Origin of the sequence: Arsenophonus sp. PmNCSU2021_1, from assembly GCF_036919435.1 — a bacterium.
Classification (GTDB): Bacteria; Pseudomonadota; Gammaproteobacteria; order Enterobacterales; family Enterobacteriaceae; genus Arsenophonus; species Arsenophonus nilaparvatae.
This window is the reverse complement of record NZ_JAZHPL010000003.1, coordinates 115344-173014: the sequence shown is the minus strand read 5'-3', so window position 1 is coordinate 173014 and position 57671 is coordinate 115344. Positions and strand designations below refer to the sequence as shown.

54 protein-coding genes, 7 pseudogenes, 1 riboswitch and 1 other annotated feature (2 of these 63 cut by a window edge) are annotated in these 57671 nt (G+C 35.3%); of the genes and pseudogenes, 24 read left to right on the top strand and 37 right to left on the bottom strand.

From position 1 onward, the window contains the following. Positions 1-976, bottom strand: partial view of a hypothetical protein gene (locus V3224_RS03230; RefSeq protein ID WP_334468485.1) — the 5' portion only. 230 nt of this gene lie to the left of the window's left edge; 976 of the gene's 1206 nt are visible here — the first part of the coding sequence; the start codon lies at positions 974-976; its stop codon lies beyond the left edge, outside the window. Between the two features lie 566 nt (positions 977-1542). Then, positions 1543-2001, bottom strand: a complete 459-nt coding sequence (locus V3224_RS03225; protein ID WP_334468483.1) for a hypothetical protein — start codon at positions 1999-2001, stop codon at positions 1543-1545. A 25-nt stretch (positions 2002-2026) separates the two neighbouring features. On the opposite strand from V3224_RS03225, the pseudogene V3224_RS03220 reads away from it, so the two are divergent. Then, a pseudogene (locus V3224_RS03220) lies at positions 2027-3104 on the top strand (IS256 family transposase). Between the two features lie 34 nt (positions 3105-3138). On the opposite strand, the pseudogene V3224_RS03215 reads toward V3224_RS03220, so the two are convergent. The 5 genes and pseudogenes from V3224_RS03215 to V3224_RS03195 all read right to left on the bottom strand — a co-directional run. Beyond that, positions 3139-3720: pseudogene (locus V3224_RS03215) on the bottom strand (endonuclease); the annotation flags it as partial. 430 nt (positions 3721-4150) lie between these two features. Then, positions 4151-4621: a threonine/serine exporter gene (locus V3224_RS03210; RefSeq protein ID WP_334468481.1), complete on the bottom strand. Its 471-nt coding sequence runs from the start codon at positions 4619-4621 to the stop codon at positions 4151-4153. After that, entirely contained in the window at positions 4612-5400 is a 789-nt protein-coding gene (locus tag V3224_RS03205) for a threonine/serine ThrE exporter family protein (protein ID WP_334468756.1), read from the bottom strand. The genes V3224_RS03210 and V3224_RS03205 overlap by 10 nt, the downstream gene beginning before the upstream one ends. Before the next feature lie 244 nt (positions 5401-5644). Beyond that, positions 5645-6082, bottom strand: a complete 438-nt coding sequence (locus V3224_RS03200; RefSeq protein WP_334468479.1) for a universal stress protein — start codon at positions 6080-6082, stop codon at positions 5645-5647. A 140-nt stretch (positions 6083-6222) separates the two neighbouring features. Further along, complete coding sequence (locus V3224_RS03195; RefSeq protein WP_334468477.1) at positions 6223-6651, bottom strand: universal stress protein; 429 nt, start codon at positions 6649-6651, stop codon at positions 6223-6225. A 348-nt stretch (positions 6652-6999) separates the two neighbouring features. Between V3224_RS03195 and V3224_RS03190 the strand changes: the two genes are divergently transcribed. Next, on the top strand, positions 7000-7221 hold the full coding sequence (locus V3224_RS03190) for a DUF2594 family protein (RefSeq protein ID WP_334468475.1): 222 nt from the start codon (positions 7000-7002) through the stop codon (positions 7219-7221). A gap of 39 nt (positions 7222-7260) precedes the next feature. Here the strand turns inward: V3224_RS03190 and htpX are convergent, their stop codons facing one another. Then, positions 7261-8145 carry a protease HtpX gene (htpX, locus tag V3224_RS03185; RefSeq protein ID WP_334468474.1) on the bottom strand — a complete coding sequence of 295 codons (885 nt, stop codon included), beginning with the start codon at positions 8143-8145 and terminating at the stop codon, positions 7261-7263. Between the two features lie 670 nt (positions 8146-8815). Between htpX and V3224_RS03180 the strand changes: the two genes are divergently transcribed. Then, on the top strand, positions 8816-10060 hold the full coding sequence (locus V3224_RS03180) for a hypothetical protein (RefSeq protein WP_334468472.1): 1245 nt from the start codon (positions 8816-8818) through the stop codon (positions 10058-10060). A gap of 347 nt (positions 10061-10407) precedes the next feature. On the opposite strand, the gene prc is transcribed toward V3224_RS03180, so the two are convergent. The 3 genes from prc to V3224_RS03165 form a co-directional block, all read right to left on the bottom strand. After that, a complete protein-coding gene (gene prc, locus V3224_RS03175) occupies positions 10408-12432 on the bottom strand; it encodes a carboxy terminal-processing peptidase (RefSeq protein WP_334468470.1) in 2025 nt (674 codons plus the stop codon). Between the two features lie 19 nt (positions 12433-12451). After that, on the bottom strand, positions 12452-13174 hold the full coding sequence (gene proQ, locus V3224_RS03170) for an RNA chaperone ProQ (protein WP_334468469.1): 723 nt from the start codon (positions 13172-13174) through the stop codon (positions 12452-12454). A 95-nt stretch (positions 13175-13269) separates the two neighbouring features. Then, complete coding sequence (locus V3224_RS03165) at positions 13270-13767, bottom strand: GAF domain-containing protein (RefSeq protein ID WP_334468467.1); 498 nt, start codon at positions 13765-13767, stop codon at positions 13270-13272. 753 nt (positions 13768-14520) lie between these two features. On the opposite strand from V3224_RS03165, the gene V3224_RS03160 reads away from it, so the two are divergent. Next, positions 14521-14754 carry a DUF1480 family protein gene (locus tag V3224_RS03160; RefSeq protein ID WP_334468465.1) on the top strand — a complete coding sequence of 78 codons (234 nt, stop codon included), beginning with the start codon at positions 14521-14523 and terminating at the stop codon, positions 14752-14754. Between the two features lie 379 nt (positions 14755-15133). On the opposite strand, the gene V3224_RS03155 is transcribed toward V3224_RS03160, so the two are convergent. Then, entirely contained in the window at positions 15134-15481 is a 348-nt protein-coding gene (locus V3224_RS03155) for a YebY family protein (protein ID WP_032115946.1), read from the bottom strand. A gap of 183 nt (positions 15482-15664) precedes the next feature. Beyond that, complete coding sequence (gene ftnA / locus V3224_RS03150) at positions 15665-16168, bottom strand: non-heme ferritin (protein ID WP_334468464.1); 504 nt, start codon at positions 16166-16168, stop codon at positions 15665-15667. 262 nt (positions 16169-16430) lie between these two features. Here ftnA and V3224_RS03145 point away from each other — a divergent pair, with 262 nt between their 5' ends. After that, positions 16431-16661 carry a DNA polymerase III subunit theta gene (locus tag V3224_RS03145; RefSeq protein WP_032115948.1) on the top strand — a complete coding sequence of 77 codons (231 nt, stop codon included), beginning with the start codon at positions 16431-16433 and terminating at the stop codon, positions 16659-16661. 200 nt (positions 16662-16861) lie between these two features. Continuing rightward, positions 16862-17308 (top strand): annotated as a pseudogene (locus V3224_RS03140) (IS701 family transposase); the annotation flags it as partial. Here V3224_RS03140 and V3224_RS29720 read toward each other — a convergent pair. Both V3224_RS29720 and V3224_RS03135 read right to left on the bottom strand, forming a co-directional pair. Then, on the bottom strand, positions 17236-17619 hold the full coding sequence (locus V3224_RS29720) for a YebF family protein (RefSeq protein ID WP_442889843.1): 384 nt from the start codon (positions 17617-17619) through the stop codon (positions 17236-17238). The pseudogene V3224_RS03140 and the gene V3224_RS29720 overlap by 73 nt on opposite strands. A 138-nt stretch (positions 17620-17757) precedes the next feature. Continuing rightward, a complete protein-coding gene (locus V3224_RS03135) occupies positions 17758-17928 on the bottom strand; it encodes a YoaH family protein (protein WP_334468460.1) in 171 nt (56 codons plus the stop codon). A gap of 124 nt (positions 17929-18052) precedes the next feature. Here V3224_RS03135 and pabB point away from each other — a divergent pair, with 124 nt between their 5' ends. From pabB to V3224_RS03090, 9 genes and pseudogenes are all read left to right on the top strand, one after another. Next, the gene (gene pabB, locus V3224_RS03130; RefSeq protein WP_334468458.1) at positions 18053-19414 is read left to right on the top strand and encodes an aminodeoxychorismate synthase component 1; all 1362 of its coding nucleotides are present in this window, start codon (positions 18053-18055) and stop codon (positions 19412-19414) included. Next, positions 19414-19989, top strand: a complete 576-nt coding sequence (locus tag V3224_RS03125; protein WP_334468755.1) for a CoA pyrophosphatase — start codon at positions 19414-19416, stop codon at positions 19987-19989. Before pabB ends, V3224_RS03125 begins: the two co-directional genes overlap by 1 nt. Before the next feature lie 169 nt (positions 19990-20158). Beyond that, positions 20159-21523 (top strand): L-serine ammonia-lyase, encoded by a 1365-nt coding sequence (locus V3224_RS03120; RefSeq protein WP_334468456.1) that lies wholly within the window; start codon positions 20159-20161, stop codon positions 21521-21523. A 445-nt stretch (positions 21524-21968) separates the two neighbouring features. Beyond that, entirely contained in the window at positions 21969-22937 is a 969-nt protein-coding gene (manX, locus tag V3224_RS03115) for a PTS mannose transporter subunit IIAB (RefSeq protein ID WP_334468455.1), read from the top strand. A 73-nt stretch (positions 22938-23010) separates the two neighbouring features. Beyond that, positions 23011-23811, top strand: coding sequence for a PTS mannose/fructose/sorbose transporter subunit IIC (locus tag V3224_RS03110; RefSeq protein ID WP_334468453.1), 801 nt, complete (start codon positions 23011-23013; stop codon positions 23809-23811). Positions 23812-23826: 15 nt separating this feature from the next. Next, the gene (locus tag V3224_RS03105; RefSeq protein WP_129109186.1) at positions 23827-24684 is read left to right on the top strand and encodes a PTS mannose transporter subunit IID; all 858 of its coding nucleotides are present in this window, start codon (positions 23827-23829) and stop codon (positions 24682-24684) included. Between the two features lie 104 nt (positions 24685-24788). Further along, positions 24789-25247, top strand: a complete 459-nt coding sequence (locus V3224_RS03100) for a DUF986 family protein (RefSeq protein WP_334468450.1) — start codon at positions 24789-24791, stop codon at positions 25245-25247. A 336-nt stretch (positions 25248-25583) separates the two neighbouring features. Continuing rightward, a riboswitch (yybP-ykoY riboswitch) is annotated at positions 25584-25736 on the top strand. 47 nt (positions 25737-25783) lie between these two features. Then, positions 25784-26347 carry a manganese efflux pump MntP gene (mntP, locus tag V3224_RS03095; protein WP_334468448.1) on the top strand — a complete coding sequence of 188 codons (564 nt, stop codon included), beginning with the start codon at positions 25784-25786 and terminating at the stop codon, positions 26345-26347. Between the two features lie 304 nt (positions 26348-26651). Continuing rightward, positions 26652-27010, top strand: a pseudogene (locus tag V3224_RS03090) (helix-turn-helix domain-containing protein). A gap of 139 nt (positions 27011-27149) precedes the next feature. Here V3224_RS03090 and V3224_RS29715 read toward each other — a convergent pair. The 19 genes and pseudogenes from V3224_RS29715 to V3224_RS03000 form a co-directional block, all read right to left on the bottom strand. After that, positions 27150-27880 (bottom strand): annotated as a pseudogene (locus V3224_RS29715) (lipoate--protein ligase); the annotation flags it as partial. 232 nt (positions 27881-28112) lie between these two features. Beyond that, positions 28113-28421, bottom strand: coding sequence for a lipoyl protein ligase domain-containing protein (locus tag V3224_RS03080; RefSeq protein WP_442889772.1), 309 nt, complete (start codon positions 28419-28421; stop codon positions 28113-28115). Between the two features lie 71 nt (positions 28422-28492). Beyond that, positions 28493-28975, bottom strand: a complete 483-nt coding sequence (locus V3224_RS03075) for a C40 family peptidase (protein ID WP_032115959.1) — start codon at positions 28973-28975, stop codon at positions 28493-28495. 142 nt (positions 28976-29117) lie between these two features. Next, positions 29118-29510, bottom strand: a complete 393-nt coding sequence (gene arnF, locus V3224_RS03070) for a 4-amino-4-deoxy-L-arabinose-phosphoundecaprenol flippase subunit ArnF (RefSeq protein ID WP_310509141.1) — start codon at positions 29508-29510, stop codon at positions 29118-29120. Beyond that, complete coding sequence (arnE, locus tag V3224_RS03065; protein ID WP_310509140.1) at positions 29507-29845, bottom strand: 4-amino-4-deoxy-L-arabinose-phosphoundecaprenol flippase subunit ArnE; 339 nt, start codon at positions 29843-29845, stop codon at positions 29507-29509. The genes arnF and arnE overlap by 4 nt, the downstream gene beginning before the upstream one ends. Beyond that, positions 29842-31506, bottom strand: coding sequence for a lipid IV(A) 4-amino-4-deoxy-L-arabinosyltransferase (arnT, locus tag V3224_RS03060; RefSeq protein ID WP_334468444.1), 1665 nt, complete (start codon positions 31504-31506; stop codon positions 29842-29844). Before arnT ends, arnE begins: the two co-directional genes overlap by 4 nt. Positions 31507-31512: 6 nt before the next feature. Next, complete coding sequence (gene arnD / locus V3224_RS03055; protein WP_334468443.1) at positions 31513-32406, bottom strand: 4-deoxy-4-formamido-L-arabinose-phosphoundecaprenol deformylase; 894 nt, start codon at positions 32404-32406, stop codon at positions 31513-31515. After that, positions 32406-34406, bottom strand: coding sequence for a bifunctional UDP-4-amino-4-deoxy-L-arabinose formyltransferase/UDP-glucuronic acid oxidase ArnA (arnA, locus tag V3224_RS03050; RefSeq protein ID WP_334468441.1), 2001 nt, complete (start codon positions 34404-34406; stop codon positions 32406-32408). Before arnA ends, arnD begins: the two co-directional genes overlap by 1 nt. Beyond that, positions 34406-35398 carry an undecaprenyl-phosphate 4-deoxy-4-formamido-L-arabinose transferase gene (gene arnC, locus V3224_RS03045; RefSeq protein WP_334468439.1) on the bottom strand — a complete coding sequence of 331 codons (993 nt, stop codon included), beginning with the start codon at positions 35396-35398 and terminating at the stop codon, positions 34406-34408. Before arnC ends, arnA begins: the two co-directional genes overlap by 1 nt. Then, positions 35398-36546, bottom strand: a pseudogene (gene arnB / locus V3224_RS03040) (UDP-4-amino-4-deoxy-L-arabinose aminotransferase). The gene arnC and the pseudogene arnB overlap by 1 nt, the downstream one beginning before the upstream one ends. Before the next feature lie 382 nt (positions 36547-36928). Next, positions 36929-37225 (bottom strand): integration host factor subunit alpha, encoded by a 297-nt coding sequence (ihfA, locus tag V3224_RS03035; RefSeq protein WP_032115967.1) that lies wholly within the window; start codon positions 37223-37225, stop codon positions 36929-36931. Between the two features lie 4 nt (positions 37226-37229). Further along, complete coding sequence (pheT, locus tag V3224_RS03030) at positions 37230-39617, bottom strand: phenylalanine--tRNA ligase subunit beta (RefSeq protein WP_334468438.1); 2388 nt, start codon at positions 39615-39617, stop codon at positions 37230-37232. 14 nt (positions 39618-39631) lie between these two features. After that, positions 39632-40615 carry a phenylalanine--tRNA ligase subunit alpha gene (pheS, locus tag V3224_RS03025; RefSeq protein ID WP_334468436.1) on the bottom strand — a complete coding sequence of 328 codons (984 nt, stop codon included), beginning with the start codon at positions 40613-40615 and terminating at the stop codon, positions 39632-39634. A 65-nt stretch (positions 40616-40680) separates the two neighbouring features. Continuing rightward, positions 40681-40803, bottom strand: a sequence feature (Phe leader region). After that, on the bottom strand, positions 40755-40799 hold the full coding sequence (gene pheM, locus V3224_RS29710; protein ID WP_225507512.1) for a pheST operon leader peptide PheM: 45 nt from the start codon (positions 40797-40799) through the stop codon (positions 40755-40757). It overlaps the preceding feature by 45 nt. Positions 40804-40895: 92 nt before the next feature. Beyond that, the gene (gene rplT, locus V3224_RS03020) at positions 40896-41252 is read right to left on the bottom strand and encodes a 50S ribosomal protein L20 (protein WP_026821652.1); all 357 of its coding nucleotides are present in this window, start codon (positions 41250-41252) and stop codon (positions 40896-40898) included. A 57-nt stretch (positions 41253-41309) separates the two neighbouring features. Beyond that, complete coding sequence (gene rpmI / locus V3224_RS03015) at positions 41310-41507, bottom strand: 50S ribosomal protein L35 (RefSeq protein ID WP_026821653.1); 198 nt, start codon at positions 41505-41507, stop codon at positions 41310-41312. Between the two features lie 87 nt (positions 41508-41594). Then, complete coding sequence (gene infC, locus V3224_RS03010) at positions 41595-42134, bottom strand: translation initiation factor IF-3 (protein ID WP_072012869.1); 540 nt, start codon at positions 42132-42134, stop codon at positions 41595-41597. Positions 42135-42137: 3 nt separating this feature from the next. Next, on the bottom strand, positions 42138-44060 hold the full coding sequence (gene thrS / locus V3224_RS03005) for a threonine--tRNA ligase (protein ID WP_334468430.1): 1923 nt from the start codon (positions 44058-44060) through the stop codon (positions 42138-42140). 416 nt (positions 44061-44476) lie between these two features. Continuing rightward, a complete protein-coding gene (locus V3224_RS03000; protein WP_334468429.1) occupies positions 44477-45136 on the bottom strand; it encodes a transglycosylase SLT domain-containing protein in 660 nt (219 codons plus the stop codon). 214 nt (positions 45137-45350) lie between these two features. On the opposite strand from V3224_RS03000, the gene V3224_RS02995 reads away from it, so the two are divergent. The 4 genes from V3224_RS02995 to V3224_RS02980 are packed head-to-tail and all read left to right on the top strand — an operon-like array spanning position 45351 to position 48899. Next, positions 45351-46262: a metal ABC transporter substrate-binding protein gene (locus V3224_RS02995; protein ID WP_334468428.1), complete on the top strand. Its 912-nt coding sequence runs from the start codon at positions 45351-45353 to the stop codon at positions 46260-46262. 2 nt (positions 46263-46264) lie between these two features. After that, positions 46265-47149, top strand: coding sequence for a manganese/iron ABC transporter ATP-binding protein (locus tag V3224_RS02990; protein WP_334468427.1), 885 nt, complete (start codon positions 46265-46267; stop codon positions 47147-47149). A 3-nt stretch (positions 47150-47152) separates the two neighbouring features. Further along, positions 47153-48043 carry a metal ABC transporter permease gene (locus tag V3224_RS02985; protein WP_334468426.1) on the top strand — a complete coding sequence of 297 codons (891 nt, stop codon included), beginning with the start codon at positions 47153-47155 and terminating at the stop codon, positions 48041-48043. After that, the gene (locus V3224_RS02980; RefSeq protein ID WP_334468425.1) at positions 48036-48899 is read left to right on the top strand and encodes a metal ABC transporter permease; all 864 of its coding nucleotides are present in this window, start codon (positions 48036-48038) and stop codon (positions 48897-48899) included. The genes V3224_RS02985 and V3224_RS02980 overlap by 8 nt, the downstream gene beginning before the upstream one ends. A gap of 503 nt (positions 48900-49402) precedes the next feature. Here the strand turns inward: V3224_RS02980 and V3224_RS02975 are convergent. After that, positions 49403-49942 carry a YniB family protein gene (locus V3224_RS02975; RefSeq protein WP_334468424.1) on the bottom strand — a complete coding sequence of 180 codons (540 nt, stop codon included), beginning with the start codon at positions 49940-49942 and terminating at the stop codon, positions 49403-49405. 178 nt (positions 49943-50120) lie between these two features. On the opposite strand from V3224_RS02975, the gene hxpB reads away from it, so the two are divergent. The 4 genes and pseudogenes from hxpB to V3224_RS02955 form a co-directional block, all read left to right on the top strand. After that, the gene (gene hxpB, locus V3224_RS02970) at positions 50121-50786 is read left to right on the top strand and encodes a hexitol phosphatase HxpB (protein WP_334468423.1); all 666 of its coding nucleotides are present in this window, start codon (positions 50121-50123) and stop codon (positions 50784-50786) included. 187 nt (positions 50787-50973) lie between these two features. Next, entirely contained in the window at positions 50974-51531 is a 558-nt protein-coding gene (locus V3224_RS02965; RefSeq protein ID WP_334468422.1) for a metal-dependent hydrolase, read from the top strand. A gap of 479 nt (positions 51532-52010) precedes the next feature. Continuing rightward, positions 52011-52883, top strand: coding sequence for an IS982 family transposase (locus V3224_RS02960; protein WP_334467716.1), 873 nt, complete (start codon positions 52011-52013; stop codon positions 52881-52883). A gap of 49 nt (positions 52884-52932) precedes the next feature. Next, positions 52933-54120, top strand: a pseudogene (locus V3224_RS02955) (L-cystine transporter); the annotation flags it as partial. Positions 54121-54386: 266 nt separating this feature from the next. Here the strand turns inward: V3224_RS02955 and thiD are convergent. Together thiD and V3224_RS02945 are read right to left on the bottom strand one after the other, a co-directional pair. Continuing rightward, positions 54387-55184: a bifunctional hydroxymethylpyrimidine kinase/phosphomethylpyrimidine kinase gene (gene thiD, locus V3224_RS02950; RefSeq protein WP_334468749.1), complete on the bottom strand. Its 798-nt coding sequence runs from the start codon at positions 55182-55184 to the stop codon at positions 54387-54389. A 1467-nt stretch (positions 55185-56651) separates the two neighbouring features. Beyond that, positions 56652-57047: a winged helix-turn-helix domain-containing protein gene (locus V3224_RS02945; RefSeq protein WP_334468421.1), complete on the bottom strand. Its 396-nt coding sequence runs from the start codon at positions 57045-57047 to the stop codon at positions 56652-56654. 514 nt (positions 57048-57561) lie between these two features. Here V3224_RS02945 and V3224_RS02940 point away from each other — a divergent pair. Next, positions 57562-57671, top strand: the beginning of a protein-coding gene (locus V3224_RS02940) for a phage holin family protein (protein ID WP_032116003.1). The gene runs 190 nt beyond the window's last position; 110 of the gene's 300 nt are visible here — the first part of the coding sequence; its start codon is at positions 57562-57564; its stop codon lies off the right edge, out of view.

Below are 57671 nucleotides of genomic sequence, written 5' to 3'. Positions count from 1 at the left end.
CGTAATTGGTAACTTTTTGTGACAGCTCATACTTATAAACAATATTAGTAAATTCTTCGACCCCATAAATACAACTACCAGGCATCAAACCAACCAGGTCTTGAGGAGCAACAAAAACAAAATATGATAAAAATGATCCTCCCCCCATTCCTACAATGATGTCAGGAAGATTATTATTTAGAAATTTAACAGTATCCAAATTAGCTTTTTTATCTCTGATAACATTAATTACCTTAAAAGTATTTTTATCGTTTGATTTTATTTCTTTGGGCCTAATAGATATATCTTCTCGTTTACTGATGCCATTAAAATAAAAAATATCCTTTAAATACTGCCTTTCATTTCCCACTTTAGATATCTTTATTTTATTGGAAATTTCACTGCTACCTTTATTTACTAAGACATTATATTTTGAACCATAATCAATTGGCGTAATGGCTTTAATATGAACAAAATGTGGATATTTAAATGCTGAACCCGTCTTTCCTTCTGGCCCATTTCGAGTGATCGTCCCCATCTCACTGGTATTAAAATTACCTACACCCGGAATATCTATGCCCGCACTGATCTTGAAGCCTTCATTAGGTTCTGTCGCATGTAAGTAAAGTTTGATTACTTGCCCATATTCTCCATAGGTACTGACTTCAGATTTCACTGTATTTGAAGTCGATATTACTTTGGCGTAACCTAAATCTTCATTGGTATAAACCCATGGCTTGTAATTAGAATTATCTCCCTGTCTATTTAATCGCTTACCTTCTGTATAATGTACGAGATGTACGGCTTTAAGTAATTCATCATCTGGAATAATCAATATTTTTTTATTCTTATCAGATATTCTAATATAAATAGTGGCCTGATTTTTACCATTACCAAAAATAGTCGCATACTTATGGTTATTATATCCATCGTTGTCATAATTAAGAATATTTATCCAAAGTAATTCCAATTTACCAAAATCATCCCACACGCTCATAATATGTTTCCTTATACGCTATTAATAATATACTTTGCTGTCTACGCAATAAAATATATCAAATTTTAGATAGGGAGACTTGTTAGTTTTTGTTAAAATAAATGAATATTATATTTAACCATCCTGTGTCTTATTTAAACTAATTTTCACAAAAGTAATGCTATGATTGCATTAATTATTAAACTTACCGATAAATAATTTAATCTTATTCAATGAACGTTGTTTTTGATGCCACATCGAAACCGGTTGCATCTCTATCATAACATCCAACCAAACTAAATTTCCTCTTCTGCTAGTACCATAACAAATGAAACCATTGTAACAAAGCAAACCACCAAGCAACCTTAACTTTAAAACAATAGTTTCCGTTGAGAACGGTAATGGTGTAAGCGTTAAAGGATCTAATGATATGAATTAGTAATAACCATAGACTTGATGAAATTTAGCGAAATAAAGCAGGCTGTATATTCATTCGGATGAAATTATAGAAAAGTTAGTTGGAGATTTAATACCCCAGTTTAACAGCGGTTTTATATAACAATGTAAATGGCTAACTTATAAACAATCTATACCATGGCTGGTACATCAAAATGATCAGAGTCATTAAATTTTAAAGAGAATTGATCCATATTACCAAAGTTATCTGTTACTTTAAACGACGGAATACTAATATCATCTCGCCAGCCATATTGGGTAAGATTACTTTCAGGAACAATGAATTTAGCTAGTTGTACTGCAGGATGCTTAGATTTACTAAAGGTATTCTTAAAATAAGGACTGCATTTATAATAATAATTGCTATCTTGTAAAATATAATGACCATTTATAACAATTTCACCACCGATAGATGGATACCAACAAATGAGATGAGATTCTGCTCTTCCTGCCCCCCGATGCATAACTGCGCATGGGAATGGTTTATGGGGAATGGCATCAAAACAATGCATGTCAGGTCCCCAATTAATACTATCTTTTATTGAGCCTGTACATAAATTTGTGTAATTGCCTGATTTTGATATGTTCAATCCAGCATCAAATGAAGGTTAATTTATGGACGAAAAACAATTGCAGGCTCTGGCTAATGAATTGGCCAAAAATCTCAAAACCCCTGACGATCTCAGCCAGTTCGATCGTCTGCTGAAGAAAATCAGCGTTGAGGCGGCTCTCAACGCCGAAATGTCCCACCATCTGGGCTACGATAAAAATCAGCCCAAACCGGGTGCCAACTCCCGCAACGGCTATTCCACAAAGACCGTTACCACCGGCGATGGTCCTCTGGAACTACGCACTCCGCGCGATCGTGACGGTTCTTTCGAACCGCAACTGGTGAAGAAAAACCAGACCCGGATCTCCGGGATGGATAACCAGATTTTATCGTTGTACGCCAAAGGGATGACCACCCGCGAGATAGCGGCTGCGTTCAAAGAACTGTATGACGCGGATGTCTCACCGGCGCTGGTCTCGAAGGTCACCGATTCCGTGATGGAGCAGGTTACCGAATGGCAAAATCGCCCACTGGATGCAGTCTATCCTATTGTTTATCTTGACTGTATCGTCCTGAAGGTCCGGCAGGACAGTCGCGTCATCAATAAATCCGTGTTTCTGGCCCTGGGTATCAACATCGAAGGTCAGAAAGAACTGTTGGGTATGTGGCTGGCCGAAAACGAGGGCGCGAAGTTCTGGCTCAGTGTGCTGACAGAACTAAAAAACCGTGGTCTGAACGATATCCTCATCGCCTGTGTCGACGGTCTGAAAGGCTTTCCGGACGCCATCAACAGAAGCAGGCCAGCAGGCGCTGGAAGCGTTCGCCAGCGCATGGGACAACCGCTACCCGCAGATAAGCCGGAGCTGGCAGACAAACTGGGCCAACCTGGCGACGTTCTTCGCTTACCCGGCAGACATCCGCAAGGTGATCTACACAACGAATGCCATAGAGTCGCTGAACAGCGTGATCCGGCATGCCATCAAAAAGCGTAAGGTGTTCCCGACGGATGACGCAGTGAAAAAGGTGGTGTGGCTGGCAATCCAGGCGGCGTCACAGAAATGGACAATGCCGCTGAGGGACTCGCGTATGGCGATGAGCCGCTTTATTATCGAGTTCGGTGACCGCCTGGACGGTCACTACTGAGAAAAGGCATTTACACAGAATCGTGTACAGGGCCATCCCAGGCCATTAATAGCTGTTGTTGTTGCTTTGATAAGATTATATCGGTCATACATATAGAACATTACACGAGCAACCTGGCCTTTTACTTCATTTCTAGGCTCAAAAATACGATTTTTAAAATCCACCCGGCTTTGGCATTGGCCATAAGGCGATAAAACTGACGAGGCTAGTTGACCATAATTAAAATTGCTTCTATCACCATTTACTTCACCAATAGAAGGCGCAATGTTATACAGATCGGCTTCGATGGCGCGAAAAACAGGATCTGTCTTGACACAATTCTTTCGTCCCCCTTTTTGCCAACATTGGCGCTGATGACCAAATACCCATGCCGGCACAATATGTTCCCACTCTATTCGCTGTGCTCTATTTATTTGTTTTCTTACTTGATAACCACAGCTAGTTAAATCTACCCTACCACCACTTTTACCCATCCATTGCCATTGACATCCACAATAGAGCGTTCCTTGATTTCCGCTAGTTTGATCAAAATAAATTTCATTACGGGCAATTTTTTTGCTTCATCAAAACTAATCGGTGTTGCTAATAAATTAAATGGCGCACAAAAAACTACCATCACGGTAATTATTACCGTTAAAAAATGTATTAATTTCAAAATTAACATCCTGGTTAAAATTAATAAATAAATCGACTATTTTAGTCATATAATTTTTTCATTATTATCGACAACTGTATGAAAAAGTTTAATTTTATTTTCTTATTTTATATGATGAATATCTATAAAAACCTTATCTTTTTTTGTATAAAAATATAACTAACTATTTAAAATAGGTTATTTAAAAATAAAATTTAATTTTCATTTAGGAAATAAAATGAATGCATTAATAAAACATTTAAAAGAAGAATTAATTGATGTGACAAAAAAAACATGCTCAAGAAAATGATGTTAAGGTCATTATTACTAAATATTCAGAAGAAGAACTTAATATTCAAATTATAATATCCGGTGAGCAACAATTTGATATTACCTTAAATTCAATACAAGATTAAACTCGTGGACGCTTACGATATAACCATAGTCCAGAAATAGATAAACCAACCGATAAAGCACCGACAATACATAAGGTTTTAATGAAATGTGTTACTAATGTCTCAAGTAACTCAGCGTTATAGCCCAAATGAGCAATTTTTACTAACGATATCATCGCTATATAAGCACTTATACCTGGAAACATAGGAATAATCGCAGCAACAGTAAACACTTTGGGATGTGCCAACCACCAGCGTGACCATTGAATACCAATAATGCCAATTAAAATTGCCGCGCAAAAACTTGCCCATTCAATACTAAAGCTCATTTCCATCAGTATCATACGAAAACCATAACCTATAGCTCCCAGCAAAGCACAATATTTTAACGCCCGTACTGGCACATTAAAGACCATGGCAAAACCGGCTGCAGGTATGGCAGCTAATAACATTTTTTCAATTAAGGTGAGTAAAAATATTATGCCCAATTTCTTAATCCCCAAACCGCCATAGCCATGGTTATACCGATACAAGTCGCTAATGTCAGCAAACTCGCCATTGCCCAACGCGCTAATCCAGTATTAATATGACCTTTAAACATATCTGCCACAGAATTAATTAATGGAAATCTAGGAACTAACAGTAAAACACTGGCTGCCATTGAAATCGTCGATGCATTGGAAAAATAAGGAATATTTAATACAAAACCAGATACTGTAGTAGCCACAAAGGCGGTAATACAAAAATTAATCAATGGATTCATATATTGGGCTGTAAGAATTTGTCGAATGTACATTGCACAACCGCTGGCAATAAAAGTGACAAAACAGCCATCCCAGCCACCCCCATTCAGCTTACAAAAACAGCCACAGGATAATCCGATCATAAGCACTAGTAACCAACGAGGATAACGTAGTGGTTTTATTTCAGCCAGACGCTGCTGAACCTTATCGCAATCTAACAATTTATATTCAGCCAATATCACCGTATGCTGAACCTTAGTTACCACATGCATATTTATACCATGATCAATATTTTTACGAGTTGACGTCATACAGCGACCGTTAATTACAGTTGTTAAAACAATCGCATTAGAAGATATTGCGCTATCAACTTGATCCACGCCTAAGGCAATACCTAATCGGGTTGATAATTGTTCCACTAACATACTTTCAGCGCCATGTTGAAAAAGGAGCTGAGCGCATTGAATACAAAGGCGAGTAATTTTTCTCTGCCTTTCTGTTTCAGTATGATAATTAGATTCAATATATTCGATTTTGTAGCCTATAAACCTGCAGAATTTTATTAATAGTAATAATAACAATTAAGTTATTGCTCAATAGCAGACAACATAATTAATAGCGCTCTTTTTAGATCAAAATTAGCAATACTCTTCATAAATAATCTAATTTACAACAACGAATAATTACTACGATTTTTTTCATTTACTATAATTAACTTAACTAAAAAGCAGGTAAATTAACTAATTTTTTGCATTATAATAATATTAGCTACCGAACTATCAATATCGAAATCGGGGCATTAGAAACAATAGCCGAAACATTCGAACCTAGCAAATGCCTGGCAATATTTGGTCGACGGGAGCCAACTACTATCAAATCAGCACCTATTTTTTCTGCTTCTGATAAAACTTTATCTCTAGGTGACCCCATCTCCACCGAGTAAGAAATTTTTTCTTTAGGGTAGTCAATATGCTTAACTATTTGTTTTAATTGTTTTTCTGAACTTTCGATCGTTTTCTTGGCAAAATTAGCTAATAAATCATAATGATAACTATAACTCATTGAATAACGAGACATATCAGGGGCAACATGCAAGAAATGCAATTTAGCATCAGATAATCTAGCAATATAAAGCGCATGTTTGAGTGCTTTTTTTATTAGTTCTTTTTCTGAGATATCAATTGGAACGAGAATTATTTTATACATATTTACTCCTTCAAACGATAAGCACTAAATCTTAGTTTCCTTTATCATTAATATAAAATACTGCACACTAAAGCCATAAAATTGATCAAATTAGCTGTTAAAATAATAAATAATTAACTTGTAATTTTGATGATTGATTATTATCTCACCACCAGTACAGAGGTTTTTGCATAACGTACAACACCCGCTGGTGTCGAACCTAACAGATGAGTTGTTATATTGGGACTTCTTGAACCAAGAATGATGATATCAGCGTTAATTTCTTCCGCTCGACTGACAATTTCATCACGCGGAGAACCAAAAGCAATAGTATAGCCCAGGCGATCAGCGGGTAGATCGATCGGTTCAAGTAGGTTTTGCATATCATCCTCTGCTTTTAGGGTGGCACGATCTTTTATTTCCATATATCCCAAAGCATAAGCATTTATGATTGCCGATGAGATAGGCAATACATGAATAAAATTTAGTTTAGCTCCTGAAACTTTAGCAAACTGTACAGCCTGTCGTATAGCTTTACTCGTTAGTTCTTCTTGAGCAATATCAACAGCTACTAAAATAACTTTATACATACACACCTCCATCTGAAAATTTTTATTCCAACTTTTAAAGTATAAGATAAAAGTGATAAAATAATTGTGAATATCTTTACATGGATAAATTAAATATTTTTACCTAAATGGCAACAATCGCTGCACCTAACAGCAACCCTGTTTTCGATTACCATTCTTCGCCATTTAAAGGTCCGACATAATTGCAATCACAAGATATTATAGAAACTAAAATCAAATAGTTAATATAATATTAAATACATTATTTAAATTAAAAAAGTTGTATAAAGACGTATATAAAATTCCACAACTGTGTAAAATACGCCAAATTAATTATTGCTTTATTTTTTAATTCATTGAGGCAAAAAAATGACAAATGATTGCTCGAGTAGACCGGATACGGAAACCATTGCTATTGAAATTAGTTGCTTGAAAACTTTTATAACCTATATATTAAAAGCGCTAAATCAAGCCGATGCGGGAAGAGCTATACTCAATATGGAAAAAGAAATTCTTGCTATGCAAGATCCTAAACAAGCAGAAGTTTTTCAACGAATAATCGAACAAATCAAAACAGCCTATCGAAGTTAATAAAAAATCCCACCTCATCAGGTGGGATTGATTATTGTTTTACCGATTAAGATAAGTGCCCATACGTAAAGCTTCAATGCGCTTATCAAGAGGAGGATGGGATAAAAACAACTCACTAAAAGATTTAGAACGTCCGTTGATGCAAAAAGCCATCATACTGCCAGCTTCCTGAGGTTCATAACTTGTTTTCAAACGCTGTAATGCAGCAATCATTTTTTCTCTACCCACTAAATGCGCCGAACCTGCATCTGCACGGAATTCACGATAACGCGAGAACCACATAGTAATAATACTGGCCAAAATACCAAATACAATTTCTAACACCATTGATACCGCAAAGTAAATCATTGGATTACCCTGGCTACTTTCATTGTCATTATTACTATTTGATAAAAATCCAGACGCCAGCTGAGCAATGATGCGTGAAATAAAAATGACAAAAGTATTCACTACTCCTTGTAATAAAGTCATTGTTACCATATCACCATTTGCTATATGGCTGATCTCATGGGCGATAACCGCTTCGGCTTCATCACGTCCCATACTTTCTAACAAACCTGTACTAACAGCAACCAATGACGCATCACGACGAGCCCCGGTGGCAAAAGCGTTAATATCGGGTGCATGATAAATAGCAACTTCTGGCATTTTTATGCCAGCTTGATCAGCCTGACGCTTGACGATATTTAACAACCAATGTTCCGTTTCTGTTGTCGGACTTTCAATCACCTGCCCACCAACAGAACGTAATGCCATCCATTTTGACATCAATAATGAGATAAATGAACCACAAAAACCAAAAAGACCAGCCATAATCATTAGCCCTGGAACGCTTTGTCCCTGGATGCCGGTCAAACTCAAAATAATTCCAAATACAAACATTACTGCCAAGTTTGTAAGTAAAAACAAGGCTATTCGCATCATAAAAATTGCTTTCCTTTATTAATTAACAATGATTAACATTAAATTAGTAATATAAATAATGTTTTTTAACTATTTTTCAAGCCCTTTGTTGTGCAGATATGAAAAAAACACTCAACTTTACATTTTTACAAAAAACTAGCCCAAACTGGCATTTTTATTATCTTAAAACAACAATTTTCTTATATAACTTATTGTTTTCTATAAACCACTATAGTTAAAAACTATACAAAATAACCGTATGCGGGTCAATTATGGCTTCTTTTTTTACTCAATGAATTAAAAAATTGGTTTAGCTAGCAAAAACGACTTAACTAGTCAGCAAAAAAAATAATATCCATATTTTATTAATTAATCATCAAATTAATAACAACTCATTAAGTTAATAACACCTCATTAATAATATGCTAAAAAACATTAAATGTTATTATATAAATAAACCCAATTATATACTTTAATATTTTAACTAAATATTTAACTTATAAGTAATCAAATTAATTAAAATATAAAAAAACTTCTACTATTACGAAACAAATTAATTATATAAAACTTAGTATTTTTGTGAAATTGAGAAGTAATTAACTTACATGAGCAATAATTTATAAAATAATAAATACAAAGTAAAAAATAAAAAAGTGAAAAATTAAAGTAAATATTTGTTAAGGAAACTATAATGAAAAAATTAATCTATGTAATAACTTTACTATTTATCTTAATTAATTATGCCACAGCGATACCAAATGATAATGTTATAAAAACCTTTAATGGCGCAGAATTCCATTTAACTGGTGATTACTATCATCCAAATATAACAGATGTTAATCAAAAAATGACACCGGTTATACCATTTGAAGGATTATCTACCCATGGTGGACAACAAATTGTTGACGGCTATAAACAAGCATTCAAACATGATGTAATGGGGGATTTTATAAATTTGCAGCTTAGTTTAGTAAAAAAACAAATATCATCCAATGACCAACATACGATTATTCAAAATCTGGCTGTTATAAGAAAACAATTTCCTGAGTTAATTAATTTTTGGCAAGGGCTCGCTGCCGCAACACACCATAAACTGGAGGAAATTTATTTAGTTGCCTGGTCAGAAGAGGAATTATTTGCTAATGAAATTCAAAAAGATACCAATAATTCTCTTGAAAAAATGGCTGAAATAACGAAAAAAGGCTCAGCATGTACCTCGATAGGATGGTCAAACGGTATTTTAGGTCAAACTCAAGATATGAATGTTGCCTATTCAGGGTGGGGCGCTATTTGGCAGAGTCCAACACTAATTGTGCATGCTCCAACCCCCTTCTTTACCTCAATTGTGATGGAAAAAAAACTAGCAACCACAACAAATATTATCGAAGGTTTGCGCCAAGGTAGTGGAAAAAATGGCGTGCCTATTAGTGCGGTTATTATGGCAATCGCCGCTAAAATTTATAATGTTTATAAAGTCCCTGCTCTTTTTGCTGCTCTAAAAACAAATGGCGCTTATTCACCTAGCTTTGTCGATTTAAAAAACCAAATTATTACCATAGAAATAACAAATAAAGGTAATAAAGTGATTGATGGAACAAAGAAAGGCTATGTTGTCCATACCAATCACCCAATTGGTGAAGAAAAACGTTTAGTGAAAAAATATGCCCAAGGTAACAAGCAACTGTTCGATAACTTATCCGCCAATACTTTGTGGCGGCTTGCTACCGCCAAACTGCGCGCTATATATAGCCCGACTAAAAGTGTCGATGCACTAAAAAACTTATTTAGCGTTAAACCTATTTTGATGCAAGGCTATAAAGGAAATGCTTTTATTACCACCAATGCCATCATACATGATCTAAAAGCAGGATGTACCTATGGGACGACTTGGTCACCAAACTTACAGGATTTTACTAAAGTCTGCTTTGTAAATTAATTTGTTATTACCGAATATTGTCGGTGAGTTAAAAATAAATATAAGCTAATTCCACAAAAGAATTTGTCGCTAATAGAGAGTGAGTATGAAATAAATAATATCAAACATAAATAATAAACCGATATTTTAATATGTCATTTAGACGACTATATTTAGGTCATATCGAAAATGATCTAGTAATCACTTAAATAAGCGAGTTATCTCTTCTGATGAAAAATGCAAAGATAAATAACATTGAGTTAATGTGAAAATTTTTATTAAACATTAACCAACTCTTTATACTAAAAAACCAGCTATTGCTGGTTTTTTAGTATAAAAATGAATTTTAATTATTTTTTAGTCTGATGCTACGCTTGCAAATCTGCCAGATCAACTGCAATTTTCACTGTTTCGTCAAGATAGGGATCTGGTAATTCATAATTTTTAGGTAAATCATCTATCGTTTTTAATGTTGCTTTCCCTTGTCGAGCAAAGCGTTCATTAATACGACTTAATTTAATTGTGTCCGCTTCTCGATTTTCCTTTTCACGCTTAACATAATTAAGCGAAATAATATTTTTACTCGTCTTCATAGCGCGATAGCGGGCAATATCTTCCTCAATATATTTAAACTCAGGATTTTTCGCTATGCGTTCCTTGTAATTAGCAATTAAATTAGCAACATATTGGCTAATATTACCGACAACACTATAGCTAGCAGGGATAATGCTATCCCAAGGTAAGGCATTATCTTCAAAATTCTCACCCGTTTCAGCTGGATCGATACCAGTTGGCATAACGATATCCGGTGTAACACCTTTGCGCTGGGTACTACCACCATTGATGCGGTAAAACTTCTGAATAGTATATTGGACAGAGCCTAAAGCCGGCCAATCTGGACGTAACATATGATCATAGACACGACTTAAAGGATGATATTGCTGAACGGTACCCTTACCAAAAGATGATTCTCCAACAATTAACGCACGACCATAATCCTGCATTGCAGCAGCAAAAATTTCTGACGCTGATGCACTAAAGCAATCAATTAATACCGTAAGTGGGCCTTTATAATAAACGACATCATCATCATCCACATCCTGACGAATTTTACCGTTGTTATCACGTACCTGAACAATTGGACCACTTGGAATAAATAAACCGGATAATGATACTGCTTCGGTTAAAGCACCACCGCCATTGCCACGTAAATCAATGACAAGTGCCGTGACATGACTTTTAGTCATTTTTTGTAACTGTATTTTAACGTCATTAGTTAATCCAACGTAAAAACCGGGAATATAAAGTACGCCAACTTTTTTCTTGCCGACATTTTTGATCGTGAGTTTCACTGCCCTATCTTCCAGTCGAATATGCTCACGAATTAATGTCACGCTATGGGGCTTGCCGCGTTTCGAATCTGAAATAACTTCAAGACGTACCTTACTACCTTTAGGTCCTTTGATAAGGGCAACAACATCATCTAGTCGCCAGCCAACAACATCTGTCATCGACTTACCCGTTTGGCCTACACCAATAATCTTATCGCCGACCTTTAATAATTTACTTTTTGCTGCCGGACCACCCACCACCATTGAGTTGATAATAATATAATCTTCATCTTGCCGAAGTACTGCGCCTATTCCCTCCAATGACAAACTCATTTCTGAGTTAAACTGTTCGGTATTACGAGGAGAGAGATAGTTAGTATGCGGATCTATTTCTCTAGCAAAAGCATTCATAATCAACTGAAAAACATCTTCACTTTGCGTTTGCGCAAGACGTTTTAATGCAAAATTATAGCGTTTTGTTAATATTGGCTTAATTTCGCTGTCATTTTTACCTGACAACTTAAGATTCAACCAATCAAACTTAACTTTTGCATCCCACAGCTTATTTAGCTCCTCAAGGGTTTTAGGCCAAGGCGCTTTACTTCTATCAACTTCAATAACATCGTTATTAGCAAAATCTAGCGGCATATTAAGCCGCGATAAAGCATATTGAAAACGTTCATAGCGACGCTGTTGAGCTAAATTAAATATTGCATAAAGCTCATTTAGATGACCGGTTTCAAGCTGCTGTCCTACTTTGCTTTTCTCACTAGCAAATTTGTCAATATCCGATTGTAAAAAAACATTATGGCTATAATCCAACAGATTTAAATAACGAGCAAAAATCTTACTAGAAAAGTTTTCATCCAAATTAAATTGGCGATAGTGAGAACGGGTAAAACGTGAAACAACTCTTTCGCTAATAATGGCATGCTGGCGTTCCTGTTGAAGCTGAGGAAGCTTCTGAGTTGTTATTAGTGTTGGAGGCGCTACAGTATCTGCTAATGACGTAGCCATTGCAGTTATACCAAACACAAAAGCCAGTTTAATATAATTATTCATGCCGTGATTGGCCTCCGTATCAGAACTTTAAATGCTCAGCGCGTACGATCATTGCCAATCCTGTCGGCAATTGTACCCGAACACCATCCTTAGCTATCTCAAGCACTGACGCATCTACGATACTTTGGCCAACCATAACCTTTAATACTTGACCAACTTTTAATGTAGAAATATCCGTTACAGACTGTAATTTGGCTAGATTGGCCATTTTACTATTATGAGTTTTTTTAGCTTGATTTTTAGAATAAGAATGATGTTTATGTTTTTTATTTATTTCCTTAGTCTTAGTCGTTGAGCGAGAAGACTCACTTTTCTTACTAGAAGTTGCCGATAAGATCTTTTCGTTGTCTACCTTCTGGACTTTCTGTTGAAATTCCCGTTTTCTTACTTTTTGCTCTGTTCGTTGAGCCTGAATACGAGCCTTTGCATCCATTAGCTGCTGACGCGCATACTCCACATGTTCTGATCCCAGATCACCACAATCATTGCCATCCAAATCAACACGTTTAGCACCTTCTTTGGCACCATACAGATAACGCCAACTAGAAGTATACATTCGCAAAGCAGATCGCAATTGGGTTTTACTGATACCATCCTCTTCAGTAAGTCTTGCCACAATATCCTGAAAGATTCGAATCTTCAGTGGACGAGCCTCACCTTCAGTAATAAAGCATTGAGGAAAACGCTTAGCCAAAAAAGCAATTATTTCTTTACTACTATTCAACTTAGGTTGATTTTCCATGAAATTTCCTGATTACAACGGTTTTGCCAACCAACGCAGGCATGAACAGGCGATATTATAATAGCGTTGCAGACAATTGCCACGCAAACCAACTGTTAAATTACATTAATTTGTGGATATTTTGGTATAACACACGCTTTCAAGTGGTTACAAAGTATTACAACTAAGGCTTTCAGACCATTTTCATCCTCTTCATCAAAACGATCAAAAATAGGACTATCAATATCTAATACGCCAATTAACTGTCCATTGACTGCTAGCGGCAAAACTATCTCTGAACGACTGAGACTATCGCAAGCAATGTGCCCAGTAAAAGAATGGACATTAGCAATACGCTGTACTCTATTTTCCATAAAAGCAGTCCCACAAACACCTTTTCCTTGCGCAATACGTACACATGCGACCTTGCCCTGAAAAGGGCCAAGCACAAGCGTATCATGACTTTTCAGATAAAACCCTAGCCAATTAATATTATCCAATCTTTCAAACAGCAATGCACTCGTGTTTGCAAGCGTGGCAATAAAATCATATTCACCTGCAATTAAGCTAGTTAAATCACATGAAAGATCATGATAAAAGACTTTTTTTCCCATAACATCCCGTTTGTCAAATTCTACATATACTCATCTGGTAGATAAATCACCAATATGGCGATTTTTTATCTCTCTAGGTTAACAATTCGCTATATTAATCGTTATGTTTTTTAACTTATTGTAATTTAACTGGCCGGTCAAATCACACAATAAATGAAAATTAATTCAAATTTTAGCTAATTATTAAATATGAAAAAAGTTTCAATAAAAAAGTTATAAGCATTTTCAGTAATAACATATAACAAAAAAACCGGCGATAATCATTTTCGGCTATCTTTTTATTCTACACGAGTTTCGCACGGGCATATAAAATTCTAGAAATGGCTTCAGAACAATAATTAATCTGTAACTTGCTAAGACGTATAAATTTACTTAAATTACAATAAGTTATTTTTAATTTATGAGATTTTTTCTATTTATATATTATGCTGAATTAAACTTAAAAATAGAGCGTTTTTTTATTGGTGCGAAACTCGTGTTCTATTAACCTAAGCCCTATTTGTATTTAAATTAGCAATATTGATTCATCGCAATTTATTTGTAATTTAGTCGCTTATAATTTCGTCTAAGGTACATTTTTCATTAACATAAAAGTTATTTAAAACTGTTAATTTTCAATAAGTAATAGTAAAAAAGCCACCCGTTTACCGCCATCCCAATAATTTTGAAAAAGCGTTCCATTTATACTATTCTAAAAACTTAAAGTATCTATAGCGATTTGTTAACATTTTAAATAATTAGTGGGGATCACAGATGAAGAGAGCAAAACTAAAAATTTCCACCTACGTTATTGATTATGCACTCTTGGCTGACGCAGCTGAAAACACTATCAGTATCCCTTGTGAATCAGATACTGAATTTTGTATGCAACTTGATGGCTGGGATGAAAATACAAGCATTCCGGCCACACTAGATAATAAACCTGTTCTTCTCTATCGCCAGTACTATGATAAAAAAAAGCATCATTGGATTATGAGAATAGTTTAGTCATATCAGAATTAAAAAAGAGACCGAGCTAATTCCAATACTCGGTCTTGGGAAATGGCTCTAGAGAGCCGTGCGCTAAAATTTGTCATAGAGACGTAACAAAATGCAATTTAATACTAGCTGTCAGTTACAAAATTAGCCAGTAATAAAAACACATTTATTACATTAAATTAACATTAATTGTTTTCATAGAATAAAATATTTACTAGCCAAAATTTAAATTGCCCTTACTTTCTCTCAAATTCGAAATATATTCGGTATGTTTTCTTAATGTTGACAGTCACAAAATTAATAATTTTTTTAAAAATCGGATTCGTTTAAATAAAATTACAAACAAAACTATTTCGATGGAAATTATAAGGCAAACAATAATTTTTAATTAGTTTTTACAAAGATTTTGCGCGGTTTTGAGTATCGGAGTGATGTCTATTTTCTGCTGTGATAAATCTGCCGGTTTGAGTAATATAGTAGAAAGTGGTGATGCGATAATTTCACGCTTTTTCATCTGCTCTGCCGCTATACTATTAAGAGGATATTGCATTAAGGTACTAGGATTTATAACCAATAATGCGCCATTGGTGCGACACTCAAGCATTACTTCCTCGCGCTTAAAAATCCATTTATCACCAAACTGTTTTTTACTAACCGTTATAATGGGTGGGGATGAAATTACCGGAAAAGAGACTGTTATTGTTAATAGTAATACCAACCTACTAAACTTTACCATATCAATATTTCCTTATAATTCATAATAATGAGATACAATTACTTACAATATCATTCATATTATCAGAAATAATTTTTATAACCGTTTTTTATTTTTGAATTGTTTAAAAAAGATAAAATAAAATGCTAAATGATAGTAGAGAAAATAAATTTCCCACTGGTGCTCAAAGTGGGAAGTTATAAATTAAACATGCACAGCGCTAGACATTGCTTTCAACTCTTTATCTAATAAAAATAGTGATTTACCATCTTCGCCAACTAACTCAAACTTATCCAAAATTGATTTGAATAACTTTTCTTCTTCATGTTGTTCTGCAACATACCACTGCAAAAAATTAAATGTTGAGTAGTCTTTCATCTCCAATGCCAGATGTACAAGAGCATTAATTTCATGTGTAATATTTTGTTCATGTTGATAGGTTTTTTCAAAAACCTCTTTTACAGAATTAAATTCTGCAGGCGGAGCATCAATTTGACCCAATATCGGCATTTCACCAGTATCGCTAAGATAATTAAATAAACGTTGCATATGCCCCATCTCTTCCTGAGAATGCGTTTTTAAAAACACAGCGGCCCCTTCAAAACCTTTATAATTACACCATGCACTCATTTGCAGATAGAAATTTGCTGAAAAAAACTCTAAGTTAAGCTGTTTATTTAATTTTTTAACCATCTCTTGCTGTAACATTGTTCACACTTCCTATGTTTTTAAATAAAATTCAATTTTATTATCTTCAGTTATACCAATGATAAAGGTGTTGTAATTAAAATAAAACTAAAATTAACCATTATTTGATCAAAATAATGGCCTAAAATAGATCACTTTCATTACAATCACTATTAAAATATTATAGAAATAATAAATAGTTACATATTTATTCAAGACAAACTATGTCTCGTTTACTAAAATTAATGTAGAAATCATATTTGATGGGGTCGAAAATACGAGTATGAGCTACAATCTCGCCGAATTAGCAAAAGAGGAGAGGGAAAAACTAAATCTTGATCTTGCCGCTGCAAGTGTGGCATTTAAGGAAAGATACAATATGCCGGTTATTGCCGATAGAGTTGAAGCAGAGCAAGCGGTGCATTTGCGAGAGCATTTTCGTAAGCGGCTTAAGCTATTTCGCAAAATTTCTCATACTCTGGAGCAATTACCTTACGATCCGCGAAAAGGCTAATATAAAAATAACCATAAATGTTAATATGCTGACAACTTTTTGCTGTTAATTTATTAATCGCTAATCGCTTTTAATTTGATAAGTAATGGTTTCATCCTGGCAATTAACAATCACCTGATAGCTAACATCTCACGAGTTTCGCAATCTCCAAAAAAAGAAGTATAAATTTAAAAACAAGAAAAAATCAGGGTGTTCATATTTTGTCGGGTTATCCATGTATTAAAGATATCTATAAAACATTCTTACAAGTAAGCAGTTTAAGATACTCTGGTTTAGCGTTATCAGAAGTAAGCCCATCGCCTTTATCTCATGACACTGTTAGCCGATGGCTAAAAAGTAGATGTTTTAGACCTAAAGACCTATGGCGATTAGTTGAACCTTCTATAGACAAAAAAAGCCCTTGCGTACTAATTGCCGATGATACATTGATTGCCAAAACACGTAGTAAAAAAATAGTGATGGTCCATTATCAATATTCAGGTAATGAACATGAGGTTATTGCTGGCATAGGTTTAGTTAATTTGCTTTGGCATGATCTGACGAAGGTTGAATCAATTCCTATCAATTATCTTATTTATGATAAAGATTCTGATGGAAAAACAAAAAACACGCACTTTTCCGAAATGCTCACTCTTGCTAAAAAAAAGCGTACCCAAATTAGTTTTGTGCGAAACTCGTGATCTTTTTTCGTACCCCTAACGCTCAAAGGGATTCTATAACCATGTTTGATTGCTGTAATGCTATTATTATTTACCCATGCAACTACATTCGAACCACCAAGTAACTTTTTATCCTTATTACAGTATGGCAAGCGAGTTTGAATAAAATCATTCTTCACTTTTGCACCAATTTGCTGCGGGTTTAAATTATCACAATTGATGAATTTAGCCGTTCTTCCCTCATTAATTTCAATATCCTGAGCTGTTATTGAAAAAGATAATAACGTGGATAATATCATAGCTAGCAACATAAAAAGCATCTTCATCACTTTCATTTACTCCTAAACATTTTCTTATGAAAAGTAAGTATAATTAGAGGTGTAAAGGCATATCCATCATATCAACAATATGCAATAACATAAAAAATGTTATTTCTCTTATTTAAGGTCGTTACCAGTTTGCTTTTTAACCGCATGCTTTGCACGGATCTCCTTAGCGACTAAAGCAATCGCTTCCCCACTACTCATTCCATCAGCCATCAATTGATGAATACGTTCAGCAGCTTCTTGTTGCTCCTGATGATTTAACGTTGGCATATCTGAAAACATTTATTTTTCACTCATTTTTTATTTAAACATCATTATCAATATAACATTAGCATAGTTTGACCTATGAAAAACGTTATTTTATGGTAGTATATTCGTTAATAACCCTTATCGTTGCCTAATAAATATGCGCCTGCAAAAAATTCAATTACCTTATTCATTAGATGCCGCTTTAAATTATTTTAATGCTATCGCCAACCAGCCATGGGCGATGTTATTACATTCGGGTAATGCAAGCCATCCACATAACCGTTTTGATATTGTAGTCGCTGATCCAGTAACCACGTTAGAAACAAGAGACAGTATCACGCAAATTAACCGTGAAAATGAAAAAATCAGCTCAGAACTTGATCCATTTGAGCTATTAAAAAGTGAAATGCAACATTTGAATCTCACTTTCACAGTGAATAGCGATCTTCCTTTCCAAGGCGGAGCTTTAGGTATATGGGGCTATGATTTAGGCCGGCGAATAGAAATTCTGCCGGAGCTTGCTAAGAAAGAATTAAGCTTTCCCGATATGGCGATCGGTGTTTATCTTTGGGCATTAATTGTTGATCACCATAAAAAAATAGTAACTTTGCTCAGTTATCAAAATGTTGAACAACGCTTGTCATGGTTAGAAAACCAAACGAAAATACCAACTGAACAGTTTCAAATGTGTGAACCATGGCAAAGTAACATGTCAAGACAGCAATATCACCATAAAATTAGCCAAATTCATCAATATTTGCGCGATGGTGATTGTTACCAAATTAATTTAGCGCAACGTTTTAAAGCCAAATATCAGGGTAATGAATGGGAAGCGTTTCTTAAACTTAATCAAAATAATCAGGCACCCTTCTCCGCCTTCATTCGTTTAGAACAACATTGCGTGCTCAGTGTATCCCCTGAACGTTTTCTTTGGCTGAACGACAATTCAATTCAAACCCGTCCAATCAAAGGCACATTGCCTAGGCTGACTGATGCCCAAGAAGATCAAAAACAGATAAAACGTTTACAATTATCAACCAAAGATCGCGCTGAAAACGTAATGATAGTTGATTTATTGCGTAATGATATTGGTAAAGTTGCAATACCAGGAACAGTCAGTGTACCAGAACTTTTTGTGGTTGAATCTTTTCCGGCTATTGATCATTTAGTTAGCACTATTGTTGCACAATTGCCTTCTAGCTATCATCCCACTGAGCTATTAAAAGCCTGCTTTCCAGGCGGCTCAATTACCGGCGCGCCGAAAATACGTTCAATGGAAATTATTGATGAGCTTGAACCTCATCGTCGCCATAGTTACTGCGGAGCAATTGGTTATATCAGTTTCTGCGGTACGATGGATACAAACATCAGCATACGTACCTTATTAACTGAAAATCAAAACCTTTATTGTTGGGCAGGCGGTGGAATTGTGGCAGATAGTACCGCCGAAAAAGAGTATCAAGAGACTTTTGATAAACTGAGTAGAATATTACCCGTATTAGAAAATAATCAATGTTAATGAATATGTTAGATAATTTTATTAACCGATTTGAATTAATATTACCTATCGCCACTGATACCGCTCAACCTGTTAATACCGATAGCGCAAAAAAAAGTGCCGCTGTACTATTACCCATTATTTGCAAACCTGAACCCACTCTGCTATTTACCAAAAGAACTGATAACTTGCGCCTTCATGCTAGTCAGATTTCTTTTCCTGGTGGCGCTCGTGAACCGGATGATCATAATTTAATTGAAACGGCCTTACGTGAATCTTATGAAGAAATTAATATTTTGCCAAATCAGGTGCAGATCCTCGGAAAAATGCAGCCAATAAAAAGCCATAGTGGCTATTTAGTGACGCCTATTGTTGGATTACTATCAACAAAGGTTTCTTATTACAAAAATCCAGCCGAAGTAGCCGCTATTTTTGAAGTCCCACTGAAGCTCGCCCTCACCTTAACTCATCATCATTCCATTATGATCAATAATGCAGGCCATAAAAAGCGTCTGTTCTTTTATCGCTACAATCAATATCTAATTTGGGGATTAACTGCAACAATTCTCAATAAATTGGCCCTACAACTTGTTTAAAATAGGCAAAAAATAAGAAATCTTTTTATTTTACATTTTATTCACTGCTACTAGTATATTTCAAAAAAAACGATAAACTGGCAATCTATTATAACACGGTAATATTACAACCATAACATTTAGTCTTAAGTGATTACTTTATCGTTTTTATTTTTCCAGGGGGTTCTTAGTGATCAGTGTTTTCGATATGTTTAAAGTAGGTATTGGCCCATCCAGTTCTCATACCGTTGGTCCAATGAAAGCGGGTAAAGAATTTGTCGATCAATTGGTAGAAAAAAATTTACTTTCCTCCGTCACTCGTATCGCTGTTGATATTTATGGTTCACTTTCATTAACCGGAAAGGGACATCATACTGATATTGCTATTATTATGGGTTTAGCGGGTAATTTGCCAGCAACCATTGATATTGAATCAATTGCAGATTTTATTGCCAATGTTGAGCAAACTGAACGTTTATCTTTAGCAAATACAAGCCATTATGTTGATTTTCCACGCCAAGGCGGGATAAATTTTCATTATAATAATTTACCATTACATGAAAATGGTATGACCATTACCGCTTTCAATAATGATAAGCAAATATTCAGTAAAACATATTACTCGATAGGTGGCGGCTTCATTGTTGATGAAGAACATTTTGGCCAACAAATATCTACTAATAAAAAAGTACCCTATGCCTATAACTCAGCAGCTGAACTGTTACTTCATTGTAAGAAAACCGGTTTATCTGTTTCTAGTCTTATGATGAAAAACGAATTAGCGCTGCATACGAAAGAAGAAATTGACCACTATTTTGCCAATATTTGGCATACCATGCAGGCTTGTATCGATAAAGGGCTTAATACTGAAGGTATTTTACCCGGCCCGCTTCGCGTCCCCCGACGCGCGCCGGCATTACATCGCATGCTGACCGCTTCCCAAAAAATGTCCAATGACCCAATGGATGTCGTTGATCTGATCAATATGTTTGCATTAGCGGTCAACGAAGAAAATGCCGCCGGTGGTCGTGTCGTAACAGCACCCACTAATGGTGCCTGCGGCATCGTTCCTGCTGTGTTAGCTTACTATGATCATTGTATAGAACCTATTACACCGGCTCTTTACAATCGTTACTTTTTAGCTTCAGGGGCAATTGGTATTCTTTACAAAATGAATGCCTCTATATCAGGTGCTGAAGTCGGCTGCCAAGGTGAAGTCGGTGTTGCCTGTTCAATGGCCGCTGCTGGATTAACGGAATTGCTGGGTGGTAATCCTGAACAAGTCTGTATTGCCGCTGAAATTGGTATGGAGCATAATTTAGGTCTTACCTGTGACCCGGTTGCAGGACAAGTTCAAGTCCCTTGCATTGAACGTAATGCAATTGCGTCAGTAAAAGCTATTAATGCGGCAAGAATGGCATTACGTAGAACAAGTGAACCCCGAATTTCTTTAGATAAAGTTATCGAGACCATGTATGAAACAGGTAAAGATATGAATGCTAAATACCGTGAAACTTCTCGCGGAGGTTTAGCTATTAAAGTTCAGTGTGATTAATTTATCACGCATCTTAAAATATATTCCTTATCGTTTATAACCCTTTCCATAAAAAGGGTTATTTTTATTTATTACACATTTTTATAGCCAATTAGTTAAAAATCTTACCTGTATTAAAGTACAGTTTATATCTATAGAATTACAAATTAAATTCTATTATTTCATACAAGATAATAACAACTATAACAAAATCAACTTGCTTGATAAAAATTATCTTTCTCTAAATATATTTATATGTATTTTAAATTTTCTAATCAGCAGCATATTTTTTCTTATATTTAAATGATAATCTATAAACTAATTAATTAGTTTCAATAATGGTTAATGCTTTATAACATGAAAAACTATTCATATTAGTGATTATTTGATTGTATTCATCCGTCAACGGAGAGTACACTCTAATAATCATTTTTATTATTTAACCTACTTCTTAAGGGGAAAAGTAGTGAGTATAGCTATTATAATTAGCACTCATGGTGTTGCTGCAAAACAGTTGCTCATGACCGCTGAAATGTTGATTGGCGAACAACAAAATATCGCTTATATCGATTTTATTCCAGGTGAAAACGCTGATACATTAATTGAAAAATATAATCAAAAGCTTAATGAGCTCGATGTTTCTCAAGGTGTGTTATTTTTAGTAGATATGTGGGGAGGCAGTCCATTTAACGCCGCTAGTCGAATTATTGAAAGTAAAGATAAAGACAAATATGATATAGCTACCGGAGTTAACGTCCCCATGTTAGTTGCTACGTTACTATCCCGCGATGATGATCCTACTTTTAGTGAATTAGTCAACACTGCTATTGAAACCGGTCGCAGCGAAATTAAAGCGCTCAACAATCAGCAGACTAGCGATAAACCGCAAAATTCACCGACGCCAACTCCCCCTCCTAAGGTAACCAATTCAGCTACGCAAGGCCATATGTTTATTGCCCTTGCACGAATTGATGATCGCTTAATTCATGGTCAAGTGGCTACTCGCTGGACCAAAGAGACAAAAGTTAAACGTATTATCGTAGTCAGTAATGAAGTTGCTAAAGATCATGTTCGTTCCACCTTATTAAAACAAGTTGCACCACCGGGTGTCACTGCGCATGTAGTCGACGTAGAAAAATGTATTCGTGTCTACAATAATCCTAAGTATGCCGGTGAACGCGTTATGCTGTTATTTACCAATCCAACAGACGTTTTACACCTTGTGGACGGCGGTGTCGAAATAAAGTCTGTTAATATTGGTGGCATGGCATACCGTGAAGGTAAAACACAGGTTAACAATGCAATCTCGATCGATAATGAGGATATTGATGCTTTCAATCAATTATCCAAACGAGGCATTGAACTTGAAGCGCGTAAAGTTTCTAGTGACAACAAACTGGATATGTTAGCTCTTATCAAAAAAGCAAAAAACTGAGTTTCCTTTTTTGGTTATCCATTCACGACTTAAAAATAGATTCACCAACGTTGTTGGTTACAGGAGATAAACAATGGAGCTTACCGTTGTTCAAATCATACTCGTTTTCCTTGTTGCCTGTATTGCAGGTATGGGTTCTGTGCTAGATGAATTCCAATTTCATCGTCCTTTAATTGCTTGTACACTAATTGGTCTCGTACTTGGTGATCTAAAAACAGGGATAATTATCGGCGGCACGCTGGAAATGATCGCGCTCGGATGGATGAATATCGGTGCGGCCATGGCTCCCGATGCCGCCCTAGCCTCAATTATTTCTACCATTCTGGTTATTGCCGGCGGGCAGGATATTGGTACCGGTATTGCACTAGCAATTCCTTTAGCTGCCGCAGGACAAGTATTGACCGTTATTGTTCGGACAATCACTGTTGCATTCCAACATGCATCTGATCGCGCTGCATTATCTGCTAATTTACGTGCATTAACCATAATTCATATCTTAGCTCTGTTATTACAGGCTATACGTATTGCTATTCCTTCTTTAATTGTTGCTATCTCTGTAGGTACTTCAGAAGTCCAACACCTACTGGATTCAATTCCTGAGGTTGTCACTAAAGGGTTGAATATTGCTGGCGGTATGATCGTTGTTGTCGGTTACGCTATGGTAATCAATATGATGCGTGCAGGTTATCTAATGCCATTCTTCTACTTGGGCTTTGTAACTGCTGCATTTACCAATTTCAACCTAGTTGCACTAGGCGTGATTGGTGTTGTGATGGCTATTCTCTATATTCAACTCAGTCCAAAATACAACCAATCACAAATTGCTGCTTCGCAAAATAACGGCAATAGTGATTTAGATAATGAATTAGATTAATTAAGGAATGTAATAATGGCAGATACAACTTCAGTAAACCAAACAAATCTAAAAAAGCTTACTGCTGGTGATATTCGCGGAGTTTTTTTACGTTCCAATCTTTTTCAAGGATCGTGGAACTTTGAACGTATGCAAGCCCTGGGCTTTTGTTTTTCAATGATCCCAGTGATCCGCCGTTTATACCCTGAAAACAGTGAAGAACGTAAACAAGCCATTAAACGCCATCTTGAGTTTTTTAATACTCATCCTTATGTAGCAGCGCCTGTTTTAGGTGTCACCATAGCGATGGAAGAGCAAAGAGCTAATGGCGCGGATATCGATGATGGTGCAATTAATGGCATCAAAGTAGGTTTAATGGGCCCTCTAGCGGGCGTTGGTGACCCTATTTTTTGGGGCACAGTACGTCCAGTTTTTGCGGCTCTAGGCGCCGGAATTGCAATGTCAGGTAGTCTACTAGGACCGCTACTATTTTTTATTTTGTTTAATTTAGTTCGCTTATTAACCCGTTATTACGGTGTTACCTATGGCTATAAAAAAGGGCTCGATATTGTTCATGACATGGGGGGTGGCTTTTTACAAAAAATGACCGAAGGTGCTTCTATCCTAGGGCTATTTGTCATGGGCGCATTAGTCAATAAGTGGACTAATGTTAATATCCCTTTAGTCGTATCAGAGATAAAAAATCCCAATACTGGTGAGGTAACAATTACCACCGTACAAACTATCCTTAATCAATTAATGCCGGGTTTAGTGCCATTATTACTAACCTTTGGTTGTATGTGGTTATTGAGACGCAAGGTTAATCCACTATGGATTATCATTGGTTTCTTTATTCTAGGCATTGTTGGCTATTGGGCTGGATTTTTAGGCTAACAGACTCAACTTCTTAATTGTCAATTGCGGGAGGTTGCAACCTCCCGTTTTTAATTTTATCTTTACAGCAGATTAATAATCGATTGGAGTCTTTGCTTATGAATATGAATATGAATAATATTGTATTGACTGTCTTGATCCTACTAATGCTAACTTATGCTATCTATGAAGAATTGATTGTTAACTTATTAAATGGAAAAACAAAATTAAAAATAAAGTTAAGGCGTAAAAATAGAATCGATGCCGTTATTTTTATTATACTGATCGCGATTGTTATTTATCATAATATTATTCAACATGGTAGTCAGCTAACAACCTATTTATTAATGATTACCATTATTATTGCTATTTACTTAACATTCATTCGTTATCCTAAGCTTTATTTTAAAGATAAAGGTTTTTACTACAATAATGTCTATATATTGTACGAAAATATTAAAACAATTAATTTATCGAAAGATGGAATATTAATAGTCGGTTTAGAAAAAAGAAAAATTTATATTGCTGTTAAACAGTTTGATGATTTAGATAAAGTTTACAATTTTATGTTCAATAATAAATAAATATAAATAATATTGTTAATTATTCTTATATATTTAATCAACTAGAATTATTATTTTTATTAAAAATTAAATGATATTAATTTTATAAATTAATAAAACACGAGTTTCGCACAGGCATATAAAGTTCTAGAAATGGCTTAAAAGCAATGGTTAATCTGTAAGTTACTAAAACACATAAATTTTATTAAATTACAATAATTTGTATTTAATTTATAAGGTTTTGTCTATTTATATATCATGCTGAATTAAACTTAAAAATAGCGCGTTTTTTTATTGGTGCGAAACTCGTGTAAAAATTTAAATAATTGCCTTTTATTATTTTTATGATATCTTTTGTGATAAGTCATTGGGGAGTAGCCTGTTCTAAATAAAATTGTCTATTAGCGATTAATTTAGAAATTTCATGTCAACATACTCGTTATGATCCATAACGTGGCATGAATACCTGACAAGGTTGGCGAGACCATAGGCATATTTTTACTCTAGGTTGGAAGTAAAAATATGTGTATGGATAACTTTCCAACTGAGACGGTATAATGAACTTATACGCAACCCTAGCTTTATCTCTTGCATTATCGATGGATGCTTTTGCTGCATCTGTTTGCAAAGGTGCTAGCTTGTTTAATCCCTCTTTACGTGAAGCAATAAGAACTGGTTTTATTTTTGGTATTATTGAGGCCATCACTCCCATCATTGGCTGGAGTTTGGGACTATTGGCCAGTCAGTATATTATTAAGTGGAATCATTGGATAGCGTTTAGTCTATTATTCATGTTGGGTAGCCAAATGATATATCAAAGTTACCATCATGCAAAAAACAATAGCAAACCTCAACCTATTCACTGTCACAATTCTTTTACCCTTATTACTACTGCCTTAGCAACCAGTCTGGATGCAATGGCTATTGGTGTCAGTCTGGCCTTTTTGCAAATTAATATCATCCATACAGCGATGGCAATCGGACTAATGACCATGATTATGGCAACACTTGGAATATTATTAGGTCGTTATATTGGTCCATTATTAGGAAAAAAAGCCGAAATGATTGGCGGTGTTACCCTAATCATTATCGGATTTAGTATCGTTTATCAAAATATTTAATTTATTAAATAATTAATACACATCTATGTTTTTAATGCTTTTTTAGGTTAAAAATGATAGCAAACAGACACTAAAAAATAAAAGTTTTAACCATTACTAACAAAATAGCTAACCATTTAATTGATTGATTACATTATTTTAAAATAAAATAGAATATATTATAGACTGATGATAATAATTTTTATTAATTACAAATGGCATTTTTTGCCTATCTATAATATCAAAAATCATAAAATAGAACTTATAAATAAATCAATAATTCTTTACAGTTAGGCTATTTACCCACTGATTGTGGAAGGTGAACATGTCAGAAAATGTAATCAATGATATTGTTAATTGGCTAGAAAGCCAATTACAACGAAATGAAGGCATTAAGATTGATACCATTGCTAATAAAAGTGGTTATTCTAAATGGCATTTACAACGGATCTTTAAACAATTAAAAGGTTGCACTTTAGGTGAATATGTTCGTAAACGTCGATTACTGGAAGCAGCCAGGTTATTACGAGAAGATAAATTTTCTATTTTGGATATATAGCCCTACAATACGGTTTTAGTTCGCAAGCAACTTTTACCCGCATTTTTAAAAAACATTTTAATACTACACCGGCTAAATTTCGCCAAAATGGGCAGTTACCCGACTTTAATCAATTTATGGACTAATCTAGAATTATTAATTTTTAGACTTTAGTTATTATATGCCAGTCTAAATGCTGACTTTACGGCTGTTTGCAATAAAATTATGCTTAAATATATCTCTTTCCAGCAATGGATGCTAATAATTAACAATCATTAATTTGATTCATGCTATTTCATTGACTAACCAATTTTCGAATTGTATAAGCTGCTGATGAAAATTTGGATATTGAAACTGGATCTCAGCGATTAATTGCTTAATTGTCGCTGGTTGGTATTTTTTGCCAATCAACTTTTGGCTAAAAAGCTCTAATGGCGATGGATCTAAACTATCCGTATAAATTTTGCTAGTTGAAATTTTTCCTTTATCAATATCAAAATGAAGTTCAACTCCACCCCAGGCAAATCGGGTTTAAAGTATATGACTAAAAGCTGGCGCGTGACCAAAATTCCACTCCCAGCTAGATTGTTCAGCATAAATGTCAACAAAACCGGGTAAATCAGGCAAATTAGTTGGTGAAATTATTTCTGCCTTCACTACCCATCATAATAGTTAAAAAAATTGTTTGCTAAGGCGTTACAAATTGCCTGATGACTAATCTGAACATCAATTTCAGCTAAATTCATTACCCTAGAACGTACGGAGGTAATGCCTTTACTAATTAATTTCTTCGGATCCGGATTTAAATAACTGGCTAAACGGTTTAAATCTGTATTAATAAGTAAAGTGCCATGATGAAAACCGCGATCGTGTGTTTCAAAATAAGCTGATCCGGAAATTTTACGCTCACCATGGGCGAAATGGACAACTAGATCATTTCGACCTGAAACTTGAGCCTTTATCCCAACCTCAGCTAGTCCTGCAATAATAATTTGTGTTGAAATAGTTTTATCATAACCTGAGTTCGGGATAAGCGTTAGTTATGAGAAAATAAAAATAGCTCATTTATCAATAAAAACCTTTTAAAATCAATAAAATGATAAAAAAGGGAATATTTTTAGTTGGTTGTAGGTTAAAAAATAAGCTATTTTCTCTGCTAAAATCATGAAAAAAGCCAAAACTTAGCACTGTTTTATGTAAAAATTTTAATTTAAGTAATTGAATATATAATGAAAAACTTTATATTCCTTATCCCGAACTCAGGTTATCATAGGCTGGTTTACCCGCCATAAAGGTAAAACAGGTGTTTCCCAAATCATGAAAAACCGCACCACCACCACTGCGGCGGCGAGCTAATTTGACTCCATCTTGGGCCATTTTACGTGTATTACACTCTTTCCATGGATTTTGTGCCCGACCAATAACGACAATATTATTATTGCGCCAAAGAAACATAATCCGCTGCTTGACTGACATTTGGCGGAAAATAGCCTCTTCAACAGCTAAATTAAACCAGGGATCAAATGATTCAGAAATAAGAAGACGTATTGAAGCCATAAGAATTTTGCCAGCCTATATTCATTTTGTTATAGCAAAAACCAAAAAGTTATTATAACTAAAAATGACACTTAAATACGGCGTGCCTGCCAGAAAACCTTGCGCCAGTATATATTGTTTAACGAAGAGCGAATAACACCTTTGCTAGTTGAGGCATGAATAAAAGTATTATCCGTATCATAAATACCAACATGTAGACCATTTTCACCTGAGCCGGTTTTAAAAAAAACCAAATCGCCCGGCATAAGATCCTTAATATTAATACGGGTGCCATAAGTGGTTTGAGCTATTGTCGTGCGCGGTAATTGAATGGCAAAACGATCACTAAAAGTTCGATAAACAAAGCCTGAACAATCAACTCCACTTGATGCTAAACCACCATAACGATATGGCGTACCATACCATTGTGATAGTTGTTCTTTAAGTTGAGCGATGGTCATAATAGGATCAGAAAGTTGGCTTTTTAACGGCGGAGCTGTTCTGTTTACTGAAGAAGAACAGCCAATTAAAGTAAGGTAAAATAAAAAAAGCAGGTGTTTAATTCTTATTAACATAAAGCACCTTTATCGCTTAATAGGATAATTAAATAGACTTTAATCAGTGTTTAATAAAAAACAAGTTTTTATTAATCGGTAATCGCTATTTTTAAGCAATACACTGGCTATAAAAATAAGTATTCTGCTCAGTTTTTTAGCTTTATTTTCGCATTACTTCAGGCCGAGAAATAATCCAAATACCAAGCAAAATAAATACTACACCGACAAATTTAATCAATGTCGCCGATTCATTAAACCAAGGCAAAGTAACTGCGAATAAATAAACTAGTACATAGCTTAAACTAATCAGTGGATAAGCTTTACTTAATGCTAAAAATTTCAAGGCAAATAGCCAGCAAACCATCGAAAGCACATAGCCAATTAAACCGATAAAAATCAGCCCAAACGCCGGCAGATTTTCAAGTAACCAATTAACATCCATCCACTGATGATTTAATTTAAACTCAGGTAATATAGTTACTCCAGCTTTTAAACAAAGTTGCGCTAAAGTGATCAATATTACACTACCGATACCCCAAAAGTAGCCTTTCATATATTTAATAAAACTATACCCAACATGATAATAAATACGCCGATCCAATGTTTGATACTGATCTTCTCTTGATAAATAAATTGTCCAATCAGTGTAACGATAACAAAGTTAATACTTAACATAGGATAAGCAATACTAAGCGGTAAAATTTGTAGTAATTTAAGCCAAAATAGCATGCCTAAAGCAAGCAAAATAATCGCTATTAGCAGCCATTTAATGGCTAAACTATTTTTTGCCGGCAAACCACTTTGCCAATATATCACCGCTTGCTTTTGGCAAACCTGTCCAATGCAAGTTAGCAGGCTAACAATTATCAATAAAAAAAAATGTGTCATGGTTGCTGATAATAGGTCATTATTGCCATTCTTGGATTGCGAACTACATGATCAGGCTTAGGAATATCATCAGGCAGCCCTTCATTTCTACGTAATAAAAGAACCACTGAAATTTGTCCTTCTTTCCGTGACAAGCTAAGCCATTTAGCAAAATTTCCTTGTTTGATTAAGCGAAATTGGCTATCAGGATAATTTAAGCCGTATCTTAATTCACCTGATCTTTCATATAAATAAATATCACCTTGATGTAATTCCCATGCCAAAGCTGCGCCTAATCCAACATTATCCGCTAGCACAAACTTACTTTCTTCCAACAAAGATATATTTTGCCGAATTAATTGCTGCGGTAACTTAGAATCAATAGTATCTTGCGGTAATGCATAACTTATTGATAAGCTCAAGGCTAAAGAACATGCCGCGCCCCAGAGCCAATACCTGGCATTGGATATCAAACTAAAATAGCCAATAATCAGCCAAATGCAAAAAACCGTTATACCTAATGCCAATTTTGGCCACTCCAACGGGGTATATAAAGGATGCTCAACAAATAACCCCATAATAATCAAAGTAATAATTGCCAATATGGCAAAAGCGATATTGGTAAAACCGTTAAATTTAATGGCTGTCAAATTGCGATTTTTAACACAATCAACCGCATATTTTGCCATCATTAATGCAAGCGGTGCCATCACCGGCAACATATAAGTAAGTAATTTACCCTTAGCGATACTAAAAAATACAAAAGGGACAATAAACCAACAAAGCAGAAAAAACATTTCCGGTTTGATTTTTCGTTCCCGCCAACTTTTTAATAATGTACCAGGTAAAAGCCCTAACCAAGGTATTACACCAAGTAAAATAATGGGAATATAAAACCAAATAGGCGCTTTATGTTGGGCATCCTCTGATGAGAAGCGCTGAATATGTTCTACCCAGAAAAAGTAATGCCAATAATCCGGTTCATATTGATTGACAGCTAATGCCCAAGGAAGGCTTATTAATGCCGCACTGATGATGGCTATGCCACCAAATTTGAGCATCTCAGTAAAACGTTTTTGATACAACATAATTGGCAGCATGACAATAACCGGGATAGCTAAGGCTAAAAAACCCTTGGTCATAAATGCCATACCACAGGTAAGCCCCATAACTGCCCAGGCAAGTAACTTTGCAGCAACCTTTGATGCTTTTAATAACCAAAAACAACATAGCATACAAGCAGTAAGCCACATGGTAAGCATCGGATCGAGTACGCTATAGGTGCCAACAGCAAAAACCAAAAACATCGAAACATACATCAAAGTAGCAACAAACGCGACATTTCGATTACGCCACATTACCATCGCTAACCAGTAAATTAAGCCAGCGCTGATCATAGTTGCAAATACAGCACCAAAACGAACAGCAAAATTGGTATTACCAAATATCATTTGACTGATATTATTTATCCAATATCCGGCCACTGGCTTTTCAAAATAGCGAATATTAAGCAAGTAAGGCACAATCCAATCACCTTTTTGCAACATTTCTCGGCTAATTTCTGCGTAACGCGTTTCATCTGGCTGCCACAACAGTCGGCCATTTAACGGTACTAAATAGGTAAAAATAAAAAAAAGAGCTAATAAAAAAGCACCTGTTTTTTGTAACTGTTTAGTTAACATCAAGCGCTATACCTCGTGTTGACACCCTAGCCAATCCTCACGACCTGGAAAAGATGAACGAATAATTTTTCCGTGTGGTAAAGAATTAATATCATTAGGTATTAATTCACGCAACGAACAAAATACCATTTGTTCTGCAATCATTCTCGCTAGTAAGCTGTCAAATTGCATCGATTTAGACATACCTTCTACTTCAGTATGAATAGTATAAACAGGCGTTCCTGCATCTTCCTGCATCGCGTTAATAATAAAATCATTAAAGTTTTCATCTTTAACCAAAGTGCCAACAACTTCATCATAAGTCGGTAGTGTTACTGGAATTTGTACAGTACCAATCGAACCATCCGCTAAAATAGGACGAAAAGGATGGGTACCACGGCAATCACTATTATAGTCAAATTTAAAATTTTCTTTCGCCGTTAATACACGTTCATCGGCCCGCCAACCAGCCACAGCTGAGCATTTCACGGTAGCGCCCGTTGCGGCTTCAAGCACATCCACGCCTAATTTAATTTGTTCGACTAATTTGGTTCTTGGCCATTTACCTACATGAGCTTGCCAGCCTTGATGATCCCATGCATGTAGCCCAACTTCATGACCTGCATCCAATGTTTGTTTCATTAAGTAACCTAGATCATTGGCTATTTTTTTACCTGACCAGGCTGTACCGGCTAATAAAATATCCCAACCATAGAGTGATGTCGCATTCGATCTTAACATTTTCCATAAAAATTTAGGTCGAAACAGGCGCCATAAATGACGCCCCATGTTATCTGGACCGACACTGAAAAAAAAACTGGCTCGAATTTGATATTTAGCGAGCACTTTAAGTAACTGTGGCACACCTTCTTTAGTACCTTGATAGGTATCCACATCAATTCTTAAGCCAATTTTCTTCATTATTTTTTACCTAATTCTTCCGTCGCAGCTTGCAAAAAGAAATCTAAAGTTTCATCAATAGTCTGTTTCATATCAACAGTTGGCTCCCAATCGAGCAAGCGCCGCGCATTTTCAATACTAGGTCTACGGTGCTCAACATCTTGATATCCTTTACCATAATAACTACTACTTTCAATCTTTTTAAGACCAGCAAATGGAGGAAAGTGTTTACGTAACGGATGTCTTTCAAAACTGTCAAGTAACATATCAGCTAATTGAGCAATGCTTGCTTCATTGGTCGGATTACCAATATTAATAATTTGACCATCGCATTTTTCATCTTTATTTTCAATAATACGAAATAATGCTTCAATACCATCTTTAATATCGGTGAAACAACGTTTCTGAATGCCGCCATCAACTAATTTTATCGGTGAACCTTCGACCAAATTTAAAATTAATTGGGTAATCGCTCGTGAACTACCAATACGGGCAGAATGTAAACTATCGAGACGTGGGCCCATCCAATTAAACGGTCTAAATAGAGTGAATTTCAACCCTTCTTTAACACCATATGCCCAAATAACGCGATCTAATAGCTGTTTAGAAACAGAGTAAATCCAACGCTGTTTGTTAATTGGCCCGACAATTAAACGAGAAGTATCTTCATCAAATTCTTTATCATCACACATCCCGTAAACTTCAGAAGTTGATGGGAAAATAATACGTTTATTATATTTTACACAATAACGCACTATCTTTAAGTTTTCTTCAAAATCTAACTCGAAAACTTTTAATGGATTGCGGGTATATTCAATCGGTGTTGCAATAGCAACCAGTGGTAAAATGATGTCACATTTTTTAATATGATATTCAATCCACTCAGTATGAATACTGATATCGCCTTCAACAAAATGAAAATGCTGATCATCACCAAAACGGGGATCATTAATAAAACGGGCAACAGCAGAAGAAGTAATATCCAAACCATAGATATCATAGTGACCATCTGCTAATAAACGTTCGGTTAAGTGATTACCAATAAAACCATTTACACCCAAGATCAAAACACGCTTACGCCGTTTTACCTGGGTCGTCGGTCTAGCACCAACTCGCACGCCATTGACGATTCCCATTTCAGCCGCTAAACGCGATCCTTCAACGTATAATCCAGCTCCACTCTGCCCGGTCAGAATTTCAAGCACACCTTGACCACAAGCTATTTGCAATGGTTCGGTAGAAATGATTGTACCCGGTAATTTATCGTGTGATTTTTCTAGCACACGGGCACGCCAGACAATCATTTTACTCTCAGCCAAATAAGTAAATGCACCTGGATATGGCTCGGTTACTGCTCGTACTAAGTTATTCACTTCGGTAGCAGATTTAGACCAATCAATTAAACCATCTTCAGCGCTACGACGGCCAAAATAGGTTGCCTTACTTTCATCTTGGGGTGTTGCTGAATAATCACCTATTTTAATTAAGGGTAATGTATCAGCCAAAAGCTGTTCAGCCGCCTGACGAATTTTCTCATGTAACACTAATGCGGTATCTGTTGCATTAATAGAGATTTTTTTCTGTGCAACAATATCACCTGCATCCGGCTTGGCTATCATCTTATGTAATGTGACACCCGTTTCTGTTTCACCATGCAAAATAGCCCAATTGATCGGCACACGACCACGATATTTAGGTAATAAAGAACCATGCAAGTTAAAAGCACCTTTAGGGGCTAACGCCAATAACTCTTGACTAAGCATGTGGCGATAGTAAAAAGAGAAAATAACATCCGGTTGCATTTTCTCAATACGCTCAATCCAAAGTGAATGATTGACATTTTCTGGCGCAAATACAGATAAACCCATCTCAGCTCCCAAGCGCGCAACTGAGGAAAAGAAATGATTCTCTTTAGGATCATCTGTATGTGTAAAAACAGCCTGAATTTCAAAGCCCGCCTTCTGTAGCGCCTTTAATCCCACACAACCAATATCATGGTAAGCAAAAACAATAGCTTTCATTATTTTTTTTCCTGATTTTCGTCAGTATCTAGATGAACACCAACTATCTTTTGAATAAAGTAACGGGGTCGGGCACGAACATCATTGTACATTCTGCCAATATATTCACCGAGTAGTCCCATGGCAATAAATTGCGCGCCAATAAATATGAATAGAATAGCAAACAGCGTAAAAACACCCTCTGCAGCCCACATTGCACCAAAAATAAGACGCAAAATAATTAACAGAACCGCCAGTAAAAATCCACTTGCCGCAATAAAACTACCAACTACACTCAACAAACGTAACGGAGTAGTAGTTAAACAAGTGAGTAAATCAAACATTAAATTTACTAGCTTCATCAAGCTATATTTTGAATCACCAAACTCACGTTCTGCATGGGCAACATCAATTTCGATCGTTCTTTTAGCAAACGTATTTGCTAAAATGGGAATAAATGTACTGCGTTCATGACACTGTAGCATCGCATTAATAATATTACGCCGATAAGCACGCAACATGCAGCCATAATCGCCCATGGTGCGCCCAGTTGCTTTGGTGATCATGGCATTAATAATTTTTGACACTGTTTTACGAAACCAAGAATCTTGCCGATTCATCCGTCTGGTCCCGACTACGTCATAGCCTTCTTCCGCTACCTGTACCAGATGTGGAATTTCTTCAGGCGGGTTTTGTAAATCAGCATCTAAGGTGATCACAAGATTACCGGTTGCCTGTTTAAAACCAGCCATAATGGCAGAATGTTGACCATAGTTACGATTTAAAATCACTGCGATAACGTGATTTGCCGGATTTTCAGCAGCATCCATCAGCAATCTAGCTGAATTATCAGCACTACCATCATCAACTAAAATTAATTCATATGGCTGTTTCAATCTCTGACAAGCAGCCAATGTTCTTTCCAATAACTGGGGTAAGCTTTGCTCTTCGTTATAAATAGGGATAACGATAGAAACTTTTTTTATTTCTTCAAAATCATTTTGAAAAGACACTATCTCGGCTCCGAAAAAATTTCATTAATAGCAGCAACAACGCGATCAACATCTTGAGCACTCATGTCAGGGAATAGTGGCAATGAACATAAGGTCTTCGAGTTCCATTCAGAATTAGGTAGAGAAAGCGATGGATAATGTTCTCTATAATATTTTTGCGTATGAGCCGCTCGGAAATGTAGACCAGTACCAATATTCTTCTCTTTTAAGCGTTCCATAAAACTATCACGGTCAATACCACAGACAGCTTTATCGACTCGAACCATAAACAGATGATTGGCATGTAAATGGGGATAATCGGGTATATCCAACATTTTTAACGGCAGATTGGCAAGCGCTTGTCGATAATAAGCAACAAGCTCTGCACGACGTTTATTTATCTGTGTTAACTTTGTTAATTGAACAACAGCAATTGCCGCATGAATATCAGAGAGATTATATTTAAATCCAGGTTCAACGACCTCAGCCTGTGGTTTACGACCTTGTATTTGTCGATCGAAAGCATCTACACCTAAACCATGAAATTTTAAACATCGCAGACGTGTGGCCAAGGCATCATCATCGGTAGCGACTAAACCGCCTTCGGCACAAGTGATATTTTTAATCGCATGAAATGAAAAAATGGCGGTGCCCTGTTGACCAATCCATTCACTTTGATACTGAGTACCTACGGCATGAGCCGCATCCTCGATCAATGCAATATTGTTTCTTTGTGCAATCTCACGTAACGCGTCAAGATCGCATGGCGCCCCGGCGTAATGTACCGGAATAATCGCTTTTGTCTTAGGGGTAATCGCCTTCTCAACGACATCAGGCTGAACCATTAAAGTGTCACGATCTACATCAATCATGACTGGATGTACCCCTAACAAGGTGATCACATTAATGGTTGAAACCCATGTTAATGAGGGGGGTAATAACTTCATCTCCAGGACCAATTCCTAAGGCCATAAGCGTTATATGCATACCCGCTGTTGCCGAACAAAAAGCAATTGCATGCCGACACAACCAAATTTATGGCGAAAGTCTTCTTCGAGTTGATGATTTTGAGGCCCGGTTGTTATCCAACCAGAACGTAATACATTTTCTACCGCCCGGATCTCTTCGTCACCTATTGCTGGGCGAGAAAAAGGAAGAAAATCATTCATGAGATTAACCTACTAGCAATTCATCTAATATTTTTTTAGAGTCAGTTGTCTATAATATCATAAAATAGCTTAACTACACATCAACATGACAATAACTTTCCAATCTAACTAATCAGAACGGATTAATTTGTTAAATATACTTGGCTAAAGAGAATTTCATATTAGTGAAGTAAATTAAAAAGCAAAATAAAACCCCTAATAATTCTTATCAATAAGAAAGTGAATAAATAATAATAAGTAAATTTAAAGTCAATGTTAGTACAATTTTGTTAATAAGTGTTTTTGATTAATAGAGCAAAATAACGAACTTTTGTTTAGGATTATATTGATATAATTGAATAATAAAAAAGCCGCTTTAGCGGCTTTTTAGAATAATAATTCATTATTTATGAGGCTTTATCTTTTCAACCCGGCCTTTCAACTTTTGCCCTGGTCGAAAAGTCACCACTCGACGAGCAGTGATGGGAATATCTTCTCCAGTCTTTGGATTTCGACCTGGTCGCTGATTTTTATCACGCAGATCAAAATTACCAAACCCTGACAGTTTCACCTGCTCCCCATTTTCTAATGAACGACGAACTTCTTCAAAGAAAAGTTCAACCAGGTCTTTCGCATCACGTTTGCTTATACCCAGTTTTTCGAACAGACTTTCTGACATTTCAGCTTTTGTAAGCGCCATAGGTTTAGTCCCTCAAGGATGCTTGGAATCGCCGTTTTAACGCAGCAACACATTTATCAACAGTTGCGGCAATCTCTTCTTCTTCCAGAGTACGATTTGTATCCTGCAAGATTAAGCTAATAGCAAGGCTCTTATAACCTTCCGCTACACCTTTACCACAGTACACGTCAAACAACTTTATGCCAACTATATGATTTATGCCAATTTTCTTGCATTCAGCTAATACGTCCGCTGTTGCTACTTCTTCTGGTACTAAAACAGCAATATCCCGTCGGTTGGCAGGAAAACGTGAAATCATATTTGCTTTAGGAACAACACGCTCTGCAACAGTATCCCACAGCAATTCAAAAACAAGTGTCCGACCATTCAAATCTAGCTTATTTTCCAGTTCAGGGTGAATAACGCCTATATATCCAATATAATCATTATTCAGATAAATCGCAGCGCTTTGTCCAGGATGAAGTGCAGGATCAGAATGAGCCTTATAAATAATATTGTCTAATTTTCCGGTTAATGCCAGTATTGCTTCGACGTCACCTTTGATATCAAAAAAATCCACAGCGCGTTTTTCTTGTGACCAGTGCTCTTCATAACGATTGCCAGTAATCACACCCGCTAACATCAATTCTTGCCGAATACCATACTCTGCTGTTACATCCGGCACAAATCGTAATCCAGTTTCAAACAGTCGAATGCGATTTTGTTGACGATTTTGATTGTAAATTACTGTCGTTAATAAGCCGGGCAATAAAGAAAGCCGCATTACCGACATATCTGCTGAAATAGGATCCGGTAAAATCATTGCATCAGAATCTGGATGCAGTAGTTGCTGAATTTTAGGATCAACAAAACTGTAGGTAATCGCTTCATTGTAATCACGATCAATTAATAATGTTTTCACTCGTTTTAATGGCAGCGCTGATTCACAACGGGGGGTCATAACTAAATCTGCATGTAACGGTACATCAGGTATATTATTATAACCATAAACACGGGCTACTTCTTCAATCAGATCTTCTTCAATTTGCATATCAAAACGCCAAGAAGGAGCAACCACCTGCCAATTATCTTGCTCACCATTCACTTTGCATCCTAAACGTTGAAGGATCTGGGTAACGTTAATATCTGGAATACAATGACCAATCAAGCGATCCAGTTTTTGCCGAGTCAGGGTTATTGTTGCCACTTTCGGTAAGTTTGTTTGATGGCTAACATCAATAATATTTCCAACCTCACCACCACAAATTTCAACGATTAATCTAGTCGCACGTTCCATAGCTTTATATTGCAGCTGTGGATCAACGCCCCGCTCAAAACGGTGTGAAGCCTCAGTATGCAGACCATAATTACGTGCCCGGCCAGCAATCGACAGTGGATCGAAAAAAGCACTCTCTAACAGAATATTAGTGGTTTTTTCATTAACGCTGGAGTGCTTGCCACCAAAAATACCGGCAATTCCTAAGGCATTCTTCTCATCGGCAATGACTAAAGTATCTGGCTTCAAAGTTACCTTGCTGTCATCGAGCAAAACTAATGTTTCATCCTGTTTTGCCATTCGAACAATGATCATGCCATTTAAGCGATCAAGATCATAAGCATGCAATGGTTGACCTAATTCTAATAACACAAAATTAGTAATATCAACCACCGGATCAATACTACGGATCCCCCCTCGACGTAATTTTTCTCTCATCCAGCTAGGGGTTTGCGCTGTAACATCGATGCCTTTTATTACTCGTCCTAAAAAGCGTGGGCATGCCATAGGCGCTTCCACCTGAATCGGAAAAACACTAGCATCAGTGGCTTTAACTGGTTCAATTTCTATCGTATTTAACTCTAGGTTATTGATAGCTGCAATATCGCGAGCGATACCTAAAATACTTAAACAATCAGCTCGATTCGGTGTCAAGCTTACATCAAAAATATGGTCATCTAGTTGCAAGTAGTTACGAATATCGGTACCAATAGGCGCGTCCTGTGGTAGCTCAATAATACCAGTATGATCATCCGAAATGCCAAGTTCAAAATAAGAACAAAGCATACCTTCAGAAAGCTCACCGCGGAGTTTTGTCGCTTTTATTTTAAAATTATCGGGTAAAACCGCGCCAATTGTTGCCACAGCGACTTTTAACCCTTGACGACAATTTGGTGCTCCACAGACAATATTGAGTAACTGTTCAGTGCCAATATTGATCTTTGTTAACCGTAACTTATCTGCATTAAGATGCTGAACACATTCAACAACCTCGCCGACTACCACACCCTGGAATTGACCGGCAACAGATTTAACATCATCAATCTCCAGACCCGCCATCGTCATCTGCTCTGATAAGACTTCACTGCTTATTGCTGGATTTATCCATTCACGTAACCAAAATTCACTCAATTTCATGTGATAATCCTGCCCTATCTAAATTGTTTAAGAAAACGAAGATCATTTTCAAAAAAAGCACGTAAATCCGTCACACCATAGCGTAACATCGTTAAACGCTCCATTCCCATTCCAAAGGCAAAACCAGAATATAAGTCAGGATCAATGCCAACATTGCGTAATACATTGGGATGTACCATGCCACAACCTAACACTTCTAACCATTTACCATTTTTATCCATCACATCAACTTCAGCTGAAGGTTCAGTGAATGGAAAATATGATGGCCGAAAACGAACGCAGGTTTTTTCTTCAAAAAAATGATTTAAAAAGTCATGCAATGTACCTTTTAAATTGGTAAAACTAATATTTTTATCAACAATCAAGCCTTCTGTCTGATGGAACATTGGCGTATGGGTTTGATCATAATCATTTCGATACACTCGACCAGGAGCAATAATACGAATTGGGGGTTGTTTACCCTTCATGGTACGAATTTGCACACCAGAAGTTTGTGTACGTAATAGACGCTTAGTATCAAACCAAAAAGTATCATGTGACGCACGAGCCGGATGATGAGCTGGAATATTTAAAGCATCAAAATTGTGATAGTCATCCTCTATTTCAGGGCCGGAAACAACAGAAAAACCAAGTTCAGCAAAAAATTCTTCAATACGATCAATGGTACGGGTTACTAGATGAAGACTACCATGTTCGATCTGGCGACCTGGCAATGAAATATCTATTTTTTCTGCCGCTAATCGAGCATTCAATATCGTATTTTCTAACTGCTCTTTACGTATATTCAATGAATTCTGAACTTGTTGTTTCGCCTGATTAATAACTGCTCCTGCTGCAGGGCGTTCTTCTGCAGGTAGATCACGCAACGTTGACATCTGTTGTGTTAAATGGCCTTTTTTACCTAAAAACTCAACACGCACTGAATCCAACGCAGCAACATCCTGAGCTTTTTCTATGGCTGCTTTTGCCTGCGCAACCAACTCGATGAGATGTGGCATTGTTCCCTCTTCTTACGACCCTTTGGTCTAATCATTGTTGAAAATAAAATTTTTTAGCAATTACTAACAAAAAAGCCTCCATTTGGAGGCTTATCGCGGTTTTTCGTTTCTTTTCTTAAATGCGCGAAAGCCCCAAATTTTAGGTACTAAAATAAAAAAAGAAACGAAAAAAAACAATTTTCATCTTTAAGCAGCTATTCATAAAATAACTCTTACTTATAATACAACGGGTCATCGATAATAAAAAAGAGGGAGCTAAGTCCCCCTTAATTTAACTGATTTAAGCTAACGCGCTTTTTGCCTTCTCGACTAATGCTGCAAATGCAACTTTATCAAAAACAGCAATATCAGATAAGATTTTACGGTCAATTTCAATTGAGGCTTTCTTCAAACCATTAATAAAACGACTATAAGACAAACCATTCTGACGAGCAGCAGCATTAATACGTGCGATCCACAATTGGCGGAACTGACGCTTACGCTGACGACGGTCACGATAGGCATACTGACCGGCTTTAATTACCGCCTGGAAAGCAACACGATAAACACGCGAACGAGCACCATAGTAACCTTTCGCTTGCTTTAATATTTTTTTGTGACGGGCGCGGGCTATTACACCACGTTTTACGCGAGCCATATATACCTCCTATCACTTCGAATTAAATTCGATAATCTTAAACTAAAAAATTCAAACTTATGCGTATGGCAAACAAGCCACTACCAAACCCAGGTCACCTTTAGAAACCATGGTTTTTGGTCGTAAATGACGCTTACGCTTAGTTGACTTTTTAGTCAGAATATGACGAAGGTTAGCGTGCTTACGTTTAAAACCACCACTGGCAGTTTTTTTAAAACGCTTTGCCGCACCACGTACTGTTTTGATCTTTGGCATTTTAAATATCCACTTCGCATTGTTAATTGTAACTAGCTAGGCGAATAGTTTTCCATCTAGATAGAACGCTATTACTTGATTACCTAACTATTTCTTTTTCGGTGCAAGCACCATGATCATCTGACGGCCTTCGATCTTGCTTGGAAAAGATTCGACGACTGACATCTCATCCAAATCGTTTTTGATACGATTAAGCATATCAATACCGATTTGTTGGTGCGCCATTTCACGACCACGAAACCGTAACGTGATTTTGGCTTTATCACCATCATCCAGAAAGCGAATCAGGTTGCGTAGTTTGACCTGATAATCACCTTCATCTGTACCAGGTCGGAATTTAATTTCCTTTACCTGAATAACTCTTTGTTTCTTTTTTTGCTCTTTGAGCGATTTACTCTTCTCATAGAGGAACTTGCCGTAATCCATAATACGGCAAACCGGCGGCTCGGCATTTGGACTGATTTCGACTAAATCAACACCAGCTTCCTCGGCTTTTTCAAGAGCTTCTTTTAGACTGATAATACCAATCTGCTCGCCATCTAAACCAGTTAAACGAACTTCAGAAGCACGAATCTCCGTATTAATACGATTCGGGCGCGCCGTTTGAATTCTTTTTCCGCCTTTAATACCTTATTCCTCCAGTTGATAAATACGACGAGTGCGAATTTCATCAAGCACTCTTTCTGCAAATTCTGTGACGTCAAATGTTCCTAAATCTTTACCATTACGGGTTCGAACAGATACCTGATCCGATTCAACTTCTTTATCACCACAAACTAGCATATAAGGAACACGACGCAAAGTATGCTCACGAATTTTAAAGCCTATTTTCTCGTTTCTCAAGTCCGCTTTTGCACGAATACCAAAATTACTCAATTTTTCTACTATTTTTTGTACAAAATCAGCCTGTGCATCTGTGATATTTATTATAACAATTTGTAATGGCGCTAACCAGGTTGGGAAGAAACCGGCATAATGCTCAGTTAAAATCCCAATAAAACGTTCAAGTGATCCTAAAACAGCACGATGGATCATTACTGGTACCTGACGTTCATTATTTTCATCCACATAGGAAACACCTAAGCGACCCGGTAATGAGAAATCGAGCTGTACAGTACCACATTGCCAAGCCCGATCCAAACAATCATACAGGGTAAATTCAATTTTAGGCCCATAAAATGCACCTTCACCGGGTTGATAATCAAATACAATATCCCCCAGTGCCTTGGCAAGATCGGTTTCTGCGCGATCCCATTGAGCATCAGTGCCTATTCGTTTTTCTGGCCGGGTTGACAGTTTAACGGCAATTTTTTCAAAACCAAAGGTTGCATACACATCATAAATCATTTTAATGCAACTTTTTACTTCAGTTAAAATCTGATCTTCAGTACAAAAAATATGCGCATCATCTTGGGTAAAACCACGCACTCGCATCAAACCATGTAAAGCGCCAGATGGCTCATTACGGTGACAGCTACCAAACTCCGCCATACGTAATGGTAAATCACGATAAGATTTCAAGCCTTGATTAAATATTTGTACATGCCCTGGGCAATTCATCGGTTTTATACAATATTCTCGGTTTTCCGATGATGTGGTAAACATGTTTTCTTTATAGTTTTCCCAGTGACCTGTTTTTTCCCAAAGAATCCGATCCATCATTAATGGACCTTTTACTTCTTGGTATTGATATTCAGTCAATTTAGTCCGGATAAAGGTTTCCAATTCACGAAATATTACCCAACCATCATTATGCCAAAACGCCATACCTGGAGCTTCTTCCTGCATATGATAAAGATCAAGTTGCTTACCTATCTTACGATGATCTCGCTTAGCCGCTTCTTCTAAACGTAATAAATAAGCAGCTAATTGTTTTTTATCAGCCCAGGCTGTTCCATAGATCCTTTGTAGCATTTTATTATCGCTATTACCGCGCCAATATGCACCAGCCACTTTTTGTAATTTGAAGTAATGACAAAAACGCATATTAGGGACATGCGGCCCACGACACATATCAATATATTCTTCATGATAATAAAGTCCAGGATGATCATTTTTATTAATATTTTCATCCAAAATTTTAACTTTATAATCCTCACCTCGAGCAACAAACGTATCCCTAGCTTCCTGCCAACTAACCCGCTTTTTGATAACATCATAGTTCGTTTCAGCAAGTTCGTGCATGCGCTGCTCAAGTTTTTCTAAATCTTCCTGGGTTAAAGCGTGTTCCAGATCAACGTCATAATAAAAACCATTTTCAATGATAGGACCAATTGCCATTTTAGTCGTTGGCCATAATTGTTTAATCGCATGACCAAGTAAATGTGCGCATGAGTGACGAATAATCCCTAAACCATCAAGATCTTTACTAGTAATAATGGCTAATTGAGCATCACTATTAATTATATCACTCGCATCAACAAGTTCACCATTAACACGACCGGCTAAACAAGCTTTTGCAAGACCTGAGCCAATATCCTTTGCAATATCCATTACTGAAACAGCATGCTCATATTGACGTTGACTTCCGTCAGGAAGAGTAATAACTGGCATTTAAAATCCTTAATTTACAGTGGTGACCCATACGCAAGATCACATGTATAGAAATATATTTTTATTAAAAGTGAGTTAAAGCAATTTCTTACTTCACCTTGTAAGTGATGTACGTGATAAAATACCTAAAATAGAGCAAAAGGAATACGTACTTGCATTAACTTAGCGGCGCATATTACCATCATGCAGGTCTAATTAATAGATTAAATCTGGGATAATAAGAATAAAACGCTAAAAAACTAGTGACAAAATAATTGTCAGCTAGTTAAATTTTGATTAATTAACTTAATTTAAATTTATTTTTTACTATACAATGAAATAGCAATAAAAAACTAGTTTAGTCTATCGCTAAAATTTTTAGTAAAAAATATAGTACGATAAAAGTCATTATCAATTTTCTTCTTATAAATCAACAATTAATCTATCATAGCTATTGAGTTGTAAGCGTTTTTAATTTTCCAAAGATAGCGTGGTGCCTGTGCATTAGGGTGATTTGTTTGAATATGTTGATAAAATTCTTCTGCTGTTAGTTCATTAATTTTATCGATTGCAACATGACGATTTTTATCAAAAATTCGTAATAATGCCCCAGCACCATTAGCATAAGCAACCACAGTTGCATAATAAAGTACTTTTGGATCACGAATGCCAACTAAATGATTTTTTTGAATAAAACGAATATAGGCGGTTCCCACATCAATATTGATCGCCGGATCTTTAAGTTGACTCGTGGTAGGTTGCCCCGCTTTGCCTTGTAACCGATACGCATCACGACCAGCAGTAGAAGCCTTAACTTGCATTAGACCTATTGCATTGGATTTACTCACAGCATTAACTCGAAAATTAGATTCCACTTTAATAATTGCTCTAATTAAATTTTCATCAATCGCATAGCGTTGCGCCGCTTGTTTAATTACAGCATCGTAAGGGGTTTTTGACGGTACACTTTCGGTTTGCTCTTCCATGAAATAGCGTAGATAATCGTTCTGATAAACTATTTTGGGGTTATTAGATTGTTTGCTTGAACAGCCAATTAATAAAACAATGAATACGACTCCACAACTTTTAAATTTCACCTTACACCAATCCTCTAGTGATATGATCTATTTAGCATAGCCTAATAAGATAAAAATAAAAAATGACCCTCTTTAGCGTTGAGTTGTGAAGAGGTTCTCAATCTGCTACTTACATTACAATTACAATAATAGGTCGTATTGACATCTTTCATATGTAGTTGATAATCATTCTCATTAAAGTGCAATTTACTACTTTTTTACCGGGAAACCACTTATGTATAAAAGATCCAACCTTTCATCTAAGCACACTTTTACTGGTTTAATAATAATTGCTGTTCTTCTTCTTTTTAATCCAATCGCTTACGCAAAAAAATTTACCGTTGTAACAACTTTTACTATTATTCAGGATATTGCGCAAAATGTGGCAGGTAATGCAGCCAATGTCCAATCAATTACCAAACCGGGGGCTGAAATTCATGAGTATCAACCAACTCCCAAAGACATATTAAAAGCACATAATGCTGATTTAATTTTATGGAATGGATTAGGACTTGAAACCTGGTTTAGTCGTTTTTTTGAAAACTTCAAACATATTCCTGCCGTTACAGTTACTAAAGGAATAAAACCGATGCCTATTCGAGAAGGGGAATATCAAGGAAATCCTAATCCTCATGCCTGGATGTCTGCCCAAAATGCATTGATCTACATTGAAAATATTCGGGCAGCACTAGTAAAATATGATCCTAAAAATACAGATATTTATAACCAAAATGCGAAAATATATGCTAGTAAAATTAGCAAAATTGATGCACCACTACGGAAAAGACTGGCACAAATCCCGCAGCAAAAACGTTGGCTAGTAACCAGTGAAGGTGCTTTTAGTTATTTGGCTAGCGATTATGGTTTTAAAGAAGCTTATTTGTGGCCAATTAATGCAGAAGAACAAGGTTCACCGCAACAAGTTCGTAAAGTTATCGATACTGTGAAAAAACATAATATTCCAGTTGTGTTTAGCGAAAGTACCGTTTCTGATAAACCAGCGAAACAAGTCAGCCGAGAAACCGGGGCTCAATATGGTGGTATACTCTATGTTGACTCTTTGTCTACCCCCGATGGCCCAGTTCCAACATATATCGAATTATTAAAAACTACCGTTGATACTATTGCAAAAGGTTTTGGTCAATAATAATGAGTAACAATATTTTTTACGAAAAACCAAACTTAGTTGTTGATAATGCTACTGTTACATACAATAACGGGCATACTGCTATTTACGATGCCAGTTTTAATATTACTGGTGGTTCAATTTGTGCGCTAGTAGGCGTTAATGGTAGTGGCAAATCAACGCTGTTTAAGACAATAATGGGTTTAGTAACACCAACAAAAGGACGTGTAACATTAAACAATGCTGCGATCAAAACAGCGCTTAAACAAAATATTATTGCTTACGTACCACAAACTGAAGAACTTGACTGGAACTTTCCAGTTCTAGTTTCCGATGTAGTTATGATGGGCCGCTACGGTAAAATGGGTATTTTACGTATTCCAAGCCAGCAAGATAAACAAATTGTTGCTGAAGCATTGGCGCGGGTTGATCTTACCGGTTTAGAACAACGACAAATAGGTGAGCTTTCTGGCGGCCAAAAGAAAAGAGTTTTTCTTGCGCGAGCACTTGCGCAAGAAGGAAAAGTATTAATGCTTGATGAACCTTTTACCGGCGTCGATGTAAAAACAGAAAATGCGATTATTGAGCTTTTACGCTCTTTACGTAGCAAGGGCTATTTAATTTTGGTTTCTACACATAACTTGGGAAGCGTGCCTGAATTTTGCGATCAAGTTATTTTAGTAAACCGAACTATACTGGCTAGCGGTCCGATCGAAACAACATTTACCCCAAAAAATCTTCAACTCGCCTTCGGCGGTGTACTACGCCATATTAATCTCTCTGGTGCAGAACTTCACGATGATGATGATCCTCGTTCATTAACTGTTATTACTGATGATGAAAGAGCAGCTGTTTATTATGGCAACCATGAACAAGCATCCGTCATTAAAAAGCAACCAAAGGAATAAATCATGTTGGATCTATTACTTCAACCTTTTGAATATAACTACATGGTTAAAGCAATCTGGATTAGTGCTATCGTTGGAGCAATCTGCGCTTTTCTGTCAGCTTATCTAATGTTAAAGGGGTGGTCGTTAATGGGCGATGCCCTTTCTCATTCTGTTGTTCCCGGAGTCGCAGGTGCCTATGCCCTTGGCCTTCCCTATTCTATAGGGGCATTTTTTACCGGTATTCTTGCCGCACTTTCCATGACATTGGTGCGCCATATTTCAAAACTAAAAGAAGATGCAGTAATTGGTTTTATTTTCTCCACCTTCTTTGCCATAGGATTGCTAATTCTTTCATTAAATCCCATTTCCGTTAATGTACAAACCATTATCTTTGGCAATATTTTAGGTATTGCAGATGAAGATGTATTACAAGTTGAAATTATTATTACCATTTCTTTTATTATACTTATGTTTATCTGGAAAGATTTACTTGCCGTATTCTTTGATGAAAATCATGCCCGTTCTATTGGACTAAATCCGCTAAAATTAAAAATTATTTTTTTTACCCTATTAAGCGCATGTACGGTTGCTGCCTTACAAACTGTGGGAGCCATACTTGTGATAGCAATGGTTATTACCCCAGGCGCTACAGCTTATTTACTCACGGATCAATTCAAGCGGTTACTTATTATTGCCATACTAATCGGATTTACTTCCAGTGCTCTTGGCTCTTATATCAGTTATTTTATTAATGGTGCGACAGGCGGAATTATCGTTACTTTGCAAACACTGATTTTTCTTTATGCCTTCTTTTTTGCCCCTAAATATGGTTTATTTGCTTTCCGCCGCAAAGCACGACAAGAAATTGTACACCTCAAACAGTTAAAACAAGAGGTAAGCAACAATGAATGATTTGATGGAATTATTAATAACACCTCTTACTTTTCCTTTTATGCAAAAAGCTATCATTACCGCCCTTGTAACCGGAACAGTGTGTGCTATTCTTTCCTGCTTTTTGATACTTAAAGGTTGGTCTTTAATGGGTGATGCTATTTCTCATGCTGTATTACCCGGCATCGTTATCGCCTTTGTTATTGGTATTCCTTTATCAATTGGTGCTTTTATATCAGGAATTTTTTGTGCATTCGCGACCGGTTATCTAAAAGAAAATAGCCGCATAAAAGAAGATACTGTCATGGGTATTATTTTTTCCGGTATGTTTGCCTTTGGATTAGTACTATTTGCCCGTATCGATACAGATCAACATCTTACCCATATTCTTTTTGGTAATATCCTTGGCATTACCAAAACTGAATTTAGACAAACGCTTTGGATCTCAGCTTTTACTATCGCGATTATCCTGTTAAAGCGCAAAGATTTTATGCTTTATTGTTTTGATCCTAATCAGGCAAAGGTTATTGGTTTACCTGTTAAACTTTTACATTATGGATTACTCTCTTTATTAGCACTTACCATTGTGGCATCTTTACAAGCGGTAGGAATAATTCTGGTCATTGCTATGCTTATTTCCCCTGGAATTATAGCTTTTACACTCTGTCAAAATTTCAATCGAATGTTAATTATTGCAGTTATTGCCTCAACCACATCCTCTTTAATAGGCACTATTTTGAGTTTTCATATTGATGCAGCAACGGGGCCTTGTATTGTAATAACTCAAGCAATTTATTTTATTGCTGCATTAATCCACAGCTATATTAGTAAAATAAAAAAGCGCTCTTCTTTCGATAAAATTTCAATTCATCCTTAAGCTAAGAAATATATTAAAAATAACCAGAAAAAATTAGGATTATCTTATTTATTACAGATGATAATCCTTAGTTTTTCATACAAATTCTATTTATTAACTATAAATTGTCATAATATGATCTCAAGAATTGAAATGAATAATGCAATAACTAGAATGTAAATAGGTAATAATTCATTTCATTATTCAAATTAACACTTTGTCATCATAAAAATCTTTACTAAAGCTAAATTAGAAAACAATATATTTAACAATCATAGCAAAATAAATATTCCAATTAATTGATTTAAAATAATTAATCGGAATTTGGTCAAAGCTGGCTCGCACAGAAGTTGACATTTCCTTGTCAGCTTTAATAAGCATTAATTGATATATCAAGGCTATTATTGTTAAATTGCTATAAAAACATTCAAAACAATAGTTTTATTGCTAGATAAGTTATTACTGATGATCTTCATTCAACTGTTCAATAAAATTATTTTTCAATTGATTATAATATAAAAAAACTACCAGCCTAAAATATTCATTATGAAGTAAAGTATTCCTCCTAATATAATCGGTAATATATACAAAATAAAAAACTGCTGGAAAATGGTATGACGAGGAATAGTAATTTTGGCTTCTATCTCTTCTTTTGATACTTCAGTACCTTTCGCTCTTTCAAAAATAAGATGATCTTCAATACTTTCTTTAATAAATTTCAATTGACGATTCATTCTGTTACCTGAAGCACTCAAAGCTTGACCAACAAACATTGAGAAAAATAGTAAAATAAAACCAAGATTAGCTGTCGAAAGTCCCATATGAGTACTGGGAATTGGTGAATTATGCCAAAAAAAATTTAAAAAGACCGTGTTTTGCCGTATAATAAGAGCCATAATTTTAATAAAATCATTGGCTACAGCATTTAAGCCATCCACTTGTAAACCTTGCTTTTCTGCTAGCAAAACTAATGAAACTACAGTAGACACCAACGCTAAAGAAAAAATTATCCATCCTAAAACACACTTTGTAATAGCGATATAAAATGCTGTTTGATAATTCATTAAATCTCCTCATATTTTTATATTACCATTTATATTAAATGAAAAAATGTTATCAAAAACATATAAATGTTATTTTATCACTAACCAAAATAAGACCTCACCTACCTATATTAAAAGATTTCTTTATTTTAAATTGATAGAATTAAGCAACAAATCATGAATAATAGGAGTGCTTTTAATGTCTCATGAGCTATCTATCAAAGCTGCTATTTTTGACATAAATGGGTTATTGATTAATTCTGAACCCCTTTGGAGCCAAGCAGAAAAAGAAATTCTTAGTAAACTTGGCGTTAATACTTCAATTGCTAATCAACTTCCCGACACTCTAGGATTACGTATCGATCAAGTGGTACAACTCTTGTATTTAGCTGCCCCCTGGCAAGGAACCTCATTAGAAGAGGTGGAACAAAAAATTGTTAGACGGGTTATTGAACTTATAGAAGAACAACGACCTTTATTACCAGGTGTTAAACATGCACTTCAACTATGTCAGGATCATAATTTAAAAATTGGTTTAGCATCAGCTTCACCAAAGCACATATTAGAAAAAGTACTCACTATGTTTAATATTCGCGATTACTTTTCAGCCGTAGTATCAGCGACACCATTACCCTACAGTAAACCCCATCCAGAAGTTTATTCACAAGCAGCGAAACTGCTAGCTATAGAACCAACACATTGTGTGGCTTTTGAAGACTCTTTTCATGGTATGATTGCGGTTAAAGCTGCACGTATGCGTAGTATCGTTGTCCCACCAAAAGATCATTTCACTGATCCACGTTGGACATTAGCAGACGTCAAACTCAATACGCTGGCTGAATTAACAACTAAGCATATCGTTTAAATTTGATCAATTGGCAGTAATTTGATGCATCAGTATACTGCCAAACTAATGCAATATCACTTCTCTTACAAAAAATTGCTCTTATTATTTAATAAATAAGATATTTTTTTAGATTACACTACTCAAACTAAACCAAAACTATTATACTTTGCAAACTGTATAAATAAACAGTTGGATATTATATGCTATGACTGCCACCGGGCATCTGTTTTTTTCAGTATCATCATTAATACTTGTGCATAAACTAGCAATAACACCTGAGTTTGCACATTGTGATTGGCTTCATTTATTAGCCGGTGCGCTACTTGGCGCACTGCTACCGGATATAGATCATCCATCCTCTTCTCTCGGACGCTTATTTCGTTTCATTTCTGTGCCAATTTGTCGTTTATGTGGTCACCGTGGTTTTACCCACAGTTTACTCGCATGGCTGCTCATTATGTTATTATCAACTCAATTGCCCAATAGTTACTGGCTTTCTGATGCCCTGATTCAAGCATTCTTATTAGGTTATTTTAGTCATTTAGTCGGGGATATGTTAACCGCGAAAGGGATACCTTTCTTATGGCCAGCAAAAATTTCTTTCTGTTTTCCTATCTTAGGTAAGAATTCTAATCAAAGAGCAGAACATTCTATCGCCATATTATTAGCTATTTGTGCGATCTTAATTCCATCGAACTATCAATTACCACTACGACCGCTGTTACAAGAAACAAAAAAAAAACGTTATTACATATGTAGTTAATGAATTAAATGATTTAATTTTATTCCATTCACGATGAAATATTATGAATATAAAATTGAATTTAGTTATAAGAAAATTATTTTTATTGCTGATAATATATAAGGGAAAATGAGTTTCATTGGAAGTTTTTCATCATCTTACTTCACCAATGACAAAAAATCTTATACCTAGAACAATAAACCGAGCTGGAGAGTGGGTATGAATTTCCCTGTAATTCTGAATGTACTTATCTTTATCCTATTATTGCTGTTATTGGCCAAAACTAAGTGCAGATGGATGGAGTCTATCAAAAAAAGTTTTTGTCGGTCTTCTTATTGGTACTGCTTTTGGTGTTGTTTTACATTCAGTATATGGTATTAATAACCTGAGTTCGGGATAAGAAATAAAGAGAAAGTCTTGATATTCAAATAGTTGAATGAGCCTGTTTTGTTAAAATACTCTAACAGTCTGGTTAAAGAGTAGAGCATTGTTAAACAATTATGGAAAATCTTACTGAACTTTATTGCCTGATGGATGATTTTTGCAAAGACTTCGAGCCAAAAATGCATGAATATTTGCTGACTAACGGTACTAAGCGTCGTAGACGGTCTACTCAGCTTTCGTTGGCGGAAATGATGACACTGGTTGTGTTGTTTCATCAACTCCGATTCAGGCAATTCAAGGTATTTTATCTCTATTATGTCCGCTTATATCTCCGGAAGGAATTTCCTAACTTGCCATCCTATTCACGCTGTGTAGAGTTACTTCCGCGTAGTGCCTTAGCGTTAACGGCACTGTTTGAGTCAATTAAGGGAAAATGCACGGGGCTATCGGTTGCCGATTCTACTCCGATAGCGGTGTGTGATAACTTACGGATCCGCAGACATAAAGTCTTCAATGGGATAGCTGAACGGGGAAAAAATTCAACAGGTTGGTTCTTTGGTTTCAAGCTTCATGTAATTATCAATCATTTGGGGGAAATACTCAGTTTTCGACTCACACCAGGAAACACCGATGATCGGAAACCATTGCCTGAGCTGACAAAGGATCTTTCTGGTTGTTTGTACGCAGATAAAGGGTATTTATCGGCTTCACTGAAACAGCAACTCAAAACGATGGGAATTAGCCTTATAACGAATATCAAGAAGAAAATGAAGCCTATTAAACAGACTTGTTTCGACAAAGCCATCTTGCGTCATCGTTCTGTCATTGAAACGGTATTTGATGAGTTAAAAAATCTTTGTCAAATAGAGCATACGCGACATCGCTCTCCGGCTAACTTTGTAGTGAATTTATTAGGCGGACTGGTTGCATATTGTTTAATGCCATCTAAACCAAAGATACCTGTTGCAGGTACGTATCTTCAAGTATAATTGATAATGCTTATCCCGAACTCAGGTTATTAATAATCAAATAGTGTATGATTCATTATCTTGGTTCAATATTGTAGGCAATGGGTATGTTAAATTACTTCAAATGATTATTATGCCTTTGGTATTTGCTTCCATACTAAATGCGGTAGCACGTTTGCATCAAACCTTTTCATTAGGAAAAATTAGTTTTTTCACCATTGGGATCCTTCTTTTTACAACAGCCATTGCCGCTCTCATCGGGATTATTATTACATATTGGTTTGGCTTAATTGCAGAAGGTCTGGTACAAACTAGTAGTGAAACTATTCAACTTGGGATAATAGAAAATAAGTACATCCACAAGGTTTCTGATTTAACAATACCTCAATTAATATTATCATTTATTCCTAAAAATCCATTTGCCGATCTTGCTGGAGTTAATCCAACATCTATTATTAGCGTTGTTATTTTTTCTACCTTTTTAGGCATAGCGGCTCTCCAATTAGCTAAAACGAATCCCGAAAAAGGTGAAAAAATATTATCTGCTATTGATATTTTTCAATCCTGGATCATGAAGCTGGTTCGACTAGTTATACGGCTTACACCATATGGAGTAATGGCTTTAATGATTAAAGTTGTTGCTAATTCAAACCTACAAGATATTATTAAACTTGGCAGTTTTGTCTTTGCTTCTTATTTAGCGTTATCCTTAATGTTTATTGTCCATGCTATACTTCTTTCTTTCTCTGGCATTAATCCGATAAAATTTTTAAAAAAAGTCATTCCTGTATTAATTTTTGCATTTACTAGTCGTTCAAGTGCTGGCAGTATTGCATTAAACGTTGAAACGCAAACTCAGCAACTGGGCATTCCTGAATCAATTGCTAATTTTTCAGCATCCTTCGGCACAACAATTGGTCAAAATGGATGCGCAGGTATTTACCCCGCAATGCTTGCTGTAATGGTTGCCCCAACGGTAGAAATCAATCCCCTGGATCCTATATGGATCGCTACACTTGTTGGTATTGTGACCATAAGTTCTGCCGGGGTTGCCGGCGTAGGTGGGGGAGCAACTTTTGCTGCATTAATGGTTTTACCCGCGATGGGATTACCAATTACTTTAGTAGCGTTACTTATTTCGATTGAACCATTGATCGATATGGGAAGAACTGCATTAAATGTTAATGGCTCAATGGTTGCAGGAACAATTACTAGCCAATTGATGCATCAAACGGATAAAAGTATTTTCGATAAATAGTATTTCAAACTTATAATCTCTGTTCAAAAGTCCTATTAGAAATCTCTTTAGGACTTTAAAACAACTAGTCAACTTTATGAAATAGATTATTTTTATTATTAAATACGATTGACAATAACGATTATTTTGAAACTTAAATAATTATTTTGTCTATTCATAATTTTCATTTTAAATCCACTAGATAACCAATAAATGCATACTATAAAATAAATATCCTGTTTCTCACAATTGTAGAATTATTAACAGTTTTTTTACTAGATGAAAAATTACCACCAGGTATAAAAATGGTGAACAGGCCCAATTCCTTCGCCAACATTTAATCTATTGGCATGCTTCAAGGTATTTTGCACATAATTTTTAGCTGCAATAATTGTATCTTGCCAGTTGTCAAAGTAAGGACGCTTAGCAGCCAACGCTGCAGATAATGTACAACCAGTACCATGAGTATTTTGGGTTCTTACTTTAGGTAATGAATATCGCCATTCACCACTATGTGTAATAAGCCAATCGGGGCTTTCTTTATTATCAAGATGTCCACCCTTTATAAGCACAGCCGGGCAGCCAAATGATAATAGTTTTCTTCCTTGAGATACCATCTCCTGTTCATTTCTAGCTATATTGCAATTAAGAAGTACTGCTGCCTCAGGCAAATTGGGGGTAATAAGAGACACTTTAGGTAACAAAATACGAATAAGACTATCGATTGCATCAGCATCCAATAATGGTACCCCACTTTTCGCAAGCATAACGGTATCTAGTACCGTAAAAGATAATGAATATTTTTCTAGTTCCGCTGCTACTATGGATATATTTGTAGCATTTGATAACATACCAATTTTCACACTATCAATTCGAACATCAGTTAATACTGATTCAAGTTGTGAAGCGACAATTTCGCCAGGAAGATTATGAATTGACTGTACTGCGCAAGTATTTTGCGCAACTAATGCGGTTATCACAGCTGCACCATAATTTCCTAATGAGGAAAATACTTTCAAATCAGCATGTATACCTGCACCACCCGTTGGATCAGTTCCAGCAATTGATAAGGAATTATAAATCATAAATTTTCCTAATATTAAAATATTAATCAAAATAATTTATGCTACCTTAGTTGACTTATTAGATTAAACCAATAGTTATTTTATATCAGAACAAATGAATATATTACCTTTACTACCCTATTTCACTATTTTTTGTTTAGTGTTAAGATATAATAAAAATCATTCTCATTATATATCTTTTATCAATTTTGTATTTTTAATGAAATAACCCAAATATAACTAATTTTGTTGTACTTAAGCATAATATTCTTCTTATCAAGAATGGCTTTAAAACTAAAAATTTTTTATTGTATTTTATAAAATGAAATAATAAATAATTTATCTATCAATAGCGCTCATTTTATATAAATAAAACCAATGGATATCACAGATTAGTCTCTTGCTTTAGCATAAAATAGTATTCAATATTGACAAGTTTATTGATAGGAACCAGTTATTATCAATAATAAAATTAAAATCAATTTTTTTCAAAACAAAAAAATAACACTATTATTGGATTATATTATATTTCAATCGTGAAATATAATGAATCTTACAAGACTATCTGTTTTTATTAATTTAAATAAAAATTTTATATAGATAATAGTACATTTAAAATTGGATACCTAATACTAATTAACAAATACCATTTATAACTAATAAAATGATTTAACTGCATAAAAAATTAATGTAGCGCATAAAATGGCATTTATTATACAGTTTATTAAATGAAAATTGAATAATAAAGTATAAGAAATAAAAAAAATGCGACGACAATCTTGTTATTAATGCTAATGTTATTTTTATTGAAAATGCCAAACTCTCAACAACGCTTTAATATTCAAATTATCTTAATATAAATTTTTTATTACTTATCCTTTGGCTAACTCAACGGCTGTGGAATATAGTTAAAAAATTTTCTATACATAACCAAATACTATAGATGTTTTAAGCATAATAAATATTTAACTTTAATAATTCATTCTATCGTGAGATAACTCACTTGAAAGTTAATATATAACAATTCTTTCCTCTATCTAAAATAATATAACTAATAAACTATAAACACATTGATTAGTTTAAGTCGCTAATCATAACTTTACACTAAAAATATGACATTAATAATTTTATGATTTCAGTTAAATTAGTTGATAAAATTAATAATGCAGTTTGATAATTTATTTGATTCATTATTAGTACAATTTAATATTTTTAAAAAAGATTTACACTAACAATACTTAATTAATTTATAATTTGAGTAATAATGGGCTATTTTACCAAATTGCATAATTAAATAACAAACATTTAATTAACATATAGATATAATTTTCAAATTTTATTTAACGTTTATATTCTTTTCAATAAAACAAATTATAATCAATCTTACATACATTTAAGCTACCGTGATTTCCCTGGTGTAATATAGCGATTTGAATGATATACTATAAGATAATACTATTTTAATTTTAGATAATAATTTGAGATAAATTATAATTTAATTTGTAATTTTTTTAAATAATTGTAGATGTGTGTAATAAGAAGATATCGTTTAGGGGGTTTTTCATTCCATAATATTTCCGTACCATCTTTTATAATTGCACAAATCATACCATTTGGCATTATTTTCAAATCAAGATAACCACTAACATTGTAAAGTTTTTTTCGTACTCTTGAAAACAATTGGCTAACGTTATTTGCTGTAATACTCCTATATCTATCCATCCACACATACTGAATAAGGTGTTCTAAATCCATCGTATCCTTGCCATGAGAAAAATTGAGGATAACTTCAAGCATAAGAAATTCTTTAGGGGTTAATTTTACAACTTCATCTTCTACTTCAACCGTCCTACCAACGCTATTGATAACTATATACGACTTCATAGCTTCCTCCTCCTGATAAAATATCAATAAACTAATATAGTTATACTTATATCAATAAAGAATACAAAACTATACTTTTTTATTGAGCTTATGTTCAAAATTTTGATAATAGTTTTTTTAAATACTAAATTAACTAAATTAACTAAATTAACTAAATTAACTAAATTAACTAAATTAACTAAATTAACTAAATTAACTAAATTAACTAAATTAACTAAATTCATTTTACAGCAATAACAGGTTTAATTAACATAAATTTTATTTCATTTAATGAAATTTGGTTCCTAATAGTATCTAAATATTATTACTAATTATGGAAAATTTTAAAGCCATCTTTATCTCTTTTATTAAAAAAAAATCAATTATATCTTTCCAAACAGTATATTTATAAAATAACGCACGAGCCATTACAGTAATTGTAATGGCTGTAACAATAAAGTTTAATATTTGTCTTATTTTTGTTTCAATAAAATCCTTTAAAAAAGTAAATCTAGAATCTGGGGGTTATACCCATATGCCTAAAGAAAATGATGTTCTTTTATGGTGTCTTATAGGTTTGTTTTCTGCATGGGGAGGTGCTACTAGATATATATTAAATACGGAAAAAAAGAAATCAAAACGACG

Excerpts from the sequence above, each read along its gene's own strand:
- V3224_RS03100 (WP_334468450.1), top strand. The coding sequence starts at position 24,789 with ATGAATATGAATAATATTGTATTGACTGTCTTGATCCTACTAATGCTA.
- arnE (WP_310509140.1), bottom strand. The coding sequence starts at position 29,845 with ATGACACATTTTTTTTTATTGATAATTGTTAGCCTGCTAACTTGCATT.
- V3224_RS03145 (WP_032115948.1), top strand. The coding sequence starts at position 16,431 with ATGAGCTACAATCTCGCCGAATTAGCAAAAGAGGAGAGGGAAAAACTA.
- arnA (WP_334468441.1), bottom strand. The coding sequence starts at position 34,406 with ATGAAAGCTATTGTTTTTGCTTACCATGATATTGGTTGTGTGGGATTA.
- ihfA (WP_032115967.1), bottom strand. The coding sequence starts at position 37,225 with ATGGCGCTTACAAAAGCTGAAATGTCAGAAAGTCTGTTCGAAAAACTG.
- V3224_RS02990 (WP_334468427.1), top strand. The coding sequence starts at position 46,265 with ATGAGTAACAATATTTTTTACGAAAAACCAAACTTAGTTGTTGATAAT.
- V3224_RS02945 (WP_334468421.1), bottom strand. The coding sequence starts at position 57,047 with ATGAAGTCGTATATAGTTATCAATAGCGTTGGTAGGACGGTTGAAGTA.
- htpX (WP_334468474.1), bottom strand. The coding sequence starts at position 8,145 with ATGATGCGAATAGCCTTGTTTTTACTTACAAACTTGGCAGTAATGTTT.
- pheS (WP_334468436.1), bottom strand. The coding sequence starts at position 40,615 with ATGCCACATCTCATCGAGTTGGTTGCGCAGGCAAAAGCAGCCATAGAA.
- V3224_RS03135 (WP_334468460.1), bottom strand. The coding sequence starts at position 17,928 with ATGTTTTCAGATATGCCAACGTTAAATCATCAGGAGCAACAAGAAGCT.
- prc (WP_334468470.1), bottom strand. The coding sequence starts at position 12,432 with ATGAATAATTATATTAAACTGGCTTTTGTGTTTGGTATAACTGCAATG.
- V3224_RS02995 (WP_334468428.1), top strand. The coding sequence starts at position 45,351 with ATGTATAAAAGATCCAACCTTTCATCTAAGCACACTTTTACTGGTTTA.
- V3224_RS03195 (WP_334468477.1), bottom strand. The coding sequence starts at position 6,651 with ATGTATAAAGTTATTTTAGTAGCTGTTGATATTGCTCAAGAAGAACTA.
- pabB (WP_334468458.1), top strand. The coding sequence starts at position 18,053 with ATGCGCCTGCAAAAAATTCAATTACCTTATTCATTAGATGCCGCTTTA.
- V3224_RS03180 (WP_334468472.1), top strand. The coding sequence starts at position 8,816 with ATGAAAAAATTAATCTATGTAATAACTTTACTATTTATCTTAATTAAT.
- V3224_RS03200 (WP_334468479.1), bottom strand. The coding sequence starts at position 6,082 with ATGTATAAAATAATTCTCGTTCCAATTGATATCTCAGAAAAAGAACTA.
- thiD (WP_334468749.1), bottom strand. The coding sequence starts at position 55,184 with ATGATTTATAATTCCTTATCAATTGCTGGAACTGATCCAACGGGTGGT.
- V3224_RS03165 (WP_334468467.1), bottom strand. The coding sequence starts at position 13,767 with ATGGGAAAAAAAGTCTTTTATCATGATCTTTCATGTGATTTAACTAGC.
- thrS (WP_334468430.1), bottom strand. The coding sequence starts at position 44,060 with ATGCCAGTTATTACTCTTCCTGACGGAAGTCAACGTCAATATGAGCAT.
- V3224_RS02975 (WP_334468424.1), bottom strand. The coding sequence starts at position 49,942 with ATGAATTATCAAACAGCATTTTATATCGCTATTACAAAGTGTGTTTTA.
- arnD (WP_334468443.1), bottom strand. The coding sequence starts at position 32,406 with ATGAAGAAAATTGGCTTAAGAATTGATGTGGATACCTATCAAGGTACT.
- V3224_RS03155 (WP_032115946.1), bottom strand. The coding sequence starts at position 15,481 with ATGGTAAAGTTTAGTAGGTTGGTATTACTATTAACAATAACAGTCTCT.
- V3224_RS02965 (WP_334468422.1), top strand. The coding sequence starts at position 50,974 with ATGACTGCCACCGGGCATCTGTTTTTTTCAGTATCATCATTAATACTT.
- V3224_RS03105 (WP_129109186.1), top strand. The coding sequence starts at position 23,827 with ATGGCAGATACAACTTCAGTAAACCAAACAAATCTAAAAAAGCTTACT.
- V3224_RS02985 (WP_334468426.1), top strand. The coding sequence starts at position 47,153 with ATGTTGGATCTATTACTTCAACCTTTTGAATATAACTACATGGTTAAA.
- ftnA (WP_334468464.1), bottom strand. The coding sequence starts at position 16,168 with ATGTTACAGCAAGAGATGGTTAAAAAATTAAATAAACAGCTTAACTTA.
- proQ (WP_334468469.1), bottom strand. The coding sequence starts at position 13,174 with ATGGAAAATCAACCTAAGTTGAATAGTAGTAAAGAAATAATTGCTTTT.
- V3224_RS02980 (WP_334468425.1), top strand. The coding sequence starts at position 48,036 with ATGAATGATTTGATGGAATTATTAATAACACCTCTTACTTTTCCTTTT.
- mntP (WP_334468448.1), top strand. The coding sequence starts at position 25,784 with ATGAACTTATACGCAACCCTAGCTTTATCTCTTGCATTATCGATGGAT.
- V3224_RS03190 (WP_334468475.1), top strand. The coding sequence starts at position 7,000 with ATGACAAATGATTGCTCGAGTAGACCGGATACGGAAACCATTGCTATT.
- rplT (WP_026821652.1), bottom strand. The coding sequence starts at position 41,252 with ATGGCTCGCGTAAAACGTGGTGTAATAGCCCGCGCCCGTCACAAAAAA.
- V3224_RS03110 (WP_334468453.1), top strand. The coding sequence starts at position 23,011 with ATGGAGCTTACCGTTGTTCAAATCATACTCGTTTTCCTTGTTGCCTGT.
- arnT (WP_334468444.1), bottom strand. The coding sequence starts at position 31,506 with ATGTTAACTAAACAGTTACAAAAAACAGGTGCTTTTTTATTAGCTCTT.
- V3224_RS03080 (WP_442889772.1), bottom strand. The coding sequence starts at position 28,421 with ATGGCTTCAATACGTCTTCTTATTTCTGAATCATTTGATCCCTGGTTT.
- V3224_RS02960 (WP_334467716.1), top strand. The coding sequence starts at position 52,011 with ATGGAAAATCTTACTGAACTTTATTGCCTGATGGATGATTTTTGCAAA.
- V3224_RS03075 (WP_032115959.1), bottom strand. The coding sequence starts at position 28,975 with ATGTTAATAAGAATTAAACACCTGCTTTTTTTATTTTACCTTACTTTA.
- rpmI (WP_026821653.1), bottom strand. The coding sequence starts at position 41,507 with ATGCCAAAGATCAAAACAGTACGTGGTGCGGCAAAGCGTTTTAAAAAA.
- hxpB (WP_334468423.1), top strand. The coding sequence starts at position 50,121 with ATGTCTCATGAGCTATCTATCAAAGCTGCTATTTTTGACATAAATGGG.
- arnF (WP_310509141.1), bottom strand. The coding sequence starts at position 29,510 with ATGAAAGGCTACTTTTGGGGTATCGGTAGTGTAATATTGATCACTTTA.
- V3224_RS03125 (WP_334468755.1), top strand. The coding sequence starts at position 19,414 with ATGAATATGTTAGATAATTTTATTAACCGATTTGAATTAATATTACCT.
- pheT (WP_334468438.1), bottom strand. The coding sequence starts at position 39,617 with ATGAAATTGAGTGAATTTTGGTTACGTGAATGGATAAATCCAGCAATA.
- V3224_RS29720 (WP_442889843.1), bottom strand. The coding sequence starts at position 17,619 with ATGATATTATCCACGTTATTATCTTTTTCAATAACAGCTCAGGATATT.
- V3224_RS03160 (WP_334468465.1), top strand. The coding sequence starts at position 14,521 with ATGAAGAGAGCAAAACTAAAAATTTCCACCTACGTTATTGATTATGCA.